Origin of the sequence: Centipeda periodontii DSM 2778, assembly GCF_000213975.1 — a bacterium.
GTDB classification, from domain to species: domain Bacteria; phylum Bacillota; class Negativicutes; order Selenomonadales; family Selenomonadaceae; genus Centipeda; species Centipeda periodontii.
Genome location: NZ_GL892076.1, coordinates 462,173 through 508,101, shown reverse-complemented (window position 1 = coordinate 508,101; position 45,929 = coordinate 462,173). Strand labels below are relative to the sequence as shown.

At 55.7% G+C, this 45,929-nt stretch carries 48 protein-coding genes, 1 tRNA gene and 2 pseudogenes; 37 read left to right on the top strand and 14 right to left on the bottom strand.

What is annotated here, in order from left to right; genetic code table 11:
• The 5 genes and pseudogenes from HMPREF9081_RS13580 to HMPREF9081_RS02220 form a co-directional block, all read left to right on the top strand.
• Positions 1-451 (top strand): annotated as a pseudogene (locus HMPREF9081_RS13580) (transposase); the annotation flags it as partial.
• 307 nt (positions 452-758) lie between these two features.
• A complete protein-coding gene (locus tag HMPREF9081_RS02235; RefSeq protein WP_040394297.1) occupies positions 759-2,207 on the top strand; it encodes a hypothetical protein in 1,449 nt (482 codons plus the stop codon).
• A 383-nt stretch (positions 2,208-2,590) separates the two neighbouring features.
• Complete coding sequence (locus HMPREF9081_RS02230) at positions 2,591-2,896, top strand: nucleotidyltransferase family protein (RefSeq protein ID WP_006305307.1); 306 nt, start codon at positions 2,591-2,593, stop codon at positions 2,894-2,896.
• A gap of 106 nt (positions 2,897-3,002) precedes the next feature.
• Complete coding sequence (locus HMPREF9081_RS02225; protein ID WP_040394294.1) at positions 3,003-4,880, top strand: Dam family site-specific DNA-(adenine-N6)-methyltransferase; 1,878 nt, start codon at positions 3,003-3,005, stop codon at positions 4,878-4,880.
• A complete protein-coding gene (locus HMPREF9081_RS02220) occupies positions 4,867-6,660 on the top strand; it encodes an AlwI family type II restriction endonuclease (RefSeq protein ID WP_245529841.1) in 1,794 nt (597 codons plus the stop codon). Before HMPREF9081_RS02225 ends, HMPREF9081_RS02220 begins: the two co-directional genes overlap by 14 nt.
• 78 nt (positions 6,661-6,738) lie before the next feature.
• Here the strand turns inward: HMPREF9081_RS02220 and HMPREF9081_RS02215 are convergent, their stop codons facing one another.
• Together HMPREF9081_RS02215 and HMPREF9081_RS02210 are read right to left on the bottom strand one after the other, a co-directional pair.
• Entirely contained in the window at positions 6,739-7,905 is a 1,167-nt protein-coding gene (locus HMPREF9081_RS02215) for an MFS transporter (RefSeq protein ID WP_006305304.1), read from the bottom strand.
• A 95-nt stretch (positions 7,906-8,000) separates the two neighbouring features.
• Complete coding sequence (locus HMPREF9081_RS02210) at positions 8,001-8,615, bottom strand: TNT domain-containing protein (protein WP_040394291.1); 615 nt, start codon at positions 8,613-8,615, stop codon at positions 8,001-8,003.
• A gap of 540 nt (positions 8,616-9,155) precedes the next feature.
• Between HMPREF9081_RS02210 and HMPREF9081_RS02205 the strand changes: the two genes are divergently transcribed.
• From HMPREF9081_RS02205 to hxlB, 11 genes are all read left to right on the top strand, one after another.
• On the top strand, positions 9,156-9,419 hold the full coding sequence (locus HMPREF9081_RS02205; RefSeq protein ID WP_040394288.1) for a type II toxin-antitoxin system RelB/DinJ family antitoxin: 264 nt from the start codon (positions 9,156-9,158) through the stop codon (positions 9,417-9,419).
• A 1-nt stretch (position 9,420) separates the two neighbouring features.
• Positions 9,421-9,699: a type II toxin-antitoxin system YafQ family toxin gene (locus HMPREF9081_RS02200; protein ID WP_006305301.1), complete on the top strand. Its 279-nt coding sequence runs from the start codon at positions 9,421-9,423 to the stop codon at positions 9,697-9,699.
• A gap of 16 nt (positions 9,700-9,715) precedes the next feature.
• Positions 9,716-10,531 carry a hypothetical protein gene (locus HMPREF9081_RS12720; protein ID WP_006305300.1) on the top strand — a complete coding sequence of 272 codons (816 nt, stop codon included), beginning with the start codon at positions 9,716-9,718 and terminating at the stop codon, positions 10,529-10,531.
• A 53-nt stretch (positions 10,532-10,584) separates the two neighbouring features.
• Positions 10,585-11,589, top strand: a complete 1,005-nt coding sequence (locus HMPREF9081_RS02190) for a LacI family DNA-binding transcriptional regulator (protein ID WP_006305299.1) — start codon at positions 10,585-10,587, stop codon at positions 11,587-11,589.
• Positions 11,590-12,115: 526 nt separating this feature from the next.
• Positions 12,116-13,471, top strand: a complete 1,356-nt coding sequence (locus HMPREF9081_RS02185; RefSeq protein ID WP_006305297.1) for a hypothetical protein — start codon at positions 12,116-12,118, stop codon at positions 13,469-13,471.
• Positions 13,472-13,490: 19 nt separating this feature from the next.
• On the top strand, positions 13,491-15,632 hold the full coding sequence (locus tag HMPREF9081_RS02180) for a hydantoinase/oxoprolinase family protein (RefSeq protein ID WP_040394285.1): 2,142 nt from the start codon (positions 13,491-13,493) through the stop codon (positions 15,630-15,632).
• 30 nt (positions 15,633-15,662) lie between these two features.
• The gene (locus HMPREF9081_RS02175; RefSeq protein WP_154647276.1) at positions 15,663-16,433 is read left to right on the top strand and encodes a hypothetical protein; all 771 of its coding nucleotides are present in this window, start codon (positions 15,663-15,665) and stop codon (positions 16,431-16,433) included.
• The gene (locus tag HMPREF9081_RS02170; RefSeq protein ID WP_006305294.1) at positions 16,427-16,888 is read left to right on the top strand and encodes a NanQ anomerase/TabA/YiaL family protein; all 462 of its coding nucleotides are present in this window, start codon (positions 16,427-16,429) and stop codon (positions 16,886-16,888) included. The genes HMPREF9081_RS02175 and HMPREF9081_RS02170 overlap by 7 nt, the downstream gene beginning before the upstream one ends.
• Before the next feature lie 12 nt (positions 16,889-16,900).
• The gene (locus tag HMPREF9081_RS02165; RefSeq protein WP_006305293.1) at positions 16,901-17,851 is read left to right on the top strand and encodes a sugar kinase; all 951 of its coding nucleotides are present in this window, start codon (positions 16,901-16,903) and stop codon (positions 17,849-17,851) included.
• On the top strand, positions 17,848-18,483 hold the full coding sequence (locus HMPREF9081_RS02160) for an orotidine 5'-phosphate decarboxylase / HUMPS family protein (protein ID WP_006305292.1): 636 nt from the start codon (positions 17,848-17,850) through the stop codon (positions 18,481-18,483). Before HMPREF9081_RS02165 ends, HMPREF9081_RS02160 begins: the two co-directional genes overlap by 4 nt.
• Positions 18,484-18,494: 11 nt before the next feature.
• Positions 18,495-19,037 carry a 6-phospho-3-hexuloisomerase gene (gene hxlB / locus HMPREF9081_RS02155; RefSeq protein ID WP_006305291.1) on the top strand — a complete coding sequence of 181 codons (543 nt, stop codon included), beginning with the start codon at positions 18,495-18,497 and terminating at the stop codon, positions 19,035-19,037.
• Positions 19,038-19,198: 161 nt separating this feature from the next.
• On the opposite strand, the gene HMPREF9081_RS02150 is transcribed toward hxlB, so the two are convergent.
• Both HMPREF9081_RS02150 and HMPREF9081_RS02145 read right to left on the bottom strand, forming a co-directional pair.
• Positions 19,199-20,074, bottom strand: coding sequence for a hypothetical protein (locus HMPREF9081_RS02150; protein WP_006305289.1), 876 nt, complete (start codon positions 20,072-20,074; stop codon positions 19,199-19,201).
• Positions 20,074-20,460 (bottom strand): hypothetical protein, encoded by a 387-nt coding sequence (locus HMPREF9081_RS02145; protein ID WP_006305287.1) that lies wholly within the window; start codon positions 20,458-20,460, stop codon positions 20,074-20,076. Before HMPREF9081_RS02145 ends, HMPREF9081_RS02150 begins: the two co-directional genes overlap by 1 nt.
• Before the next feature lie 158 nt (positions 20,461-20,618).
• Between HMPREF9081_RS02145 and HMPREF9081_RS02140 the strand changes: the two genes are divergently transcribed.
• Positions 20,619-20,981, top strand: a complete 363-nt coding sequence (locus tag HMPREF9081_RS02140; RefSeq protein ID WP_006305285.1) for a type II toxin-antitoxin system HicB family antitoxin — start codon at positions 20,619-20,621, stop codon at positions 20,979-20,981.
• Positions 20,978-22,114: a HipA domain-containing protein gene (locus HMPREF9081_RS02135; RefSeq protein ID WP_006305283.1), complete on the top strand. Its 1,137-nt coding sequence runs from the start codon at positions 20,978-20,980 to the stop codon at positions 22,112-22,114. The genes HMPREF9081_RS02140 and HMPREF9081_RS02135 overlap by 4 nt, the downstream gene beginning before the upstream one ends.
• A 565-nt stretch (positions 22,115-22,679) precedes the next feature.
• Here the strand turns inward: HMPREF9081_RS02135 and HMPREF9081_RS02130 are convergent.
• The 3 genes and pseudogenes from HMPREF9081_RS02130 to HMPREF9081_RS14315 form a co-directional block, all read right to left on the bottom strand.
• Positions 22,680-22,946 (bottom strand): annotated as a pseudogene (locus tag HMPREF9081_RS02130) (sugar transporter); the annotation flags it as partial.
• Between the two features lie 109 nt (positions 22,947-23,055).
• Positions 23,056-23,517, bottom strand: a complete 462-nt coding sequence (locus HMPREF9081_RS02125; protein ID WP_006305278.1) for a TNT domain-containing protein — start codon at positions 23,515-23,517, stop codon at positions 23,056-23,058.
• The gene (locus tag HMPREF9081_RS14315) at positions 23,486-23,671 is read right to left on the bottom strand and encodes a hypothetical protein (RefSeq protein WP_006305277.1); all 186 of its coding nucleotides are present in this window, start codon (positions 23,669-23,671) and stop codon (positions 23,486-23,488) included. The genes HMPREF9081_RS02125 and HMPREF9081_RS14315 overlap by 32 nt, the downstream gene beginning before the upstream one ends.
• A 259-nt stretch (positions 23,672-23,930) precedes the next feature.
• Between HMPREF9081_RS14315 and HMPREF9081_RS02115 the strand changes: the two genes are divergently transcribed.
• From HMPREF9081_RS02115 to HMPREF9081_RS02070, 13 genes are all read left to right on the top strand, one after another.
• Positions 23,931-25,106 carry a glycoside hydrolase family 3 N-terminal domain-containing protein gene (locus HMPREF9081_RS02115; protein WP_040394276.1) on the top strand — a complete coding sequence of 392 codons (1,176 nt, stop codon included), beginning with the start codon at positions 23,931-23,933 and terminating at the stop codon, positions 25,104-25,106.
• 126 nt (positions 25,107-25,232) lie between these two features.
• A complete protein-coding gene (locus HMPREF9081_RS02110) occupies positions 25,233-25,874 on the top strand; it encodes a hypothetical protein (RefSeq protein WP_006305271.1) in 642 nt (213 codons plus the stop codon).
• Between the two features lie 142 nt (positions 25,875-26,016).
• Positions 26,017-26,661: a DUF805 domain-containing protein gene (locus HMPREF9081_RS13575; RefSeq protein WP_006305270.1), complete on the top strand. Its 645-nt coding sequence runs from the start codon at positions 26,017-26,019 to the stop codon at positions 26,659-26,661.
• 108 nt (positions 26,662-26,769) lie between these two features.
• Positions 26,770-27,411 carry a DUF805 domain-containing protein gene (locus HMPREF9081_RS12710; RefSeq protein WP_006305269.1) on the top strand — a complete coding sequence of 214 codons (642 nt, stop codon included), beginning with the start codon at positions 26,770-26,772 and terminating at the stop codon, positions 27,409-27,411.
• Positions 27,412-27,684: 273 nt separating this feature from the next.
• Positions 27,685-28,059: a hypothetical protein gene (locus tag HMPREF9081_RS02095; protein WP_154647275.1), complete on the top strand. Its 375-nt coding sequence runs from the start codon at positions 27,685-27,687 to the stop codon at positions 28,057-28,059.
• Positions 28,060-28,111: 52 nt separating this feature from the next.
• On the top strand, positions 28,112-28,381 hold the full coding sequence (locus HMPREF9081_RS12955) for a serine hydrolase (RefSeq protein ID WP_083812198.1): 270 nt from the start codon (positions 28,112-28,114) through the stop codon (positions 28,379-28,381).
• The gene (locus HMPREF9081_RS13765) at positions 28,378-28,839 is read left to right on the top strand and encodes a zinc ribbon domain-containing protein (protein ID WP_167535610.1); all 462 of its coding nucleotides are present in this window, start codon (positions 28,378-28,380) and stop codon (positions 28,837-28,839) included. Before HMPREF9081_RS12955 ends, HMPREF9081_RS13765 begins: the two co-directional genes overlap by 4 nt.
• An 18-nt stretch (positions 28,840-28,857) precedes the next feature.
• Entirely contained in the window at positions 28,858-29,274 is a 417-nt protein-coding gene (locus HMPREF9081_RS02090; protein WP_218916819.1) for a hypothetical protein, read from the top strand.
• 761 nt (positions 29,275-30,035) lie between these two features.
• Positions 30,036-30,491, top strand: coding sequence for a hypothetical protein (locus HMPREF9081_RS14310; protein ID WP_006305266.1), 456 nt, complete (start codon positions 30,036-30,038; stop codon positions 30,489-30,491).
• Entirely contained in the window at positions 30,466-31,128 is a 663-nt protein-coding gene (locus tag HMPREF9081_RS14305; protein ID WP_006305265.1) for a DUF932 domain-containing protein, read from the top strand. The genes HMPREF9081_RS14310 and HMPREF9081_RS14305 overlap by 26 nt, the downstream gene beginning before the upstream one ends.
• A 59-nt stretch (positions 31,129-31,187) precedes the next feature.
• The gene (locus HMPREF9081_RS02080; RefSeq protein ID WP_040394270.1) at positions 31,188-31,508 is read left to right on the top strand and encodes a hypothetical protein; all 321 of its coding nucleotides are present in this window, start codon (positions 31,188-31,190) and stop codon (positions 31,506-31,508) included.
• A gap of 14 nt (positions 31,509-31,522) precedes the next feature.
• Positions 31,523-31,987, top strand: coding sequence for a siphovirus Gp157 family protein (locus tag HMPREF9081_RS02075; protein WP_006305263.1), 465 nt, complete (start codon positions 31,523-31,525; stop codon positions 31,985-31,987).
• A gap of 56 nt (positions 31,988-32,043) precedes the next feature.
• Positions 32,044-32,688: an ERF family protein gene (locus tag HMPREF9081_RS02070; protein WP_040394268.1), complete on the top strand. Its 645-nt coding sequence runs from the start codon at positions 32,044-32,046 to the stop codon at positions 32,686-32,688.
• 44 nt (positions 32,689-32,732) lie between these two features.
• Here HMPREF9081_RS02070 and HMPREF9081_RS02065 read toward each other — a convergent pair whose 3' ends face one another.
• The 7 genes from HMPREF9081_RS02065 to HMPREF9081_RS02035 all read right to left on the bottom strand — a co-directional run bounded on the left by HMPREF9081_RS02065 (position 32,733) and on the right by HMPREF9081_RS02035 (position 39,613).
• On the bottom strand, positions 32,733-33,308 hold the full coding sequence (locus HMPREF9081_RS02065) for a hypothetical protein (RefSeq protein ID WP_006305261.1): 576 nt from the start codon (positions 33,306-33,308) through the stop codon (positions 32,733-32,735).
• Positions 33,290-34,465 carry an AAA family ATPase gene (locus HMPREF9081_RS02060; protein ID WP_006305260.1) on the bottom strand — a complete coding sequence of 392 codons (1,176 nt, stop codon included), beginning with the start codon at positions 34,463-34,465 and terminating at the stop codon, positions 33,290-33,292. Before HMPREF9081_RS02060 ends, HMPREF9081_RS02065 begins: the two co-directional genes overlap by 19 nt.
• Positions 34,466-34,600: 135 nt before the next feature.
• Positions 34,601-34,674, bottom strand: a tRNA-Gly gene (locus HMPREF9081_RS02055).
• Between the two features lie 48 nt (positions 34,675-34,722).
• Positions 34,723-35,154: a hypothetical protein gene (locus HMPREF9081_RS02050; RefSeq protein ID WP_006305259.1), complete on the bottom strand. Its 432-nt coding sequence runs from the start codon at positions 35,152-35,154 to the stop codon at positions 34,723-34,725.
• A 36-nt stretch (positions 35,155-35,190) separates the two neighbouring features.
• Complete coding sequence (locus HMPREF9081_RS02045; RefSeq protein WP_006305258.1) at positions 35,191-35,820, bottom strand: hypothetical protein; 630 nt, start codon at positions 35,818-35,820, stop codon at positions 35,191-35,193.
• A gap of 272 nt (positions 35,821-36,092) precedes the next feature.
• Positions 36,093-38,210 (bottom strand): TonB-dependent copper receptor, encoded by a 2,118-nt coding sequence (locus HMPREF9081_RS02040; protein ID WP_006305257.1) that lies wholly within the window; start codon positions 38,208-38,210, stop codon positions 36,093-36,095.
• 230 nt (positions 38,211-38,440) lie between these two features.
• Positions 38,441-39,613: a phosphoribosylaminoimidazolecarboxamide formyltransferase gene (locus tag HMPREF9081_RS02035; protein ID WP_006305256.1), complete on the bottom strand. Its 1,173-nt coding sequence runs from the start codon at positions 39,611-39,613 to the stop codon at positions 38,441-38,443.
• Positions 39,614-39,785: 172 nt separating this feature from the next.
• Between HMPREF9081_RS02035 and HMPREF9081_RS02030 the strand changes: the two genes are divergently transcribed.
• The 6 genes from HMPREF9081_RS02030 (at position 39,786) to HMPREF9081_RS02005 (ending at position 45,924) form a co-directional block, all read left to right on the top strand.
• The gene (locus tag HMPREF9081_RS02030) at positions 39,786-40,619 is read left to right on the top strand and encodes a menaquinone biosynthesis protein (RefSeq protein ID WP_040394266.1); all 834 of its coding nucleotides are present in this window, start codon (positions 39,786-39,788) and stop codon (positions 40,617-40,619) included.
• 94 nt (positions 40,620-40,713) lie between these two features.
• A complete protein-coding gene (locus HMPREF9081_RS02025; protein ID WP_006305254.1) occupies positions 40,714-41,418 on the top strand; it encodes a 3D domain-containing protein in 705 nt (234 codons plus the stop codon).
• An 11-nt stretch (positions 41,419-41,429) separates the two neighbouring features.
• On the top strand, positions 41,430-43,289 hold the full coding sequence (locus HMPREF9081_RS02020; protein ID WP_006305253.1) for a phosphoethanolamine transferase: 1,860 nt from the start codon (positions 41,430-41,432) through the stop codon (positions 43,287-43,289).
• 311 nt (positions 43,290-43,600) lie between these two features.
• Positions 43,601-44,602, top strand: coding sequence for a pyridoxal-phosphate dependent enzyme (locus HMPREF9081_RS02015; protein ID WP_006305252.1), 1,002 nt, complete (start codon positions 43,601-43,603; stop codon positions 44,600-44,602).
• Positions 44,603-44,605: 3 nt separating this feature from the next.
• Positions 44,606-45,529 carry a Ppx/GppA phosphatase family protein gene (locus tag HMPREF9081_RS02010; protein ID WP_006305251.1) on the top strand — a complete coding sequence of 308 codons (924 nt, stop codon included), beginning with the start codon at positions 44,606-44,608 and terminating at the stop codon, positions 45,527-45,529.
• Positions 45,530-45,534: 5 nt separating this feature from the next.
• Positions 45,535-45,924: a PBECR2 nuclease fold domain-containing protein gene (locus HMPREF9081_RS02005; RefSeq protein ID WP_040394263.1), complete on the top strand. Its 390-nt coding sequence runs from the start codon at positions 45,535-45,537 to the stop codon at positions 45,922-45,924.
• The last annotated feature ends 5 nt before the right edge of the window (positions 45,925-45,929 follow it).

Genomic DNA, 45,929 nt, shown 5'->3' with positions numbered 1-45,929 from the left:
CATCAACGAGGCATCGGAGCATGAAATCCTCACACGATGCGCTTCTCTGAAGGCGTACAGCGCCTTTGTCGCGCAGGTGCGTGCTGCGGTTCGGGAAGGGGCTGCGCTTGCCGCCGCCGTACCCGCAGCGATCCGCTATTGTATTGCACACAATTACTTGCCGGAATACTTCACAGAAAAGCAGGAAAAGGAGGTCTTTGACATGGTGAATTTCGAGTGGGACGAAGAACTGGCACGTCAGGTGCGTGCCGAGGAAGCGTGGGAGGATGGCATGGAGCGTGGAATGCAGCAGGGAATGCAGCAGGGAATGCAGCAGGGAATGCAGCAAGCCCTTGCCTCCTCCATTCGTAATCTGATGAAGAGCATGAATCTCTCCGTGGAAAAGGCGATGGAGGCGTTGCAGATTCCAGCGGCAGAGCGTGCAAAGTATGCGGCGCTTGTCCGAGGGTGAAACAAAGGTCTTTTCTACGTCAGCAACCGTTGGAGTGAGGTCAACTACGAGCCGACCATCGAGAACCTCAAGGCGCTCGACTTCCCTCTATGCAAAGACACTGACGGAATAACAGAACACAATGAAAAGAGCCCGCCCCTGCTCTCTTTTTGCACAAGAGAGCAAGGGCGGGCTTTTGAAATGAATGCGGAATTTTTGCAATAAAACCATTGTACCTTAAAATACATTTATGATATAATTCTAATTGAGTCTGAATCATTTATAATCATTAGAGTCGTGTATGTTGGATCTGTTAGGAGGAAATGTTATGTTTTCGTGTACGTTACGCAGGGGAACATTGGCGCTTTTGGGCGTCATCCTCGTGAGCCTGCTTGGCGGGTGCTTTCAGATGAAGATGGGGGCAGAGTTCCGCGCGGATGGGACGATTGCAGTCTCCCAGGAGTGGACGGCGACGAATGAGTTCGCCATGGATAAGATCCGCGAGCAGCGTGCCGAGGCGCAGAAGGAGGGCGCGCAAATTCAGGATCGCAGCAACGGCTTCGTCGCGACGCAGACGTATGAGAACGTGGAGCAGCTCGTCGGCGGTGGAGCCAAGGCGTGGCAGCCGACGCAGGGGCATCATGGTGTATGGCATCGCGCAGGATTCCTCTATGATACGTACGATCTCGATCTCTTCTTTGCCGGTGATGCGAAGAGCAACCCCGTGAATCAGGAGACGGACGAGTTCTCGCGCAGCATGATGCAGTCCGTGCTGGACTCGGTGAAAATGGACTTTGCGATCATTGTTCCGGAGGCATTCGAGCGCACGAACGGCATTGTTTCCGGGACGACGGCGACGTGGGATCTGAAGCCCTCGCTCTCCGGGCAGGATGTCGTGATCCAAGCGGTGTTCCGTGTGCCGCACCCGCAGCATGTCCAGATCGCAACCGCTGCGGCGGTGGGGATTGTGATCCTCGGCATTGTCGTTGCGGTGATCGGATTCGTCCGAAAGAATGCACACAGTGTTGCCCTGAGCGCTGTCGGCATCGCTCTCCTGCTGGTCGGCGTTGGCATCGGCGGGTGGACGTGGTATCGCATGGGCAATACGCCCGTGCTGACGGCAGTGGATTCCGTCATGGGAGCAGCACCTGCCGCGCAAACGCAGGCTCCGGCAGACAACGCCAAGAGCACGCAGCCGCAGCCTGCGGAAAAGAGCGCAGCACCGCAGGCGCAAACGAAGGATTTCAGCACCTACGAAAAGACACTCCAAGAGAAGGGAATCACCACGAATGTGATCGGCGCATCCGGCCGCGATGAGGACGGCTTCCTCGTCATGGCAAAGGAGCAGGGGCGCTACACGATGTACGTCTACGCAGCGGCAGAGGGCGCAGCGGTGCAGGTGCATTTCCCGATGGCGGCCGATGTCGCGAAAAAGGGATCGTATTGGAATCCCGTGAATTTCCCGAGTCGGAGCGGGGACCCGTATCTCTTTACCATCACCATTCCGCATGACAATCGATCCAGCAGCGATGCGGACCTCGGCACGTGGAACGGCGATGCACACACGTTTACCATCTATGCGCAGTACAAGTATGAGGGCGGCAAGGTGGTGCCGGGGATGCTGACCTCGGCGAGCGGCGAGAACCCGTCGCACTATCAGGCATATCTGAAGGAGCAGCGGAACGTCAACATCGCAAACGCCGTGCTCACACATTTGGAGTCGCTGAACCGCGACCTCAGGGAGCGCAATGTCGATGTGCCTGCCAAGGGGCAGTAATCGGAACGCATGACAAAGAGCCCGTCTCTGCAAACGCAGGGGCGGGCTCTTTTGATTGGAGATATGGTATAATAGATGGGTATCCATGAGAATATCATTTTTTGCAAAGTATTCCGCATGGCGGCACATCCTGTTGAGGAATAGGTCGTCAAATGGTCTATGAAGAGTGCGTGAGTATGATATAATGAGGCGCGGATGTAGAGCATTGATGAAATCACAAGACGTAACGTGATCGAATGTATTTTCATTCGATCGCTTTGCTGAATTTATCAGGGCTTCCTTAACCAGCTCTTTGCGGCGTACAGTCCCGCGATGGTGCGGCGGGTGCTGTAGTGTGCACAAGCCTCGGGAAGCGTTATGAATCATTATGAACAGGAGGAGTCATGATGCAAGCGTCTGTATTTACCATGGAACAGATTGCCGCGGCGGTGAAACCGCTTGCTGATAAATACCGTGTGAAGGAAATTTATTTGTTTGGTTCATATGCGCGAGGGGAAGCGGACGAGAACAGCGATTTGGATTTTCTTGTTTTTGGTGGAGAAATGTTTCGGCGAACGATGATTTTTGCCTTGGTGGAGGATCTGCGCGAGGTGCTCAAGAAAAACGTGGATGTTTTTGAAATCACTGAGGTCAACCCGGATAGTAATTTCTATCAAACGATTATGAAAGAAAAGGTTTTGGTGGCATGAGGTATTCGGATCGGCAAAGGGGTCAAAAGATCTATGACTTAGTTGAAATATGCTATAATAGCTCCAAGGAGGGCGAAGCGACGCGTATATGACAGTATCAGCAAATATGGACAGGACAGAAGCATACAAGGCGAAGCCCATCCTAAAGTGGGCGGGCGGGAAGACGCAGCTGCTCGGGGAGTTGTGCGCGAAGGTGCCGCCGCGCTACGGCAAATACATTGAGCCATTTTTTGGCGGCGGGGCGCTCTTTTTTGCGTTGGCGCCGGAGCGGGCCGTTCTTGCGGACAGCAATCCCGAGCTCATCAATATGTACCGTGCAGTTGCGGCAGATGCAGAGCAGGTCATCGCGCATCTGGAGCAGTACGAGAATACGAGTGAACACTTCTATGAGGTGCGTGCGCTCGATTGGGAGCAACTATCGCCTGTGGAGGCGGCGGCACGGACGATCTTCCTCAACAAGACGTGCTTTAACGGGCTCTATCGCGTCAATCAAAAGGGGCAGTTCAATGTCCCCTTTGGACGATATAAAAATCCAAAAATCTGTGATCGTGCGGCGATTCTTGCGGCGACGCGCGTTCTTTCGCGTGCGGAGATCATCTGCGGCGATTATCTGGATGTGTTGGAGACGCATGCGGCGGCGGGGGATCTGATCTTTCTGGATCCGCCGTATCTGCCGATCTCGGCGTATGCAGATTTCAAGCGCTATACGAAGGAGCGGTTCTACGAGGAGGATCATGTACGCCTCGCAGAGATGGTCGCGCGTCTCCATGAACGCGGATGCTATGTGATCCTCACGAACTCGAATCATCCGCTCGTGCACGAACTCTATGCGCGGTATCCGATCGAGATCATTCAGACGAAGCGGCACATTTCCTCCAATGGGAAGAGCCGCAGGGGCGAGGATGTGATTGTGACGGCGGCACCTGTGGCACGGCCGCGCATTGCCCGCGTGGAGGTTCCTCTCTCAGCGCGGGTCGCACAGTACCCGCCGACACGCTTCATGGGGTCGAAGCAGAAACTTCTCCATGAGGTTTGGGCGGTCGCATCACAGTTTGGTGCAGAGACGATCACGGATCTCTTTTCCGGCTCGGGCATTGTCAGCTATATGTTCAAGGCACAGGGCAAGACGGTCCTGAGCAATGATTATATGGCGATGTCAGCGACGTTCTCAAAGGCGATGGTGGAAAATAATACGGTTACACTTTCGTCATGCACGGCGGAGGAGCTGCTTCTCGCACAGAAGGAATCGGATCACTTTGTTGCACGGACATTTCAGGGCCTTTATTACACCGATGAGGAAAACGATCTGATTGACACCCTGCGCACGAATATCGCACATCTGCGAAATCCATACGAACGCGCGATAGCAATGACCGCACTCATTCGTGCGTGCATCAAAAAACGCCCGCGCGGCATATTTACATATACGGGACATCGTTATGACGATGGCAGGAAGGACTTGCAAAAGACGCTCGAAGAACAGTTCCTTGAGGCGGTGGAGCTCGTGAATGCGGCGGTATTTGACAATGGTCGGGCAAGCCGTGCACGTTGGGGCGATGCGATGACGGTGCGGATACCGTCGGATCTCGTCTATATGGATCCGCCCTACTATTCGCCGCTCTCGGACAATGAATATGTGCGCCGCTATCATTTCGTGGAGGGGCTTGCGCGCAACTGGGAGGGCGTGGAGATTCAGGAGCATACGCTGACCAAGAAGTTCAAATCCTATCCGACACCTTTCTCGACGCGCCTCGGAGCGGCAGAGGCATTTGACCGCCTCTTTCGAAAGTTTGCGAAGAGTGTTCTCGTGGTGTCCTACTCCTCGAACAGTCTCCCGACACAGGAGGAAATGCTTGCCCTGATGGCAAAGTACAAGGAGCACGTCGAGGTGATCCCCGTGGACTACAAGTATTCGTTCGGGAATCAGGCGACGGCAAAGACGCATCGGAATGCGGTGCAGGAGTATCTTTTTGTCGGGTATTGAGGGGGCGGCGATGGAGCGGAGCATCGATATTTGGCTGGTTGGCAACACGGGGCTGCGCAGCCCGAATCGCATTCAGGAGGGCTTTCGCATCTATGCAGAGTCTCCGTTCGTGGGGAATTTTCGCGGGCGTAACAATGAGATTGGCTTCATGAACCTCCTGAACGAGCGCGGGATCATCCGTAACGAGGCGGGCAAGGATGCGTCCGGCAGTCATGCACGCAAGTGGCGGCTGATGTTTGCGAAAAATGGGCTGATCTATCCGCAGTTAAAAAAGGCGGATGGGGCGCAGGAATCACTTGGTACTCTTGATGCGATTACGCCGTTTGGGCGCACGTTCCTCATGGCGGACACTTATCCGGCGATGCAGGAGTGCTTTCTTCGAGCGATGCGTGTGGCGCAGTTTCCGCTGCCCGAAGGTGGCTATTTCGCGCCGCTGTGCTGGGTACTTGCGATTATGCTGGAACTCGAGCGGCGCACGGGCTCGTCCGAGATCAGCCGCATTGAGTTTGCGCTGTGGGTACAGACGACGAACCCGGCGTATGATTTTTCCGAGGTCGTGGCTCGTATTCTGGATCTCAGAGAACGTCGCACACATGCCGTTTCGAAGAAGAAGTTTGACCGCATGGAGATTGCACGTCGCGCGGAGCACTACAGCAAGAAGGTGGATAATTTTCTCGACTATGCGGATATGAATATGCGCTATCTCAGGATTACAGGAATTCTGCAGCGTAGGGGTCGAGGACTCATGCTTCTGCCAACGAAGCGCCTCGTGGCAGAGCGGCTTGCATCGACGACAGCATCTGCGGAATCTCTGATGCGTGCCTATGAGGTGCTGTGTACCGGCGCACCGCTGCCGACAGACGATGTTCCCGTTGCGAAAAAACTCTTGGACGAACTGCAAAAAACGCTGAAGGAGCGGCACATTGCGTTTGAGGTGCCTGCACCGCCTCTTGAAACGGCGATGCAGATCAATATGGCTCGGCAGAGACTTGAGCAGCTCTTGGCGCAGACGGATGAGATGCAGTATGCGCGTCGCCAATGCTACGAGTGGCGCGAAATCTCGGACTATATGACACTCATCCTGCGCGGCGGCGGTAAGAAGACCTATGATGAGGACTACGAGATCGAGGTGCCGCGTGATGAGCTGCCGGTGTATCTTGAGTGGATTCTGTGGCGTGCGATTCTTGCCGTCAATCATCTGACTACGATGCCGTATGAGGTGCGCGGGTTCAAGATGGACGCGGACTTCATGCCGGTCAGTACCGCAGGCGGCGGGAAGGGCGATCTCTACAGCGAGTTCGACGATTTTGCGATCCTCACGGAGGTCACGATGTCCTCATCCTCGCGGCAGGAGGCAATGGAGGGGGAGCCGGTGCGCCGCCATGTTTCCGATGCGGTTCTTCGATGGGTCCCAAAACCGGTCTATGGGCTGTTCATCGCAGTGAAGATCGATACGAATACTGCTGAGACGTTTCGCCATGGGATATGGTATACGAAAGAGGATGAGCAGCAGGAGCTGCAGATTGTCCCGCTGACACTTGCGCAGTATCAGATGTATTTTGAGGCAATGTTTACATCCGGTGAGGCAACGCCGACGCGTGTACGTGAGCTTCTTTTGTGCTGCGCGGAAAATCGTGCGACGATGGATGCGCCCGCGTGGAAGAGGCATATTGAGCACGTCGTGCAGAGACATGCGCAGAAACTTCGGGGGGCCTATGTTTATGAAGCGGAGCCGATGCCGACGGCGGCAGATCCATTTTCTTCGTATGGAAAAGAATGAGGGATCTGTCTTATAAATAATAACGGGGGCGACGGAACGAAATCCTTTTTCGTTCCGTCGCCCCGTTATCTTCCTCGTCTATCTCCCTCGTACTGCCGGCAAATAGACTGCGCGGCAGAGGAGGGCAGCGACGGCGGCAATCAGTGCGCCGATGTAGCCGATGTGGGCGAGGTGACCGTCCCCCGTCGCGAGCCCGCCGAGGTACGTTCCGCTGCCGATGCCGAGGTTGAAGATGCCCGAGTAGATCGCCGTCGCGACGGTCGATGCGTCGCGCGGGACGATGGCGAGCACCTCCGCCTGGAACATCGTGTTGTAGAGCGTTGCGAGTATCCCGAGCAGCATCGTGAGCACGATCATCGTGCCGACGGAGATGGATGCCGCCTGCCAGAGGAAGAGCATGGCCGCGACTCCCACGAGACACCAGCGCAGCAGGAAAAAGCGGCGCTTTCCATACATTTTGGAGAAAACGAGGCTCGCGAGGATGCCGCTGACCCCGAGCAGCATGAGCGCCACCGTAATCAGACTGGGCGAGAACTCCGCGACACTGTGCAGGAACGGCTCGATGTAGCTGTACATCGTGAAGTACGCTGTCGCAAAGAGTGCCGTCATGATGTAAATGCACGCAAGTGCAGGCTGTCGGACGAGCGACGGCAGTTCGCCGATGGTGAACCCCTCTCCCGGTGCCCGTTTCGGCAGGAGAACCCCGAGATAGACGAACGCAATCACGGCGACCACGGCGAGCAGCAGGAACGTCATACGCCACCCCGCCGCGAGGCCGATCACACGTCCGAGCGGAAGTCCGACAATCGTCGCGACGGAGCTGCCCGTCACGATCATGCCGAGTGCCATCGGGCGATGCTCGCGCGTCACGAGACGCGTCGCAAGCGGTGCGGCAATCGACCAGAAAATCGAGTGTGCGCAGGCGACGATGATGCGTGCGCCGAGCAGCACATCATAGCTCGTCGCGAGTCCCGAAACGAGCTGTCCGAGCCCAAAGAGCGCGACCATCATGAGCAGGAGCCGTTTCAGCTCCATGCGGCAGGTCAGCAGCATGAGCGGCAGCGAGAGCAGAGCAACCACCCACGCATAGATCGTGATCATCTGCCCCGTCGCCGCCTCCGTCATGGAGAACGACTTCGAGATATCGATGAGCAGCGCAATCGGTATGAACTCGGATGTGTTAAAGATAAATGCGGCAATCGTGATGCCGAGCAGCGCCATATATTGACGCATTGGAATTCTCATAGAAAAACCTCCCCGTCTGTGCAGATATTTATCTGCATTATAGAAACAGGGAGGGGAGAATGCAAGAAAAAAGTTTGCTCTACGACGTGCGCGGATTATGCGGCTTCCTTCTCCTCGGCCAAGTCCACCTCACGCAGCATGGACGCCTCCATCAGATTCACGATGCGGTCGGGCAGCTTGTACTGGATGCCGCCGCCTGTGCGTCCGAACCACGGAGCGATCTTCCCTTTCTGCACACCGTCGATGGGACGCTCAACGCAGTAGACGTGGAAGTCGCCCTCACTCGTCGTGCTCGGCAGTGCCCGCTGCTCGAACGTCATGCCGTCGGGCGAGACGTAGCGACCCGTTGGTTTGCCATAGCGCGTCAGCAGATCGCCCGCAGGGAGCGTGACCGTCACAATCACACCGACTGCGCCGTCGTTGCTCGGGTAGATCGGGCGGCCGTCGTCGGCATAAAAACGTGCCTCACCCTTCTTGCCCGGGGTATAGGCGACACCTTGTTCGGCGGCGAGACCCGCGATAAACTCATCCGTCGGCGGGGCATAGTTGTAGTACATCTGCCAGTAGTGCGGCTCTGTCTGTACCTCCTGCGCCGCAGCGGCGGTCGTGCCAATGGAGAGCGGTGCATCCTGTGCGTTCGGCGCACCGAGCAGTGCACTCAGCGCGAAGAGTGCGGCGGCAATGATGCGGATGGGGGAGAGGATCTTCATAGAACTTGCTCCTTTCTGGATATTCGAATAATTCAGCACCTCTATCATATATTGAAATGCGAAAAAAGACAATGGTAAATGTGTTCATAGCAAATTTCTTATGCTGGGGAAGCACTGATAAATTCAGCCGCGCCATCTTAGCGTATCTTTTTTGCCCGAACTGTGCCCTGGAATCCTCCATATAGCCTTTGCTATGCGTCCGGTTTGTCTCCTTGTTCGGACGAGAAAATCTACGCCAATCGGACGGACTTCATTTTATCAGCGATTCCCTAGAAAACGGACGCGGCTCTTCGTCACACTGTTATTCAAACAGTTCCTCTCGTGGGGGAATATGGTATAATAAAGGAAGCACTGATAAATTCAGCCGCGTCATCTTAGCGCATCTTTTTTGTCCGCTTTTCGTTAGCAAATCCTCCACATAGCTTTGGCTATGCGTCCGGTTTGCTGCCTCAATCGGACGAAAAAATCTGCGCCAATCTGACGGACTTCATTTTATCAGTGATTCCTAGAATAAATTGGACAAATATGGAGGTGCAGATCATGACACGATTTGAAGTAATGATTGATGATCATGTGAAACAGGAGGCGGATGATCTTTTTGCCAGCCTTGGACTTGATACTGCAACGGCGATTCAGATTTTCCTGCGGGCATCCATTGCGCGTGCGGGGATTCCTTTTCCGGTGCAGCATTACGAAATCTCCGAAGACTTGATGGAGGCTGTGCGTGACAGCCGCACGGGGCAGAATCTGCACGGACCTTTCGCCTCTGCAGAGGATGCGGTTGCATCTATGTTGGAGGAGTGACGTGTATCAGATTGTCTATACGAATCGCATGAAGCGTGATGTGCGGCGTGCGAAAAAACGGGGCAAAGATATGAGGAAGCTCATTGCGGTATTGGCACTCCTGCAAAGTGGACAGTCGTTGCCGGACAAACACCACGATCATGCTCTGGGAGGGAATCTGCGAGATTTTCGTGAGTGTCACATTGAGCCGGATTGGCTCCTCATGTATCAGATTTTTGAGGATCGGCTGATTCTATCTGCTACGGCGACAGGGACACATGCCGATCTCTTTGGGGAGTAGGGGGGATAGAGGAAATATGAACAAACAAGAAGTTTGGAAACTACGATTTGGCATCAGGCTGCTTGAGCGGTTATTGGCGGTTCCTAAAGGAAAGCTGATAACATGTATTTTAGAAAATAGAGTATCGATTCAACAGGTATTTTTTGACAATAGCAATAAGATCAATGTCCCTTTTGAGATGATTCTATCTACTAAAATAGATAATTTTGAGACGGCATTGAATGTCATGCGTTTAATTGCATTTGAGCATGGATTTGAGTATAGAGAAGAAGACGGGCTACGTACTTGGTTGACGTATATTTTAGAAGAATTAAAAAATGATTTGAGTGAGAGAGAATATAATATTTTCTATTCTTGGCAAAGCGACTTATCCAATTCAACAAATCGTAATTTTATTGAGAATGCACTCAAAAAAGCGATTGATGACTCTGTAGAAGAATTGAATTTACCAATTAGCTTTGATAAAGATACACAGGAACGCTCTGGTTCCCCTGAGATTGCGCGTGTGATTTTTGAAAAAATAGATCGGTCTTTGATATTTGTGGCAGACGTTTCCTTTATCAATACAGAGGGGGCAAAGAAGTTGCCGAATCCCAATGTTTTAGTAGAAACGGGATATGCTCTGAGTTCTCTGGGGGACGAACATGTTATTCTTATTTTTAATGATGTGACGGGACAGAAGGAAGATCTTCCTTTTGATTTGAAAAGTAAGAGAATCACAACATATTCGTGTTCTAACGATTGTCCGGCAAAATCGAAACAGGAAGAGAAGAAAAAACTCGTTACGGCAATTAAAGAAAGCATCCGGATTATCTGTGATCATAGATTTTGATATGATCGTGAACCTTTTGGATTTTTTGTGAAATAGGCGCATGGGAGCTTGCTATGACAATTTACGATATTGCGCGGGAAACGGGCGTGTCGATCGCGACGGTCTCGCGCGCGATCAACAACAAGGGCTACGTCAGTCAGGCGACGCGTGACAAGATCGAGGCGGTCCTCGCGCGCAGCAACTATCAGCCGAGTGCGATCGCGCGCGGGCTCGCGACGGGTTCGATGAAGACGGTTGCGATCCTTGTGGTGGATGTGCGTGTGCCACACTATGCCATGACGACGTATATCATGGAGGGGCTGCTCTCGCGCGCGGGCTACTCCGTGCTCGTGTGCAATACGGATACGGACATCGGAAAGACGACGGGCTATCTGCGCATGCTTGGTGAGCGCGGCGTGGACGGCATCATCCTCGTCGGCTCGATCTATCGTGATCTGTGCACGGAGGATGCGCTGCAGGCGGTGCGAAAAACCCCGATTGTCTTGGCGAACGGTGTGCTCGATCGGGAGAATGCGCATACGGTATTCGTCGATGAGGGCTATGGCATCGAGCTGGCGGTCCGGCATATGATTGCAACGGGGCACCGTTATCTGGCGTATGTCGCGGATCGTGAGACAGGCGCATCCGAGCGCAAGCAAAAGGGGTTCTGCAAGGCGTTGCGCGCGGTGGGGGAGAAAAACCCACGGCGGCATATCTTTCACACCGCGTACGGCATGGACGGCGGCAGCGCTGTTGCAGCACGCATCTGTGACGCGCTCTATGATGAGGCGAACGGTATCCCCTATGACGGGGTCGTATGTGGTGAGGATCTGACGGCGGTCGGCGTGCTCTATGCGCTGCTTGCACGCGGCCTGCGCGTGCCGGAGGAGATCGCGGTGTCGGGCTGCAACAACTCGGAGTACGCCTACGTCTGCAATCCACGGCTCACGACGATCAACAACAAGGGCGAGGAGCTGAGCCGCCTCACGGTCGAGGTGCTGATCGAGCTGCTGACGGAGGGAAAGGTGCGTAAGGAGCGAAAGATCAAACCCGAGCTCATTGTGCAGGATACGGCGTGAGCGGGGAAGGGGGCGCCTCTTCCGCCATGCGGGCTACGCATCTAAAACCTGTCTTACGCAGCGTGACGGAAGGCGCGTTCTCGCGCAAGAGAATCGATGGACTGCGATACGAAGCGAAGAGTTTCGTATCGCAGTCCATTTTTTAGGGACTACGTCAAGTGTTACGGACTGCGTGCTCCACGCAAACGCCTCGTTCGCAAGCGTTCGTGCGCTTGTACGCTTAAATACCGTCGAACTTCTTAAACGCGCTGCGCTTGAACGAAAGAAGTCCGACGGGGCGTACCGCGCACTTTACCCGCTTGCTCCACTAGGGTTTGCTTTGGAGCACCGTAGTCTGCATTCTTCCGTAACATTTATCATAGAACCGTTTTTTATGTTCCAACATCGCAAAAAGAATTGACATTTTGCGAAGAGTTGCTATAATGACGATGTGAAAGCGCTTACATATCATAAACAGAAAGGAGATATGAAGATAGTTCATCATAAATAGAGTAAATGTTGTAGGCTTTTTTTGAGGAGGATTGACATGGAGTATGTAGTCGGTATCTTGCTGTTGGTGTCCTTCTTCGGGCTGGTTGTGTACGCCGTACGCGGCGGCAATCTGATGCTCGGCATTTTCACGATGGCAATCATTTGGACGGTTCTGCCGATGGTTGGCAACATGGTGGTGACGGATCCCTCCTTCATCGAGATGGGCGGGAAGATCGTTCAGACCTCGTGGGGGGACGCGCTGAAAAAGGTGTTCCAGTCGGGGCCTGAGGGCTGGGGCTCGGTGCTGGTCAACGTCTGCTTCGGCGCGTGGTTCGGTCGCGTGCTGATGCGCACGGGCATCGCCTCGAGCCTCATTCGCACGACGACGGAGCTCGGCGGCGACAAGCCATGGCTGACGTGCATCCTGATCTGCATTGTGACGACGGCGATCTTCTCGTCGGTGTTCGGCGCGGGTGCAGTCATCGCGATCGGCGTTATCGTGCTGCCGATTTTCCTCTCCCTCGGCATCAATAAGATTGTCGCGACGGTTGCCTTTATGATGAGTGTCGGCGCGGGTATGTTCCTGAATCCCGTGCTCTACGGGCAGTTCGCGGCGTTCTTCCTCGATGGCAGCGGCAAGACGATGTATCCCTATGAGATGCAGGTGAGCTGGGGCATCTACGGCATGCTGATCCAGATGGCGGTCATCATCGTGCTCGTGATTCTCTCAACGCGTCAGAAAAAGGTGCACAGCTGGGCGGCGACGCTGCCGCAGAGCCAGCGCGCAAAGGATCGCGTCTCCGGCTATGCGCTGCTCACGCCGATTCTCCCCGTCGTGCTCCTGATCGTGTTCAAGGTTCCGATCATCCTCGGCTTTGTCTGCGGCAGCTTCTATGCGATGCTGACGTGCGGCAAGCTGAAGTCGTGGGCGCAGACGGCGCGCACGATCAACAAGGACTTTTTCGACGGTGTCTGCGACACGGCGCCGCTCGTCGGATTCCTGCTCTTCCTGCCGATGTTCAACAAGGCGGCGGAGCTCTGCGTGCCGTACTTCCGCGCGCTGCTCGGCGGCGTCATCCCGAACGATACGCTCGTCCTCTCGCTCGCCTTTGCCGTGCTCGCACCGATGGGGCTCTTCCGCGGGCCGTTCACGCTGTTCGGCTGCGGCGCGGCGACGCTCGGCATTCTGAACTCGCTGAATCTGCCGGTCAGCTATCTGGCGCCGCTCATCATCATCCCGAGCATTGTCATGAATGTTTCCTGCTGCATCACGCAGTCATGGATCGTGTGGGGCGTCAGCTATACAAAAGTTTCGACGCGCGAGTATCTCATGATCAGCGCGACGGCGGGCTGGATCATCACCGCGATTCTTGAGATCATGATCTACGTCATGTTCGGGCATGCTGCCTGAGTGGAATAGGAGGGGCATTATGTCGATAGAAATCAAACGTCAGGTACGCATGGGCATCGACGTGGGCGGCACGCATACGAAGGCGGTCGCGATCGACAACGCGACGCAGAAGATCATCGGCAAGGCGTCGGTCAAGACGACGCACGATGACGAGTACGGCGTCGCGGCGGGCGTTGTGCAGGCGTTTCAAAAATGTATGGAGCAGCACGGGATCGCGCCGGAGGAGGTCATCTTCGTCGCGCACTCGACGACGCAGGCGACGAATGCGCTCGTGGAGGGCGACGTGGCAAAGGTCGGGATCATCGGCACCTCGGAGGGCGGCATTCAGGGGCTCCTCGCGAAGATCCAGATGAAGCTCGGCAACATTGACCTCGGCAACGGGCGCAAGATCGAGATTGTCAACCGTTACATCCCCGAGGGGAAATTTTCGCATGACAGCGTGGAGCAGGCAGCGAAGGAACTGCGGGCAGAGGGCGCGGAGGTCTTCGTCGCAACGCAGGCGTTCGGCGTGGACGATATGGCGGAGGAGCAGAACATCGCCTCGGTGACGAAGGACGAGATGGGCGTCGAGACGACGATGGCATCGGAGATCACGAAGCTCTACGGTCTGACGCGACGCACGCGCACGGCGGCGATCAACGCCTCGATCCTGCCGAAGATGCTGAACACGGCGAACCAGACGGAGTACTCGGTACGCACGGCGGGCGTCACGGTGCCGCTGATGATCATGCGCGGCGACGGCGGTGTCATGGAGATCACGGAGATGAAAAAGCGCCCCGTGCTCACGATGCTCTCGGGACCTGCCGCCTCGGTCATGGGCTCGCTCGTCTACCTGCGCGCGTCGAACGGCGTGTACTTCGAGGTCGGCGGCACGACGGTCAACATCGGCGTCATCAAGGACGGCCGTCCCGCAATCGACTACTCTATCGTGGGCGGGCACCGCACGTACATCACATCGCTCGATGTGCGTGTCATGGGCGTTGCAGGCGGTAGCATGATCCGCGTGAGCGAGAAGGGCGTCAAGGATGTCGGCCCGCGCAGCGCACATATCGCGGGGCTCGAGTACGCCGTCTTTACGCCCGAGGAGGAGATCGTCGATCCGAAGCTTGAGCTGTTCTCCCCGCGTCCCGGTGATCCGAGCGACTATGTGTGCATCCGCCTCGCCAGCGGCAAGCGCATCACGATCACGAATACCTGCGCGGCGAACGTGCTCGGGCTGATTGACCCGCAGTACTTCTCGTACGGCAATGCGGCGGCGGCGCGCAAGGCGATGCAGCCCGTTGCGGACTACATGGGCACGACGGTCGAGGATGTGGCGCGTCAGATCCTCACGCGCGCGTATGAGAAGATCAGCCCCGTGATCTTTGAGCTCGCGGACAAATACAAGCTCGAACGCGACATGATCCACCTCGTCGGTGTCGGCGGCGGTGCGGCGGCGCTGATCGGGTTCTGCGCGGAGAAGATGGGCGTGCACTACAGCATCCCGGAGAACGCGGAGGTCATCTCCTCGATCGGCGTTGCGCTTGCGATGGTGCGTGATGTGGTCGAGCGCACAGTGCCGAACCCGACGGCAGATGACATCCGCGCGATCAAGCAGGAGGCGATCGACAAGGCGGTCGAGAGCGGTGCCGCGCCCGATACGGTCGAGGTGCACATCGAGATCGACGCGCAGACATCGAAGCTGACTGCGATCGCGAGCGGCTCGACGGAAGTCAAGGCACAGGATCTGATGGCGGAGTGCTCCGAGGAGGAGGCACACGCGATTGCCGCCGAGGACATGAAGACGACCGTTGACGCGATTGAGGTCACGGCGCACAGCCCGAACTTCCGCATCTTCCAACCGAAGGACACGGGCGGCGCACGCGCCGTGCGCATCGTGGACAAGAAGGGCTTTATCAAGGTGCAGCGCGCGGATGCAAAGGCTGCCGCCACGCGCGTGACGGGCTATCGCGGCGTCGTCACGCAGATGTGGGAGGAGCTCGCCGTGTATAAGGCGGACGCCATTCTGCGCCCGGACTACTACATCTGTGCGGGCGCGCGCGTGATGGACTTCTCGGGCAGCACGGAGCTCGACCGCGTCCTGATGCTCATGGATGTGGAGATGCAGGCGATGGATGCGTCGATGGAGATTCTGGTGGTCGGCGCACGCACGATGATGTAAGACGGAGCGTACAGATGGGAGGAGATGGGCGTGGACTGGGCAAAACTCTTTCGGCGGTCAAAACCTGCGTCGTATGAGCCGTATGCGGAGCAGCAGGTCTATCCCATCGGGGCGATGATGCGGCACATGGCGCAGATCGTGCCCGTGGACTATGGGTGGTACGCGTTCTCGCGGGAACTGCTGCGGGATAAGTTCACGGACGATGAAAAACGCGTCCTGATGGAGTGGGCGTACCGCTGCGGTGCGGAGGAGGCAGACCTTCTCCGTGCGGCGTGCGAGGCAGAGGATACCGCGCTGACGCCCGTACGCGCAGCGCAGCATCTCGGTGTGGAAATCCGCTCTGAGGACGCATCGCCCGGCGGCGGACAGATACTCTTTGCGACCCTTACGGAGCCGGATCTCATCACCGTCTATCGGGATGCGGTGCGGCGCGGCGAGGCTCTTCTTACGGACACGGATGTGGCAGCGTCGCTCCCGCGCCTTGACATCACGCGCATCCTCCTGTGGCACGAGCTGTTTCACGTGGTGGAGATGCAGAAGAAGGCGACGATCTTTACACAGACCGAGAAGATCGCGCTTTGGCGCGGTCCGATCCCGAACCGCTCCACGATCCGCTGTCTGGGCGAGATCGCGGCGATGCAGTTCGCTGCGGCGATGGAGGGGCTGACGTATTCGCCCTACTGTCTGGACGTGCTGCTCGTGTACGGTTACGACATGCGCGCGGCGAGTGCGCTGTTTGATGAGATCAGAGAGGTTCTCTCCCATGCGGAGGGGATGACGGAGGAGGATGCCATATGTTGACGGAGAATATCAAGATCGAGGGCAAGTGGGACTATCGCGCTGTGAGATTTCGCCGCGCAATTGCGTTTCTGAAGGAAACGGATTTTTTGAACGAACAGCCGGGCAGCGTGCTGCAGATCGGGGACGGCATGCGCGCGGAGGTGCAGGAGTATGAGACCATGCCCGCAGATACCTGCCGGTTTGAGTCGCATCGGAAATACTTTGACATTCAGTACGTGGCAAGCGGCGAGGAGTGCATGGGCTATATCCGGCAGTCCGAGCTGACCCCGGCGGAGCCGTACGATGCGGAGCGCGACCTCGCGTTCTATGAGGAGCCGCAGACCGCAGGACGCGTGCATCTGCGCGCGGGGGACTTTGCCGTCGTATCGCCCGACGATGGGCACAAACCGCGCTGCATCGGCGATGCGCCGTGCCTCGTGCGCAAGATCGTGGTGAAGGTTCCCGTCGAGGACTGAGAGGAGACAGCGATGTCAGACGTTATCTTATTCGGAGAACCGATGGTCATGTTCGTGGCGGAGACCGAGGGACCGCTCGATGAGGTGGAGAACTTTACGAAGCTGCTCGCGGGTGCGGATGTCAACGTTGCCATCGGGCTCAAGCGTCTCGGGCACAGTGTGACCTATGCCACGCGCCTCGGGCGGGACCCGTTCGGAACCTATATCGAGAAGAAGCTGCGGAAGGAGCAGATTCACACACAGATCACATACGACGCGGAGCACTTTACGGGCTATCAGCTGAAAAACAAGGTGTCAGAGGGCGATCCCGAGGTCTTTTATTTCCGACGGAACAGCGCTGCCTCGCATCTGAGCGAGGCGGACGTGGAGGCGATTCCGCTGGACGGTGTGCGCGTGCTGCACATGACGGGCATCCCCGCCGCGCTCTCGGGGAGCTGCCGCAATGCCTCCTACCGACTGATCGAGCGCGCACGGGAGCGGGGCATCTGCGTGACCTTTGACCCGAACCTGCGCCCGACGCTCTGGGAGAGCAGACATGCGATGATCCGCACGGTGAATCACCTCGCATCGATGGCAGACATCGTCCTGCCGGGCACGGCGGAGGGCGAGATCCTGATGGGGAGCAGTGACCCCGCTGAGATCGCCGCGTTCTATCGCGGGCGCGGTGCACGCATGGTCTTTGTCAAGGAGGGACCGAAGGGCGCCTATGCCGATACGCCCGAGGGATGCACGCACATCGCGGGGATTCCGGCGGAGCAGGTCGTCGATACCGTCGGCGCGGGCGACGGTTTTGCCGTCGGCATCATCAGCGGGTGGCTTGAGCATCTGCCCGTCGCGCAGATGGTCGAGCGCGCGAATGCAATCGGCTCGATTCAGGTCACGGTCAAGAGCGACAACGAGGGGCTGCCGACGCGTGAGGAGCTCGCGGCATACATCGCAAAGCGGGGAGGTGGCGCACAATGAAGCTGCAAGTAGCCATTGACCGCGTCGATGTCCCCGCCGCGATGGAGATGATTCGTCAGGTGGAGGCGTACGCGGACATCGTGGAGATCGGCACCTCCCTCATCAAGGACTTTGGACTTGAGAATAGCGTTGGGGCGCTTACGCGCACCTTTCCCGCACAGGACTTCCTCGCGGATATCAAGACCTGCGATGAGGGCGCGTACGAATTCCGAAAAACGTACGAAGCGGGCGCGGCAGTCGCGACCGTGATGGGCTTCTCCTCGTCTGCGACGATCCGCGCGTGTGCAGAGGTCGCCGACGCGTTCGGCAGGGACTACCTGATCGACCTCCTCGCATGCGATGCGGCGCGCGTGCGGCAGATCGCCGCAGAATTCCCGCGTGCGATTTTCTGCATCCACCTGCCCTCGGACTGCGTGGGCGAGGGGCTCGGCGCACTCATCGAGGAGATGGCGGGACAGCTGCGCGCCGCTGCCAAAACGCCGCGCATCGCGGCAGCGGGCGGCGTGCAGCTTGCGAGCGTGCCGCTCCTCAGGCGTTGTGGCATCGAGATCGGCATCGTCGGGAGTGCCGTTACGAAGGCGGCGGATCCTGCGGCGGAAGCGCGCGCATTTCATAAGGCGATGAGAGAATAGGGAGGAGAACTATGCTGGAGATACTAAAGCAGATCGAGGAGGAAATTCATGGCGTCCTCGCAAAGGTGAAGGAGGATGACATCGAGCGTTTCATGGCGGAGATTGCGCCGAATCGGCGCATCTTTGTCGACGGAGAGGGGCGCTCCGGCTTCAGTGCAAAGGGGTTTGCCATGCGACTGATGCACCTCAAATATACCGTGTATTTCGTGGGTGAGACGATTACCCCTGCCGTGGAGGCGGGTGACGTGTTTATCGCTGTCTCCGGCTCGGGCACAAGCAAGAACGTCGTGAGCGACGCCGAGAAGGCAAAGGCAAAGGGCGCGCGCGTGCTCGCTGTCACGAGCAAGCCGGCGTCGCCGCTCGGGCAGTGTGCCGACGTTGTGCTTGAGATTCCGGGCACTGTCAAGGGGGACGCGGGCGGCGAACGCAAATCCATCCAGCTCCTCAGCTCGCTGTTCGACCAGAGCCTCCACATCGTTCTCGATGCCGTCTGCCTCGCGCTCTCGCGCCGCGATCACATCGCGAACGAGCAGGCGACCGCGACGCATTGGTGAAGGGGCACCACAGCCCCAAGCCTGCCCCGCCGCAGCGGGGAAGGGGGACCGCGCAAGCGGTGGAAGGGGCGCTTGTAGCGATACCACTGACATAATCAAGGGCTGTTGCACGAAGTTTTCTAGCTTCATGCAACAGCCCTACTTGTCGAGCGCTTTACTCCTCAGCGCGTAGCCCCCGTGCCCTTGTTTTTTGCCTCCTCCCGCGCACTGCGCAGACAGCTGTCAAAGTAGCGCGCGAGATTCTTCTCCATGACGGCGACATCCGTTTCATTCGATGAGGAGCCGGGGTTATCGGCGAGCGTCGCCGCCCAGTCGTTCGGCCCCTTCAGTGTGAAGAAGGCGACAAAGGTGGCGCGCGTCAGCTCCGTTTCGTTCGGCGGCAGATCGTAGAACGTAATCTTGCGCCCATACAGTGCAGAAAGCACGACACCGTCCCCGTTTGGACGGTACAGCGTGTGGAGCTTCTTGCAGATCGCCGCCAGATCTGCGCCGCGCGCGCCGTCCGTGACGAAGATAAAGTCGCCCTCATCAAAGAGCGAGACCTCCCGATCAAGGTGTTTGCGTTTGACGCCCGAATGAATCAGTGCCTCCGCCTCCTCCGCCGTTGCCGTGCGGAACCCGTACTCTGCCGTCACCCGTGCAATATCCGCATTCAGATGCGCGGCATACCCCGTCGCATACTGAAAGAACGCATTCGTGTCCCGCTCCGCACCGGGGCGCGGGAGCGTCGGGCGGCGGACGACCGCATTGCACGAGAAGGTAAAATCATTTGCCGTGTCGCGCAGGACATAGATGCGCCGCTCGAACGGCTTTTCTTTTTCAACCTGCGTTTCCGTGCAGATGAGATGCGGATTGCAGACGGCAAATTTCTCCTCCACCATCGCGATCACATCGTCCGCCGTATACGGATCGCTGCTTTCTGTGGCGAGTGTGGATGAGCAGCCCGTGAGGAGGACGACAGAGAGGAGGAGCGCACAGAACGCCCCCAATAGGTGTATGTCGTTACATCCTGTGCATTCCGATAGTTTCGAGGACATTACCACCGTAACCTCACTCTCTTTCCGACTTCACGCTCGATGATCTTTTTGAACTCCTCGATCTCCCGCACATCCGTATCCTTGATCGTAATTTCGGAGCGAATATCTTTTTTTCCCGCCTTATAGCGATAGGACATCATGTTCTGACTCCCATATAGAACATATTTTTCACAGACGGCGATTTTCATGTGGGAGTCGATGCGGACGAACTTTGCGTTGGGGAGTGCGCCGCGCATCTTGTTGATCTTTTCCAGATGCTCGAACTCGTTCTTCAGCGTCAGACAGGTTGCGCCATACGCCTCGATAGACTTGTCCATGCGCTCTTTTGCATCCGTTCTATCCCGCTTGATCCGCTCGTATGTCTCCTTGTCTTCGATGTGAAACAAATAAAATCTCCTCCTATGAGGATATTATAGCATATGCTTCTATCCTACCGCGAAACGACTGCATAAAATTCCTATCATTTTTCATTCAAAACAAGCAACTACATATAGTTGCTTGTTTCATAGAGATTTTGTAAAATAAAAAAGGATGGAGGTGGACGATGAAGAATATTCTACGGTATAAGGAATATGTCGGCTCCGTAGAAATTTCGGAGACAGATGGTCTTCTCTTTGGCAGGGTTCTCGGCATACAGGAAAAAGTCACCTATCAGGCAGTCAGAGCCGATGAATTGGTCAAAAATTTTCATCAGGCGGTTGATGTGTACCTTGAACAATGCAAAAAAAATGGAATTTCTCCGGAAATTCCGTACAAGGGCAGCTTCAACGTTCGTATTTCTCCTGCATTGCATCGAGCGCTTGCGATTCATGCGGTACAAACCGGCTTGAATCTCAACCGATTGGTTGAGCATATCCTCACGACCTATGAGCCGCTCTATACACAGGAAAAGGACGTGTTATCATGAAGATTACGCTCATGAACAAGAATACGCCCCTCATGTCGCTGGATATTGACATCAAGACCAGCTACGTCAAAGAGATTCTCGAAATTCACAATGCAGAGCCGATGCCGATTGCAATCTATAGCGATGATTGGACAATGCTCGGTGAGAATTTCACACAGTGGTGGAATGGCCGCAGCATTCCCGTCTCACGTCGGCAGCTGCGCGAGCGGCTGCAGGATCTGCAGGTCTCGGCGATGGCAGAGATCATCAATAAATCGTTCGGCCTCAGCCTCTCTGACCAATATTGGATCAAGCCGCTTGGTGCAGACATAGCATGGAAGGACATCAATTTCTTTACGAATGCCTTCTCCATGGACATGGGAGAATTTCTAATTGACAATCGCATCAATGGGGATTTGGATATGAACTCGCCGGACAACACATCCGATGGTCTCATCCAGAAAAAATGGATCATTGAGGATGGTGTTCGGTATCTGATGAAGACCGGAACACCGCCGTTCGTCCAAGAGCCGTTCAACGAGGTCATTGGCTCGCGCATCCTTTCCTGTATGTCCATCCCCTATGTAGAGTACACGCTTGCAGAGGACGATCATCGATATTACAGCAAGTGCAAAAACTTCATCGACGAGGATCATGAGTATGTATCTGCCTACTATATCTGCAAATCTATGTGCTTTGAGGAAGGGACGGCAAAGGAGGAACAGCTGAAACGTGCGATGGAGCATTATCAGATTCATGACGGTGAGAAGTTCGTTCAGCAAATGCTCTGCCTTGATTTTCTCATCATGAATGTAGATCGGCATTGGGGCAACTTCGGGTTCATCCGTAATGTCAACACCTTGGAGATTGAGCACCCTGCGCCGATCTTCGATAATGGCAACAGCCTTTGGTATGACATGGCGCATATCCCAGAGCATTTCGATAAGGCAAAGACCTTCCGGAATAAACACAGGACGCAGATCAAACTTGTCCGCGACTTCTCCGGCATCGACTTTGCAATGCTGCGCTATGTTCCCGCACAGGCAAAAGAAATTCTAACGGAAAACAAGAATCTTCCGAGTGACCGATCGGAGAAAATCGCGATCGGCATACTCGAGCGTATTCGTATGCTTGAGAAGATCAGAGGTCGGTAGAGCGTATCCTTGATACGATAAGGAGAGTGATTCACATGGGTATCTTTTCCAGTTTGAAACAATGGAATGATGAGTGCAATGAGCGTGGGAAGGTCATTGAACAGCAAGAGGCCGAAAAACGCCGACAGAAAAAGAAATCCGTGATTATATTGAAAAAGGAGACTCTGGTACAGTCGATTTTTCCAATCTAAGGAACCACTGATAAAATGAAGTCCGTCAGATTGGCGTAGATTTTTTCGTCCGATTGAGGAGGCAAACCGGACACAGAGAGGTGCTCTGTGGAGGATCGAGGGCGAAAAGCGGGCAAAAAAGATGCGCCAAAATGATGGTGCTGGATTTATCATTGCTCCCCTCGAAAAAACCCCGTCGCGTTCGGTATGTTTCGAATGCGGCGGGGTTTTTCGTGTATGAGTTATCTCCCCTGCACGTCTTTCACGTAGACGTAGCGGCAGAGCAGGGCAGCGACGGCGGCAATCGCCGCGCCGATGTAGCCGATGTGGGCGAGGTTGAAGATGCCCGAGTAGATCGCCGTCGCGACGGTCGATGCGTCGCGCGGGACGATGGCGAGCTGTCCGAGCCCAAAGAGCGCGACCATCATGAGCAGGAGCCGTTTCAGCTCCATGCGGCAGGTCAGCAGCATGAGCGGCAGCGAGAGCAGAGCAACCACCCACGCATAGATCGTGATCATCTGCCCCGTCGCCGCCTCCGTCATGGAGAACGACTCCGAGATATCGATGAGCAGTGCGATCGGTATGAACTCGGATGTGTTAAAGATAAATGCGGCAATCGTGATGCCGAGCAGCGCCATATATTGACGCATTGGAATTCTCATAGAAAAACCTCCCCGTCTGTGCAGATATTTATCTGCATTATAGAAACAGGGAGGGGGGAAATGCAAGAAAAAAGTGTAATCGAAAGGTTCGCTCTACGACCTGCGTGGATTATGCAGCCTCGTTCTCCTCGGCCAAGTCCACCTCACGCAGCATGGACGCCTCCATCAGATTCACGATGCGGTCGGGGAGCTTGTACTGGATGCCGCCGCCTGTGCGTCCGAACCACGGAGCGATCTTCCCTTTCTGCACACCATCGATGGGACGCTCAACGCAGTAGACGTGGAAGTCGCCCTCACTCGTCGTGCTCGGCAGTGCCCGCTGCTCGAACGTCATGCCGTCGGGCGAGACATAGCGACCCGTCGGCTTCCCGTAGCGTGTCAGCAGATCGCCCGCAGGGAGCGTGACCGTCACAATCACACCGACTGCGCCGTCGTTGCTCGGGTAGATCGGGCGGCCGTCGTCGGCATAAAAACGTGCCTCACCCTTCTTGCCCGGGGTATAGGCGACACCTTGTTCGGCGGCGAGACCCGCGATAAACTCATCCGTCGGCGGGGCATAGTTGTAGTACATCTTCGAGTAGGGGGGGCTGTTCCTGCGTGCGCATGTCTGCGGCGGCAGCAGTTTGCCCGAGGGCGGGCGCGGCATCTATGCCGATCTGCGGCGAGATAAGTACGGTGAGGATGAAGAGTGCGGCGCTGACAGCGTGCAGGATATTGCGGCGCATCTACCCTCCTGCGTCACGCGCTGTCATGGGGAGGAGGCGGTCGATGAGTTTCATGAAAATGCTCCTTTCTGGAAATTCGTACAATTTAATACCTTCATCATATAGTAGAATACGAAAAAAGGCAAGATAAGACTGCATGATGAAATAATAAGCCGCTGCATTCTTGGGCGAATCGGGGTATCTCCTTTTGCCCTCCTGTGTTATAATGAAAGTGTAGCTTTTTTTCATGTTTTTGACAGATACATCTCGGAGGGGGTTTATGAGAAAGAAATACAAAGCCGCTGTTGGCATATTGGGCGCAGTGCTCTTCCTGCTCGCCATCCTCGGCGGTTCTCTCTATGCCATCAGGGCGCACAAGACCGATCATGAAAAGGTGGCCGCAGCAAAGCACGACCTGCGCGGGCTGACCATAGACGAGCAGGTGGAGGAGATCCTGTCCTCCATGTCCGTCACGGAGCGGATCGGGCAGATGGTGATGGTCGGCATCCCGGGGAGAACGCTGGACGATGATGCCCGCTATGTCCTGCATCAGTTCCACTATGGCGGGATCATCCTATTTGACAGGAATCTGGACTCAGAGGAGCAGACGAGGCGGCTCATCTCGGACATCCAGTCCCATGCGGACGAGGAGCTGCCCCTCTTTATCGCCATTGACGAGGAGGGCGGCGCGGTGGTGCGTGGCGAGAGTTTCATCCCTGCGCCCCCTGCGGCACAGGAGGTAGGGCAGGAGGGGGCTGCCGCTGCCGAACGCTTCGCCGCCTCCGTGGCGGGGGATCTCATGTCCCTCGGGATCAATGTGAATTTTGCCCCCGTTGCCGATGTGGGCGCGCCGGATGGACGCTCCTACAGTACGGATCCGCATGAGGTGCTTGCATGCGTCCGAGCGGCAGGGAACGGGTATCGCTCCGCAGGGATGATCTATGCGCTCAAGCATTTTCCCGGTATAGGCAGGGGCACGGTGGACTCCCACGAGGAGATTTCCTCCATCGAGGCGGGCGAAGAGGAGCTGCAGAAAACCGATCTCGTGCCGTTCCGAGGCATGATCGAGGAGACGGGCAGGGGGAAGGATCTCGACTATATGGTCATGGTGGGACATCTCCAATATCCCGCGCTTGACGGAGAGAATCCTGCGAGCCTCTCCCGTGCGATCACTACGGATCTGCTCCGCTCCGAGCTGGGCTATGAGGGGCTTGTCATCACAGACGACCTCGAGATGGGCGCGGTGGCAAATCATCTCACATTCCGCGCAACGGGACAGAGGGCGGTCGAGGCAGGCGCGGATATCGTGCTGGTCTGTCATGAACTCGCGCATGCCGAGGATGCCTATATGGGGATATACGACGCTGTGCAGAGCGGACAGATCAGCGAGGAGCGGATTAATGAATCTGTACGCCGGATCATCAGGGCAAAACTGACGCATGGTCTGATACCTTAATCCTAGGAAATGGGAAGCAATGATGAAAATATTAGTGCTTTCCAAGAAGGGAACAAGAATATTTCGGCGAATATTAATAACATTAATTACCCCTGTGGATCATCTGCAAGATAGGAGGCAAACAAGATGAATTTGTTACGCCCGACTGCCTGTCTGCTGGCGGTCATGCTCGTCTTTTCCCTCTCGGGCTGCAAGCTCCCTTCCGGACTCGTCAAAGCCGTCAAGAAAGAGGTGGCGGGGGAGGTTGTGGAGCAGGGAATCAGAGCCGCCGCCGGTGCTGCAACGGGCAGTAAACAGGGCGCATCCTCCGGTAGCGTTGTACCGTCTGCGGGCAGAGGCTCGGGTCTCGCCAGAGCCGGCGGAGCGATGGTCGCAGGTGGCGCAGTAGCTGCGGGCACAGCTGCCATCAGCGAGGCATCCGGGCAGAACCGGAGCACGCAGGAGGCAGTCAATACGCTGGTGGGCTACTATCAGAATCTGGCTGCCGGCAGGACGTCGGCGGCGTACAACACCCTGACATGGGAGATGCAGAACCAGCTGGGCACGTATGAATCGTTCTCACAGGGCTACACCACGACCGTCTCCAATGAAGTGAGCAACATACGGATCGTCTCCGAGACCCCCGCCCAAGTCGTCGTCAGCTATCAGCTCGACTCCAAGGACAAGATCAACGGGCGTATCTCGCAGCAGTCGTTCTCAGGCAGGGCGACCCTCCTCCAGAGCGACGGTCGCTGGCTGATTGGGGAATTCGATGTGACATTGAGATAGTGCTTCCTAAAGGGCTGTTGTACGAGCCAATGACCTCGTACAACAGCCTCTTTTGTCATTTTAGCGGCGATTCCTATACAAAATAGGATTTCTATGTTATGATTTTGGCCGGAATAGGATTATTTCATAAGGAGGAATCATCATGTCATTCTGTGGAAACTGCGGCAAACAGCTTGCCGATGGCGCGCGCTTCTGTCCGGGATGCGGGACGAAGATCGTCTCCCTGGAAAAGCCCGCTGCCTCTCCTGCCGCGCAGCAGGGCGGCGCCTATGGCGCAGGGCAGAACGCCCCGCAGCAGAGTCCTGCCTCGTTCCCGCCGCCGCCCGGCATTGGTGGACAGCAGCAGCCCGGCTATGGCGGAGGGCAGCAGCCGCCGTATCCGTATCAGCCGCCCTATGGGGGCGGGGGCGCGCCGCAGCCCGAGGATCTCCGCGCGATGCTCCTTACCTATCAGGGACGCCTCAACCGCAAGCCGTACATCCTGTACAGCATCGGCATCTGGTTTCTCATGGTCGTTCTGAATGTCGTGGGGGACGTGTTGGGAGATAGTCGCTCGTCGGTGGCGCTTCTCGTCGCCTTCGCGCTCTACCTCGCCGTCCTCGCCCTGTGCGTTCCCTCCGTTATGCTGACCATCCGCCGCTGGCATGATCTGGGCAAATCCGGCTGGTTCACACTGCTCTCGCTGATCCCCGTCGTGAACTTCTTCGTCGAGATCTATCTGTGGGCGGCACCGGGAACCGCAGGGCCGAATGCGTACGGAGAGGATCCGCTCACGTACAGGGGATAGGCGGAGTTTGCTCCCGGACGATGCTTCGCGTTGACAGTCTATACAAAATGAGTTTTATATGTTATGATTTCGTCGGAATATCGGATTATTTCATAAGGAGGAATCATCATGTCATTCTGTGGAAATTGCGGCAGCCAGCTCGATGCAGGACAGAAGTTCTGCCCGAACTGCGGGTCGAAGACCGTCTCCCTGGAAAAGCCCGCTTCCCCGCCTGCGCCCCAGCAGGGCGGTGCCTATGGCGCGGGACAGAACGCCCCGCAGCAGTTCCCGCCGCCGCCCGTCTACGGCGGAGGGCAGCAGTCGCCCGGCTATGGTGGAGCACCGCAGTCTCCTCCGCCGTATCAGCCGCCCTATGGGGGCGGGGGCGCGCCGCAGCCCCGATCGGAGGGGATCCGTGAGATGTTCCTCACCTACCATGGGCGTCTCAACCGCAAGCCGTATATCCTGCGCGGACTCCTAGTGGGGATCACCTCGTCGATTTTGTCCAATGTGATGGGCGTGATGGCAGAGAGTAGCTCGCTGGCGTTGAATCTCGTGTCCCTCGTGCTGCTCGTTGTTGTCCTCGCCCTGTGTGTTGTGTCCGTCATGCTGATGATCCGCCGTTGGCACGATCTGGGCAAATCCGGCTGGTTCTCGCTGCTCCTCCTCGTGCCGCTCGTGAACCTCGTCGTCGGCCTTTATCTCTGGGTGAAGAAGGGGGATGACGGTCCCAACCGGTATGGCGAGGATCCGCTGGCGTACAGGGGATAGGCATTAGGGCTCACATTTTTGCTGACTCATAGATGAAAATATCCTTCAAGAAGAGCATTCTTTTTGAAGGATATTTTTTTGCAAGGCGTGTCAAATTTTTCTATGATAGATATTGTGAAAATTAACATAATTATGATATAATTCTAATGAATAATAACCTTTCACAATTATCGGAGATGGTTTGCTGATGTTGTCGGAGGAATTGTTTAGGAAGTGTTGTCTTTGCGTATGGTGAAGATTCTCTTGTATATGAGAAATAGGGAGATGATGAACATGCAGATGAGAAGATTTCTGGCACTCTTGTTGATTCTGATGTCGCTGCTGGTGACCTCGGGCTGCGGAGACGATAAATACGTCACGCTTGTGAAGGGCGGAACCTTGCAGATGGCGCCGGACGTGAAGATCGGCAAAGCCTTCGATAACTTCTTTGGCAATACTAAATGGAAGTCATTTGAGTCCACGGACGGGAAGCGTGTTGTTGAGTTTGTGGGTGACTGCACTTGGAACAACAAAGAGGCTGAGTGCTGCGTTCAATTCATCATCCTCTCAGACACGACATTTGAACTTGGCGCGGTCACGATCAACGATGTGGAAATGAATCGTTTGGAAAGCATGGGGATCGTGAACAAGGCATTGACCGACAAATAGCTGCAAAGGGCGTCGCGGATAACATGAAGCCCGTCAGATCGGTGTAGAGTTTATGAGCGGTCAATTGCAAAATGCATCAGCATACAAAAAGAGCCGTCCTTTTGGACGGCTCTTGTATATGATTGGTGTAGCGGATGTTAATCGCTATCTTGTAGTGAACGGCTATAAAGACACACAACTGAAGCGCAAAATGATGGATATGGCCGCAATACGAGAAGGGCGTGAGAATTATACTTCAGCGAGCGACCTGGGAACGTTTTTTCTTCGTCTATATCACTCACAATGTGTAGGGGAGAGATATGATGCAAAAATGAGAGAATGAAAATGAAAGAAGGGAAAACTGTAGTTTCTTTTGATGGGGTAAATGGTTATTTGAGCGCCTATTTAAGTATATTTGTTTGGGCTGGGTTTATTGCTATTATTATTCTCCTTATACCATTTTTACTGCTTAGATCGGTTTTTAGATTTTTAATAAACCATTGGGAGATAACACTGGCCGTAATTGTTGGTATAGGATATCTCTTGAATAGAGGGAGCAGTAATGAAAATGCACAATCAGAGGACAGTAATGTACAAAGGGGTTCCTCAGATAACCCTATATCGGAAGAGCCTATAAATACCCTTTCTACGAGTGAGATGAATAAGGGTGAATCCTTGTTGTCGGATTCTATAGGTGCTAAAAATGACACCAAACCCGCTGTAAAATATTGCGGACATTGCGGAGCACCTATGGCTACGGAGGATCTTTTCTGCGGAAACTGTGGAAAAACTTCGAACTAGTCAACTTATACTATGTATATGGAGAGTCTGAATGTTCTTAGGGAAAGGAGCTGTTTTGTTATGAGGATATTCAAGGTGTTTATGGCGACTGCATTTATGGCAGTCGCACTGTTTGTCATGAACAATACAACTCATGCGGAACATTGGGTCGATGTGCAGAATAAGTATCTTGTTGACGTAGACTCACTCGGAAAAGACTACGAGTATATGGATCCTCAAAATGGATGGTATATTGCAGGTCATGCCCAAGTCTACAACAAAACCACAGGAGTATCTAAAACGTGGTATGCTCAAAACTATAATTCTGAAGGGGTTAAGGGAACACATAACACGCTGTATTTGAGAATGGGATATGACAATATCCTTCGTGGTGTAACCATGAAAGATGGGGCTGAATGGAATGTTGCCAATTTCATCCTTGTCTACTTTGAATAAGTGAATTAGGAATGGAGGTGAAAGAAATATTGGTTGGGGAAAGGGGGCTCTCTTTCATATTTGCATTGTTGCTGGGGGCTCTGATTGCAGGTGCAACCGGAAATGCAGAGGCGGCTTCAATCTAGGGATCTGATTTTGAAGGGAGTGTTTGTGACTCTTTTAACAGCAGTGTCCATACTCGTTGGATTTGGTCTTGGGCATTCTGCAGAAGCAATGACGAGAGTATATGACGAAAAAGGGATGCGTATTACGGTAGATGAATCTTCTATTATCTGGAAGCAAGATAATTCGTCGGGACGCAACTTTGCTGTTATCATATACGAATGGGAAAAGTATTGTCTCTACGAATTTACAACGGATGCTTATGGAAGATGGCTTTGTACCATTAACTCGACAACAAGCTGTTCGCCGGTAACCCATGCATATGTACAGGCAGTTCTCAAGTTTTGCCTAAACTATACTGGACGCCCATACATGAGGTAGTGAGAAAGGAGATCTCTCTATATATGAGGGGACGTTTGTTGCTGTTCTGATGGGGTTGATGATTGGGGGAGTTTGTACTACACAAAGTGCCAATGCTAAAGCTGCTTGTGGGGCAGATGGCAGAACCTTTTGGTATGACGAGCATCCTCAAATATATTATGACCGAAGAGGTGACGGACGAATATAAAAACGTCACTTGGTAAAAGAAACATATAGCTACTTTCCCCCATAGCCGCGCGGCTATGGGGGATTTTCTGTCTTTATAGGAGGTAATCAACATGAAGCAAGGTCGTACGTTACAGGAACTCGGGCAGGAGCTCTCGCGTCAGCGCGAGGCGCGGAAGGATTTTATCTCAGATACGCGGTCGCTCGCGATGGATTCGTCCGCTCTGGGCGGTCGTTTCCTCATCGCTCTTGGCGATGACACGCAGGAGTACACGATTGGCGAAACTGCCCATCAGCAGATCGCTGCGCGTCTGCAAATCCCCTACCGCTACTATCAGAAGATGCAGAGGGAATATCCGGCACTCCTCGATGAGAATGTCAACGGATGGTTTCGACAGTCACCTGAGCGTCGGATGATTCGTGTACTGGACGGCAATGTGCGCGCATTTCTCTCCGATCGCTATCGCCGTCTGGACAATCTGGAACTCTGCACGGCGGTGCTGCCCGTGATTCAGGAGATGAAGGACGCGACGATTATGAGCTGTGAGGTCACGGAATCGCACCTCTAAGGTCGTCAACAAGAAGCTGAAAGCCGAGGTCGGTGTCGGTGATGTTGTACAGGCGGGCTTTGTCGTGTCCAACAGTGAGGTCGGGCTTAGCAGTCTGAAGGTCGAGCCGCTGATCTATCGCCTTGTCTGTAAGAATGGGCTGATCGTCAAGGACTTCGCACAGAAGAAGTATCATGTCGGGCGGCAGGTCGCACCAGAGGACGATGCCGCCTATGAACTGTACTCCGATGAAACACTGGCGCAGGATGATAAGGCATTCTTTATGAAGGTACAAGACACCGTGCGTTGTGCCGTGGATGCTGCGAAATTCCATCTGACCGTAGACAAGATGCGTGACGCAATGGAGATTCCGCTTGCGGATAATCCTGTGCAGGCGGTCGAGGAGCTGGCAGATCGTTTCCTCCTCACGCAGAATGAGCGCGGTGATGTCCTGCGTCAGCTCTTTATGGGCGGGGATAACAGTCGTTATGGGCTTATCAATGCGGTGACGGCAGCGAGCAAACTTGCAGACAGCTACGAGCGTGCGACAGAGTTGGAGCGCATTGGTGGGGAACTGTTAGCCCTGCCTGTGCCGCAGCGCATTGCCGTACAGGAACATAACGTCACACCTCTGCGAAAGCGATTGGCGCGGGCGTAGTAGGATATGAGCACCTTCCTCTTTGTGGGGCGGTGCCATTTTTATGAATGGAGGATTTTATGTCACATTATCATCATTTCTGTTTGGCATTCTCTGATCTGAGCGGGGAGGTCTATACATCATCAGGTTCGATTGTGCTGAGCCTGACGAATGGAACGGGTTCTGACCGTACGGTATTGACCCTTAGCCCTGTGCAGACGCTTGTCTTGTCGAAGGGGCTGCGTAATATCGTGAAGGAACTCCGCATGGAGGATGTTGCCTACGGCAATATCGCCGGTGGTTTGACGCTTGATTTTCCGCAGGAAATTCAGACCAGTGCGCGTGAAGGAGCAGCGTATGAGCAGGTCGCTTATCTTGATGAGATGCGTCCTGTCGCATAGGAGGGAGTGGAAATATGAGTGCATTGTATGAAATCCAAGAGGATATTCTTTCCTGCATTGATCTGAAAACGGGTGAAATCATTGATGTGGAGCGGCTTCATGGGCTTCAGATGGAGCGGCGGCAGAAAATCCGCAACATTGCCTGTTGGATTAAGAACCTGCTCGCCGACGCGCGTGCCTACGAAGAGGAGGAAAAGACCTTCGCTGCGCGTAAGACGGCGGCGAAGAATAAGGCGGACAGCCTCAAGCAGTACTTGTCCGATTGTCTCCACGGGGAGAAGATTCAGGACAAGGAGTTCTCTATTGGTTGGCGCAAGAGCCAGAGAATCCATATTGATGAAGGGGCTGTCATTCCTGCGGCGTATTTGATTCCTGTGCCGGATAAGGTGGACAAGCAAGGATTGAAAGATGCGCTGCGGCAGGGTGTGCTCCTGCCGGGGATTACGCTGATGGAGTACAATAACATTCAGATTCAGTAATGGATGAATCCCCTGTGCCGTGTATGGTACAGGGGGATTTTTGGGAGGAATATGTAATGAAGAAAATTGCGGCAAAAATGATTGCGGTCATGCGCGAGTGCAGTCATATCGCAAAAAATGGAACGAACAGCTTTCACGGATACACCTACGCGACGAGTGCCGATGTTCTGAGCAAAGTGAACGCTGCACTGGTGGAGCAGGGGCTTGCATCGCTCGTTATTCCTGAGCTTATCAGATTGGAAGAGGTTAAGACGGCAAAGGGCAATATCGAGCACCTTGCGACGGTGAAGGTGAATATCACGCTGATCGACCGTGATTCGGACGAGAGTGTGCTCATTACGGGGCTTGGGAGCGGGCAGGACAGCGGCGATAAGGCGGTGATGAAGGCGCAGACCGCAGCCGTTAAATACGCCTATATGCTCAGTCTATCCATCAGCACAGGCGACGATCCCGAGGCAGACACTCGCACGGATGAGAGTACGTCCGTTGACCCCTCAAGAAAAACCACTCCGATCAAAACGACGGCAAAGAGTCGCGCTGTTGCGATTCCACGGAAGCAGGAACGCTCCGCTGCGGGTGCTGCATCTTACTGTGAGGAGTGCGGCATAAAGCTGACCGATAAGGTACGGGCATTCTCCGAGAGCAGATACCATCGGATGCTCTGCATGGACTGCCAAAAGCGGGCACTTGCCAGAGCATAACAAAAAGAGCCGTCTATTTGGCGGCTCTGAATCCCAATAACGGATTACGGTGTCCATATAAATGACTTGGATAGTAGGTGAAATAAATTCGCTTCACCTCGCTTTCCTGCTTGTTCATGATAGAGACGAATGGCGTTGTGCAGTTTGTTAATATCCGCGAAGTAGTCTTGTATAAATTCGCGGCTTTTGATGTGCTCGCCCGGAAAGAGGATCTCTGCGCAATAGGAGCTGGGCTTATAGCGCGTCTTGTCTTTTTGTAGATACTTTTCGACTTGCCCTTCGGCGATAATCAGCAGTATCTCAATTTCTGGGCGTGTGTAGATGTTATGCACAGGATAGCGTTCTGCATAGAGGAATGGGAGTTTGAAGGAATCCTTTTTGGAATCCAGAATCCGCAGGATATTCACACGCCGTTGGTATGCTCGATTCAGAAAGGAGGACTGAATCTCAGAGGACTTTCGCTTGCGGGTGACTTCTCTTCCAACCAGATTATCATGAGCAAATACGAGGCTGTTATGGTCGAGCAGCAATTCGATGATTGCCTGCTCTGCTGCGCCCTCGCAGATACAGATGACATATTCTTCTTTCAGGTGATCGAAGTTTAACCCATCTTGCTGCATAGATAGTCCTCCAACGCCTGAATACTCTCGTAGGACGGAGCTGTTCCCTCAATATAGTTCGAGAGGATTACATCACTCTTCTTGACATCGTTACGTTTGACCTCGGATGCGTAGTTCAGCAGCTCGATCGAGGCATCTGTCTGATTGCGGCGCGTGATGTAGATGTTATCCTTGCGATCCATAAAATCAAGGATTTCTGCATAGTGTGTGGAGAAAATCAGGCATGCGCCGTGCTTGTTGATGCGCTCATTTTTGAAGATGTTCATAATCATACGCACAAGTTCTTTATTCATGTGGTTCTCAAGCTCATCAACAATGAGATATCCACCCGTTTGGAGGACATCCTCAATGTATGCCATGAGATTGTGCCCCTTGATGGTGCCGGAGGAGATGAAATTGGTCAGTCCCCATGCAGTCTCGATTTTTAATCGCCGCGGCGCGTTTTTGAATTTTATGGTATATGTGACATTATTATCTGTCATCGAAACCGTGAGTTCATCCAGATTTGCATCAAAAGCGTGAAGAATTTCAGTGGCAGGAGACTCGTTTGGTCGCCAGAAGTTGATGTTTACAGCGCCAATTAACGATCTTAGGGGGGATGATTGACTACGGATGATCCCGGTTACTACACTATCATCATCCTTAAGAAAATCGAGAGTCGCCGATGGTAATCTTGAGCGACGAATCATAGGCTCTATGTCATCAAAATGAAATAGATCTTTCTTCGATTTCATAGATGCAAGAGTTTTTTTGAATAGAAATTCTTCTTTGAAGTAAAATTCTATATCTACGTCGTGAGAGAGCGTTGCTCTCCCGATAGTAGAGCGTAGTTCGTAACGCATGTTCTGATAACAGAAATCCAATATGAGGGTTGTTCCGTCTTGCAGAAGCTCAGAGCCATAGGGAATTTCGTTAAGACTTTTGCGATTTAGGAGAATGGACATGGCAAAATAAATAAGCTTGAGTGCAGATGTTTTACCAGAGGCGTTAATCCCAGCAAGTCCGATAAGTTTCTGCGTATAGAGATTTTTGCGGAGCTGAAACACCTGTGTAGGGTCAGAAACACGATCTTCTGCCATAAGGCTAAACTCAAAGCAGCCATCGTGAAACAGCGGGATATTCTCATACCGTATACGGAGTATTTTGATAGAATCCATTATAAAATCTCCTCCTATGAGGATAGTATAACATAAAATTTTGTTTATAACCACAAAAACTGTTTATAAACAGAAAAACAAAAGTGTTAAAAAACAAAAAAGCACTATCTTTCCTGACAGTGCTGAGTGCTCATATGGAGCGGGCAATGGGAATCGAACCCACCTCTAAAGCTTGGGAAGCTTTCATTCTACCGATGAACTATGCCCGCGATGGTTGCTATGATAGCAGATTTGAGGCGCTTTGTCAAACGCGTGCCTCACTCCTCGGGGAGGAGTATGGCAAGATCCGGCATGAGCTTTGTGATGTCGCGGATAAAGACGCGGAGGACGCTGACCATGACCTCAGGATCAAACTCCTCGGGACTATGTGGGACAACGACGTCGGCGAGGATAGCGGTGTCGGAGGTGAGGTAGAACTTGATGAGGCGGCTGTCTTGGTTCTGCCGCATGAGCCAGCCCATGAGGAGCATGGCGTTCGTGTCGTCGACGGCGTTCTGTGCGAGGCGGATGCGGATGGTGGCGTACGCCGTAGAGTCGATGATGACGGCAATGGGCAGCCGCCGTTCCTCAACCTCGATCTCGCTCTCAAAGATTACGGTATTGCGGTCATCGCCCGCCTCACGGATCTGAAAGCCCGTGATGTTTTCCTTTTTGATGTATTCCTCGAATGTCTTGGCCGCTTCGATCACGACCAATCACCTCCCCGTGTTGTTCATTAAAATCATTTATCGTTCTTCGTAGACGAAGCTGTCGGCAGCTGGGTTGTACGTGAGCTGGTACCGTGCCGTTACGCCGCCGAAGTCGGAAAATAGCTCAGGACCGAAATAGAGCGCGATGAATCGCTCGTTTTCACGCATCTGGACGAGACCGATGGCAAGCTGAAAATCGTCGGTGTTCGGGTGGTAGTAGTCGGCACTGTCCACATAGATGCGATAGGTGCCGTCGACAGGAGACTTGCCGACGACGATGCCGTGCCCGGAGGCAGGCGGTGCGCCCGGTGCGCGCCATCCGATGCGCGTGTTGGCATAGTAGTAAAAGAATGTCTGCCCGCCGCTCGTAAAGGCGCCCATGTCGCCGTAGAACAGTTTGCTCGTCGGAGCGCTGAAGTGAAAGACGTTCGTTTTGCCCTCCCAGAGGGTGAAATGCTGCTGCCCGCCCATCTGCGAGATGGTTGCCTTGATCTCGGTATTGCCGACGCGGTAGTAGGCACGGCGCACGTCCTTGTTGTTGCCTTCAGTTTTTATGGGGGGCACGAGGGGCGGTGTGCTCGGCAGCGGCGGTGTCGCCGCTGACACAGGAAAGGCAAGGAAGAGCACGAGTGTCAGCACGGCGAAGAGTGTGCGATATGTGTTCATTTGCAATCCCCCCACATTTTAAGGAAGCACTGATAAATTCAGCACCGCCGTCTCAGTGTATCTTTTTCGCCCTCTCAACGCCTGCAAATCCTATGCATAGCCCTGGCTGTGTGTCCGGCTTGTCTCCTTGTCCGAACGAAAAATCTGCGCCAATCGTACAGGCTTCATTTTATCGGCGATTTCTTAATAATGATTTATTATAGCATAGAGGAGCGAAAAGGGGAAGAAAAAAAGCCGCCGCACGATGCGGCAGCTTCGTCGGGAAATATGTGTCAGAATCTGTAGTTGCTCTTGAACCAGAAGGTGCGGCCCGGTTCGGTGATGTGACCGCCGCCTGCGACGCCGAGGGCGCTGATCTCCGCCTCGCTGTAGTTGACGAACTCGGCGTAGGTCTTGTCAAAGAGGTTGTCCACACCGAGGGAGAACGTCAGGTTCTCGTCGGGACGGTAGGCGAGGCTAAGGGAGAGGATGCCAAAGCCGCCCGTTGGGCCGTAGTCCGTGCCCGTGACGCTGCCGTAGCCCTTGTGGAAGCGGTTCTGGCGGCTGACGAGCCGCCAGACGGCGTTCGTCTCCAGCTTCTTGTGACTGTACTTCGCCGTAAGCGTTGCCTCGAGCGGGGCGATCTGCGGGAGCGCTGTATTGTTCGTGCGGTCGTCGCCGCGCGTGTAGGCGAGCGATGCGCCGAGCGTCCAGCGCGGGGAGACGATGCGCGTGTACTCCGCCTCAAATCCGTAGAGACGCGCGTCCACATTGGCATAGGGGGTGCGCGCCGTGGGACCCATGCCGATCTGCGGCTTGCGCAGGATGAAGTCGTCAATGTGCGCGTAGTAAAGGGAGAGGTTTGCATTCGTCTTTTCGCTCGTATAGACCCAGCCGAGGTCGAGCTGCGTGTTCTTCTCCGTGGCGGGACGCGTCGCGGAGGGCGAGGCGGTCTGTCCGTTCACGCGGTTGCTGTATGCTGCCCATGTGTGGTACGCCTCCCAGTAGTCGGCGGGGCGCTCTGCGTGTCCGAGGCCGACGTAGAACGTGAGCGGCTGCTTCTTTGCGGTGTTCTCCCAGCGAATGAAGCCGCTGACCGCATGATCGCTCGCACTGCCGGGGACGAGGCTGCGCGTGAGCATCCCCATCGGATTGCGGAACAGGGCGTTGTGATAGTCTGTCTCCGTCCGGTCGTAGCGCAGCCCCGTGAACAGGCTGCTGCGTTCCGTGAGATCGCGGCTGTACTCAAGGAAGATGCCGAAACTGTTGATGTCCATATCGTTGTTGAACGAGCCCTTCCGCCGCTTGTGCGCCTCGGCAAAGCTGTGTGCGTCGCGGCGCAGGTCAATGCCGACGGCGGCGCTCGTCCGCGGTGAGAATCGCAGGTCAAAGGCGGCACGGACACCGTACTGTTCGCGCTTGACCTCCGTTCCCATCATCCCGCCGGGGCGGAACGTGTAGTTGTCCATGATGTGGTCGATTGTATCGTTGTTGAAATTCAGTGTGAACTTCTCCACGACAGGCGAGAGATGAGCGCGCTCGAATTTGACGGCGCAGCTGTCGCGGTCGAACTGGCTGCCGTCCATCATGCCGTGCGCGTACTTTGCCCAGCCGCGGCTGCGGTCGTAGGAGACCTCGAAGAGGGTATCGGGGTCGGGCGTGCGTCCGACGATGCCCGTGAGGCTGTGCCGGCCGTAGCCCGAGTGGATGCGGTGACCGTTGCCGTCCGCGTAGTCGCGCGCATAGCTGCGCGTCTGGATGATGCGCGCGTAGCCCTTTGTATCGCCCGCCGCGACATCGGTCAGCTCGTCAAGGCGGTGGTTCGACGCGCCGAGGACAGAGACGCTGCCGCGCACGCCGGGCTTTTCAAAGCGCTCCGTCTCGCGCTCGAAGATGACGCTGCCCGCGACGCTCGCACCGTAGCGGACACTCTGCGGGCCCTTGTTCACGATGATGCGGCTGAACGTCTCGGGGAACGCATAGGTCGATGTGGGATCCATGCGGTTCGGACAGCCGCCCGACATCATGCCGCCGTTCATGTCCATCACCATGCGTGAGCCGCCCATGCCGCGCATCATCGGGTCGCCGCCGAGCCCGCCCTTGCGGACGACGGAGAAGCCAGGGATGGTCTTGAGGTAGCCCACGCCGTCGGCGGCGGGGATGGGCTGACGCGGCCGTTGCGGATCGGTGGAGAGGGTGAGCGGCGTTGCCACGCGGTAGCCCGTGACGATGACCTCGTCAAGGGTGAATACGTACATCCCGTCGGCAGCGGGGCTGCTCGTCATGCCCTGCATATCTGTCGTACTGCTGTGCGTATCGGTCATGGTCTGAGCCGCGTAGGCGTGCGCTCCAAAACATGCTGCGCTGAGTGTAATGCCGAGCAGGGCAAGGCGGCGGAGGGATCGGGTCATTTTGGATACCTCCTGCAGAGAAGAAAATGAAACTTATTATACAATAGATAACGGAATGATAACACGAGTCTGATAGATAAATCAAATAAAAATGTTTAACAGCAGTATAATATATGAGAATGGACTATGAAAAAGATTCGGCGAAATGAAAAAGGCTGCTCTGCGAAGAACGTTTTGTCCTTGCAGAGCAGCCCGCTGCTTGTGTATGATTGAAGGGAAGGATGCCGCACTCAGTGATGGAAGAGGCGGATATGGGTCATCGCCATTGCAATACCGTACTTGTCGCACGTCTCAATGACGTTGTCGTCGCGGATGGAGCCGCCGCTCTGCGCGATGTAGGAGACGCCGCTCTGGTGTGCGCGTTCGACGTTGTCGCCGAACGGGAAGAACGCGTCCGAGCCGAGCGCAACCCCCTTGATCGTCGCGAGATACGCACGCTTCTCCGCACGCGTAAAGGGCGCTGGTTTTGCCGTAAAGAGACGCTGCCAGTCGCTGACGAGCAGGGCGTAGTCGTCCTCATCGCCCGCCGCAAAAACGTCGATGGCGTTGTCGCGGTCGGGGCGGCGCACATCATCGCGGAAGGGGAGCGCGAGCGCCTGCGGGCTCTGACGCAGCTGCCAGATGTCCGCCTTGTTCCCTGCGAGGCGTGTGCAGTGGACGCGCGACTGCTGTCCCGCGCCAACACCGATCGCTTGTCCATCCATTGTATAGCAGACCGAGTTGGACTGCGTATACTTCAGCGTGATGAGCGCGAGCAGGAGATCGCGCTTTGCCGCGTTGGGGATATCCTTGTTCGCCGTCGGGCGATCCGTGAGGCAGTCCTCTGTGATCCGAACCTCGTTGCGCTGCTGCTCGAAGGTGATGCCGTACACATCCTTGCGTTCCAGCGCGGGCGGCGCGTAGCTCTCATCCATCTGGAGGATGAGATAGCTGCCCTTGCGCTTGCTCTTTAGGATCTCAAGTGCCTTTTCGGTATACCCCGGTGCGATGATGCCGTCGGACACCTCGCCGCGCAGGAACTCCGCGAGGCTCTCGTCACAGATGTCCGAGACGGCGGCAAAGTCGCCGTAGGAGCTCATGCGGTCGGCACCGCGCGCACGCACGTAGGCACACGCGACGGGCGAGAGGTCGCGCCCCTCGGCGGCACAGGCGCGCGCAAGCGCGTCACTGAGCGGGAGACCCAGCGCCGCGCCCGCAGGACTGACGTGCTTGAACGAGGCGGCGGCGGGCAGCCCCGACATCGCGCGCAGTTCGCGCACGAGCTGCCAGCTGTTCAGCGCGTCGAGCAGGTTGATGTAGCCGGGGCGTCCGTTCAGGACGGTGAAGGGCAGCCCGCCCTCGGCGTAGACGCGTGCGGGCGTCTGGTTCGGGTTGCAGCCGTATTTCAGTGCGATTTCGTTCATTGTAAGCGCTCCTTTTCTCTCGGGGAGTTTGTGATGATGTTATTATAGCGGCGCACGCGGCGATTTTCAACTGCGCGGAAACGATTTGATTCTCCGTAAGTGGTTTCGAAAATACTGTATTTTTCAGCGAAGAAGGATTATAATAGGAGGAGAGAAAGAGAGGGGGATGCGCATGGTACCGCGTCTGGGTCATATTGCGTTCTTGAATGTGCTGCCGCTCACGTATGCGCTCGCGCATGGGGCGGCACAGGGGCTGGACATCCTGCGTGCGACGCCTGCGCAGCTGAACGGGCGGCTCGAGGCGAAGAATCTGGATGTGTCGGGGGTCTCCTCGATCACGTATGCGCGCCATGCGGACGATCTGCTGATCCTGCCGGATGTGTGCATCGCCTCGGACGGTGATGTGCGCAGCGTTTTGCTCGTTTCGCGCGTACCCGCAGAGAACATTGGTGCGCGGCGCGTGCTGCTCTCGGATAAGTCGGCGTCCTCGCACGCCCTCCTCAAGATCATCCTGCGCCGTGCATACGATGCCGCGCCGCAGTACGAAACGCGGGCACTCACACCGGAGGATCCCGTGCCGGAGGGGGCGGCAGGCGCCCTTTTCATCGGGGATGACGCGCTCGAACTCTACCATCACCCGCCCGACGGGATCTACATCTATGATCTCGCGCGGGAGTGGAAGCAGATGACGGGCGCGCGCATGGTGTTCGGTATCTGGGCGGCGGCGCGCACATTTGCGGCGGCACATCCGGCGGCACTGGAGATGGTGCATGGGCGGATCGCGGCGGCGTTCGAGGGCTGGGATGCGGTGAAGGATGCGGCGATCACGGAGGTGCTATCGCATGATGGGCGTTTCACGCGTGCGCAGCTGACGGAGTACCTCGGCAGCGCGGTCGTTTGGCAGCTGGACGAGGCGACGCTTGCGGGGCTCAGACTCTTTTACCGATATGCGGCGGAGGACGGGCTGATTGCGCGTGCGCCTACGATCGAGCTTGCGCGCGTTTGACGGGAATCTGGCTTTATAGTAAAATATTCCTATCGATGATGAGAGCATCAAAGTGCTATCGAAAAAGAGAAGAAATGAAGGGAGCACGATCGATATGCAGGTACGAAAACTCCTTTTGGCAGCACGAAAACTTGTTCGGAGGGCAAAGCGGCATAGGGAACTGCGGCGCTTTCGCGGGGCACTTACCGTGACGACGGCGCTTGCCGTGACGGCGCCGCTTGCCCTTCACGCACCCGCAGAGGCGGCGCACATCCTCGTGAAGGAGGGGATGCGCGGTGCGGTGGTGGCGCATGTGCAGGAACTTCTCATCCAGGGGGGCTATCTTGAGGGCGCGGCGGACGGCGTCGCGGGACCTCTGACGCGCGCGGCGATCGAGCGCTGTCAGGAGGCGCATGGTCTCACGGTGGATGGCGTCTGCGGCGCAGCGACGTACCATGTGCTCTCGGGCGGGGAGGAATACGACCCCGTCGCGCTCGGGATTCCCGAGGAGCATAATACGATACAGGTGAGCCGCGGCAGCGGGCGCGCGGTCTACGTGTCGGCAACGGGGTACAGCGCGTTCGATCCCGGCAACGGCAATCGCACGGCGACGGGAACGCCCCTGCGGCGCGGCGTGATCGCGGTCGATCCGTCGGTGATCCCGCTCGGCACGCACGTCTTTATCCCCGGCTATGGGGAGGCTATTGCGGAGGACGTTGGCAGTGCAATCCACGGCTATCGCATTGACGTCGCATTTGACACGCACGCGGAGGCGCTGATGTTTGGGCGGCAGGATCTCGAAATCTTTATCATGGAGTAGTAGGGCTGTATATGAAGGTATCAACGGAGCGGGCGAATGAGTGGATCCGCTATGCGGCGGCGGCAGGAGCATATTTCCTGACGCTTGTCGCGTGCTATATCAATATGGGGCAGGACATGGGCGCGGAGTATTTTCTTCCCGCGCTTCTTCCGCTCCTTGGCATTCTCATGCTGATGCAGTATGGGACGGGCGTTCCGCTCTTCTCGCGGGCGATGATCGGGGCGATGGTGCCGGGGCTGCTCTGGTGCCTGACGTTCCCGCTCCTCTATACGTGGACGTATGCGCGGGACTGGTACCGCTCGCTCATCTTCTTTGACTTCCTGATCGGGACAGCGAACATGCTCGTGCTCGCGGCGCTCGGCGGCGTCCTCTTTCACCTCGGTCATAAACGTTTGACGGCAGTGCTGCTCGCCGTGCTCGGCTTCCTCATGTCGCTCATCCCGCTCACACAGATCGCCTACTATATGACGGTCTGGCACGCACTGAGTCCCGCGTCCCTCATGGCGCTGTACCTCACAAACTGGCACGAGGCGGGGGACTACATCGAGTCGACGGTGGGCGTTTTGCCCGCGCTGTTCGTTGTCTTCCTGCTGCTGGTGCTCATTTATCTCTCGTACCGCAGCTATCTCTTGTTCGCACAGCACGTCTATCCGAGCGCGCAGGGCTCGCGTATGGGCAGCCTTGTCCTCGTCATGTGCGTTGCGGCGGGGGTACATATTGCCCTGATTCCGGAGTGCTCGATTGCAGGACTCTACAAGGACGTGACAACCTATGTTGAGGAAACGCAGTCGTATGGTCTGAATCAGGACGAGAGATATGCGTCACTCATCATCGATGCGGAGAATACACTTGCTGCGCGCGCCCCCGGGACGGTGATCTTCGTCATCGGAGAGTCGGCATCGCGCAACTATATGCACTACTATACGCCGTCGTTCCCGTATGAGAATACGCCGTGGATGGAGCGGATGGCGGCGGAGCGTGAAGGCTTCCTCGTCTACCGTAACACGTACTCCTCGTGGACGCAGACGGTGCCTGTTCTCGAGCGTGCGCTGACCGAGAAGAGCCAGTACAACGACAAGGAGTTTTTCGAGTCGGCCTCCCTGCTCGATGTGGCGAAAAAGATCGGCTATCATACGTACTGGTTCAGCAATCAGGGGCGCTACGGGCAGTTCGACAGTGCGATCACGATGGTCGCAAAGACGGCGGATGTGGCGGAGTGGACGGACGACTCGTACACCTTTACGACAAAGTTTGACGAGAGCCTGCTCCCGTACCTCACACGCATTGACCCGAACGTGAATAACTTCATCGTGCTGCATTTGATGGGCAGCCATATCTACTACAACAACCGCTATCCCGACGAGTGGGCGAAGTTCGTTGCCGCAGACGGAGAGTCGGCGATGACGAGCGCGGCATCGTATGCGAACAGCATCCTCTACACGGATCACATTCTCGCGGAGGTCTTTAACTATGCGGAGAAGAATCTGAACCTCCGCGCGATGGTCTATTTCTCCGATCATGGGGAAAACCTCAAGATCTCGCACAATCCCGACGTGTTCAGCTTCGATATGGTACGCATCCCATTCTTCATCTACCTCTCGCCGGAGTACCGCGCGACGCTGCCGCAGCGGGCGGCGACCCTTGCCGCACGGAAGGACGCGTATTTTACGAACGATATGATGTACGATACCGTCTGCGGACTCCTCGGCGCTCCGTCGAACCGCTACGACCCGCGGCAGGACTTCTCGAGCCCCGCCTACGGTTTCACGCGCGAGACGCTGACGACCATGTTCGGCAACCACGCCCTGACGGAGGACACAACGGATGAGGTTGCGGGGGACGTACATGGAGAGGCGGCGCAAACCCCCTAAGCGGACGGTATGCCCCGGCGGATTCCTTAAGAAGCCTGAGCATACAAGCACGTGATTGCCTGCGTAACGAGGCGTTCGCGTGGAGCTTGCGCCAAACAAATACCTTACAAAGATGCGATTTCATACGTTCAAGGAACCACTGATAAAATGAAGTCCGTCAGATTGGCGTAGTTTTTTTCGTCCGATTGAGGAGGCAAACCGGACGCATAGCCAAAGCTATGTGGAGGATCGAGGGCGAAAAGCGGACAAAAAAGATGCGCTAAGATGATGGTGCTGAATTTATCAGTGGTTCCTCAAGAGGAGGATCCATTATGCACTTCTACTGTGAGCGCTGCAAAAAGGAATATCCCGTCGCAACGCACGCCTACGCGTGTGAATGCGGTGGGCTTTTTCGTCTGTATCAGAGCGCAATGGACGCGGAGGATCGCCATGAGGCGGTGACCCTCGGTGAGATCGAGACGCCTCTTTTGCCGCTCGTTGTCGACGGCTGCAGATACTACTTCAAGATGGAGGATCGCCAGCCGACCGGATCGTTCAAGGATCGCGGGGCGAAGCGTCTCATCGGCGAACTCCTCCACCTCGGTATCGACCACGTCGCCGTGGACTCGGCGGGCAATGCGGGGGCGGCGGTCGCGGCGTATGCGGCGGCGGCGGGCATGGCGTGCAGAGTCTATGTGCCCGACGACATCTCCGGTGAGCGCGTGAGGCAGATCACGGCGTACGGCGCGGATGTCGTGCGCGTGCCCAACGGACGCATGAACGCGAGCAGCACCCTGCGTGCGGAGCTCGGCAGCGACTACTATGCCTCCCACGTCTACAACCCACTCTTCGCCGACGGCATCAAGAGCATGGCGCAGGAGATCTATCACCAGCTGAACGACAGCGTGCCCGACTACATTTTCGTTCCGATCGGCAACGGATCGCTTCTCCTCGGACTCTATCAGGGCTTTGCCGAGATCGGCCGCCTGCCGCATTTCATCGGTATCCAGAGCACGAAATGCGCGCCGGTTGTCGAGGCGTTCCATGGTCTGCCCGAGACCCCGCGTAAAAGCACCATTGCCGAGACCATCCGCGTGAGTGCACCGCCGCGCATGGAGGATATCCTGAAAGCCTTGCGCCGCAGCGGCGGCGATGCCGTTGCCGTCGAGGACAGCGACATCCTCAAGGCGGCAAAGACGCTCAACCGCCGCGGTATCTATGCCGAGCTCACGGCGGCGGCGGGGCTTGCGGGCGCGCGCACCTTTTTCGCGGACGGCATGCCCGACAACTATCGCGTCATCATCCCCGTGCCCGGCAGCGGGCTGAAGCGGTAGCCTATGCTGCACGCGATCATCGACATCGGCTCGAACACCATCCGCATGGCGGTCTATCAGATCGAGGGGCGGACGTTCGACCTCCTCCTCAAGCGCAAGCACACCGTCGGACTCGCGGGCTACCTTGATAAGGGACGGCTTGTGCGCGAGGGCATCGAAAAGACCGTCAAGATCCTGCGCGGGTTTACGGATTTTATCGAAACATTCGGCATCGCACACGTCCATGCCTTTACGACGGCGGCACTGCGCTCCGCGACGAACAGTCGCGCCGCCGTGGAGGAGATCACGCGCCGCACGGGGGTTCCTATCCGCGTCATCAGCGGCGATGAGGAGGCGGCATACGACTTCATCGGTGCGACGCAGAGCATCGCACACGCGGACGGCATCATGGCGGACATCGGCGGCGGCAGCACCGAGATCATTCACTATATCGGTCACGAAATGCGGGGGCGTTGGAGCCTGCCCCTCGGCTCGCTCGCGATGACCAAAGCGCACGTTGCGGGGCTGCTCCCGACGCCCGATGAGTGCGCGGCGATCCGCGCGGCAGTCGAGGCGGTTTTGGAGGATGCATTCGATGTACGTGCGCTTTGCGCCCGTCACATGGTCGGCATGGGCGGGGTACTCAGCAGTGCGAGCCGCATGCACCGCCTCCTTTATCCCGATGAAATGCCACGGCTCCTGCGCACGGTGCATCTGCCCGTGATGATTGACCTGTTCGGCAGCGGGAGGAAACTCAGCGAGCGTGATACTGCCGTCCTCCTGCGTTCCGCCCCCGACCGCCTCCACAATATCGTCCCCGGCATGATCATCGCCTCCGTCCTCGCTGAGACGTTCGATGCAGAGGATATCCTCTACAGCGACTCGGGCGTGCGCGAGGGATATATATGGAAGGAAATTATTGGGGAAATGGATGATAGGGGACAATAAATCGCGTGCATGTTATTTGTAAAATTGATCGTACGATCTATTCTGTCGTAAATCCTCATATTGTGACGGATGAAGTTATTATAACGGATACGCAAATTGCGCATGTGAAAGAGCGTCATCCGCAGGATTATGAGCGATATGCGGCGTATATTCCGCATATGCTCATGCAGCCGGATTATATTCTGGAGGCTAATCATCCGCATACGGCATTTGTACTCAAGACATTTGAGGTGGATGACGTTCGCTTTCAACTGATTTTACGGCTTGTGACATCTGTTGATCCACAAGGGTATTCCAATTCGGTTATTACATTTCTAAAAATCAGTGAGAAGAAATGGAATAAATATTTACCCCAATGCGCCGTAAAGCCCCGCCCTTTAGGGCTGGGGATATAAGGCGC

Bases quoted from the DNA above. Each gene is read 5' to 3' on its own strand.
- HMPREF9081_RS02015 (WP_006305252.1), top strand. From the start codon at position 43,601: ATGCACTTCTACTGTGAGCGCTGCAAAAAGGAATATCCCGTCGCAACG.
- HMPREF9081_RS12720 (WP_006305300.1), top strand. From the start codon at position 9,716: ATGAACAAACAAGAAGTTTGGAAACTACGATTTGGCATCAGGCTGCTT.
- HMPREF9081_RS02060 (WP_006305260.1), bottom strand. From the start codon at position 34,465: ATGGATTCTATCAAAATACTCCGTATACGGTATGAGAATATCCCGCTG.
- HMPREF9081_RS02160 (WP_006305292.1), top strand. From the start codon at position 17,848: ATGAAGCTGCAAGTAGCCATTGACCGCGTCGATGTCCCCGCCGCGATG.
- HMPREF9081_RS02180 (WP_040394285.1), top strand. From the start codon at position 13,491: ATGTCGATAGAAATCAAACGTCAGGTACGCATGGGCATCGACGTGGGC.
- HMPREF9081_RS02190 (WP_006305299.1), top strand. From the start codon at position 10,585: ATGACAATTTACGATATTGCGCGGGAAACGGGCGTGTCGATCGCGACG.
- HMPREF9081_RS02010 (WP_006305251.1), top strand. From the start codon at position 44,606: ATGCTGCACGCGATCATCGACATCGGCTCGAACACCATCCGCATGGCG.
- HMPREF9081_RS02115 (WP_040394276.1), top strand. From the start codon at position 23,931: ATGAGAAAGAAATACAAAGCCGCTGTTGGCATATTGGGCGCAGTGCTC.
- HMPREF9081_RS02080 (WP_040394270.1), top strand. From the start codon at position 31,188: ATGTCACATTATCATCATTTCTGTTTGGCATTCTCTGATCTGAGCGGG.
- HMPREF9081_RS02125 (WP_006305278.1), bottom strand. From the start codon at position 23,517: ATGTACTACAACTATGCCCCGCCGACGGATGAGTTTATCGCGGGTCTC.
- HMPREF9081_RS02075 (WP_006305263.1), top strand. From the start codon at position 31,523: ATGAGTGCATTGTATGAAATCCAAGAGGATATTCTTTCCTGCATTGAT.
- HMPREF9081_RS02090 (WP_218916819.1), top strand. From the start codon at position 28,858: ATGGAGAGTCTGAATGTTCTTAGGGAAAGGAGCTGTTTTGTTATGAGG.
- HMPREF9081_RS02235 (WP_040394297.1), top strand. From the start codon at position 759: ATGTTTTCGTGTACGTTACGCAGGGGAACATTGGCGCTTTTGGGCGTC.
- HMPREF9081_RS02185 (WP_006305297.1), top strand. From the start codon at position 12,116: ATGGAGTATGTAGTCGGTATCTTGCTGTTGGTGTCCTTCTTCGGGCTG.
- HMPREF9081_RS02135 (WP_006305283.1), top strand. From the start codon at position 20,978: ATGAAGATTACGCTCATGAACAAGAATACGCCCCTCATGTCGCTGGAT.
- HMPREF9081_RS02065 (WP_006305261.1), bottom strand. From the start codon at position 33,308: ATGCAGCAAGATGGGTTAAACTTCGATCACCTGAAAGAAGAATATGTC.
- HMPREF9081_RS02040 (WP_006305257.1), bottom strand. From the start codon at position 38,210: ATGACCCGATCCCTCCGCCGCCTTGCCCTGCTCGGCATTACACTCAGC.
- HMPREF9081_RS02110 (WP_006305271.1), top strand. From the start codon at position 25,233: ATGAATTTGTTACGCCCGACTGCCTGTCTGCTGGCGGTCATGCTCGTC.
- HMPREF9081_RS14310 (WP_006305266.1), top strand. From the start codon at position 30,036: ATGAAGCAAGGTCGTACGTTACAGGAACTCGGGCAGGAGCTCTCGCGT.
- HMPREF9081_RS02210 (WP_040394291.1), bottom strand. From the start codon at position 8,615: ATGAAGATCCTCTCCCCCATCCGCATCATTGCCGCCGCACTCTTCGCG.
- HMPREF9081_RS02170 (WP_006305294.1), top strand. From the start codon at position 16,427: ATGTTGACGGAGAATATCAAGATCGAGGGCAAGTGGGACTATCGCGCT.
- HMPREF9081_RS02035 (WP_006305256.1), bottom strand. From the start codon at position 39,613: ATGAACGAAATCGCACTGAAATACGGCTGCAACCCGAACCAGACGCCC.
- HMPREF9081_RS02215 (WP_006305304.1), bottom strand. From the start codon at position 7,905: ATGAGAATTCCAATGCGTCAATATATGGCGCTGCTCGGCATCACGATT.
- HMPREF9081_RS02140 (WP_006305285.1), top strand. From the start codon at position 20,619: ATGAAGAATATTCTACGGTATAAGGAATATGTCGGCTCCGTAGAAATT.
- HMPREF9081_RS13575 (WP_006305270.1), top strand. From the start codon at position 26,017: ATGTCATTCTGTGGAAACTGCGGCAAACAGCTTGCCGATGGCGCGCGC.
- HMPREF9081_RS02205 (WP_040394288.1), top strand. From the start codon at position 9,156: ATGACACGATTTGAAGTAATGATTGATGATCATGTGAAACAGGAGGCG.
- HMPREF9081_RS02225 (WP_040394294.1), top strand. From the start codon at position 3,003: ATGGACAGGACAGAAGCATACAAGGCGAAGCCCATCCTAAAGTGGGCG.
- hxlB (WP_006305291.1), top strand. From the start codon at position 18,495: ATGCTGGAGATACTAAAGCAGATCGAGGAGGAAATTCATGGCGTCCTC.
- HMPREF9081_RS02095 (WP_154647275.1), top strand. From the start codon at position 27,685: ATGCAGATGAGAAGATTTCTGGCACTCTTGTTGATTCTGATGTCGCTG.
- HMPREF9081_RS12710 (WP_006305269.1), top strand. From the start codon at position 26,770: ATGTCATTCTGTGGAAATTGCGGCAGCCAGCTCGATGCAGGACAGAAG.
- HMPREF9081_RS02025 (WP_006305254.1), top strand. From the start codon at position 40,714: ATGCAGGTACGAAAACTCCTTTTGGCAGCACGAAAACTTGTTCGGAGG.
- HMPREF9081_RS12955 (WP_083812198.1), top strand. From the start codon at position 28,112: ATGAGCGGTCAATTGCAAAATGCATCAGCATACAAAAAGAGCCGTCCT.
- HMPREF9081_RS02150 (WP_006305289.1), bottom strand. From the start codon at position 20,074: ATGTCCTCGAAACTATCGGAATGCACAGGATGTAACGACATACACCTA.
- HMPREF9081_RS02030 (WP_040394266.1), top strand. From the start codon at position 39,786: ATGGTACCGCGTCTGGGTCATATTGCGTTCTTGAATGTGCTGCCGCTC.
- HMPREF9081_RS13765 (WP_167535610.1), top strand. From the start codon at position 28,378: ATGAAAATGAAAGAAGGGAAAACTGTAGTTTCTTTTGATGGGGTAAAT.
- HMPREF9081_RS02045 (WP_006305258.1), bottom strand. From the start codon at position 35,820: ATGAACACATATCGCACACTCTTCGCCGTGCTGACACTCGTGCTCTTC.
- HMPREF9081_RS02070 (WP_040394268.1), top strand. From the start codon at position 32,044: ATGAAGAAAATTGCGGCAAAAATGATTGCGGTCATGCGCGAGTGCAGT.
- HMPREF9081_RS02165 (WP_006305293.1), top strand. From the start codon at position 16,901: ATGTCAGACGTTATCTTATTCGGAGAACCGATGGTCATGTTCGTGGCG.
- HMPREF9081_RS02020 (WP_006305253.1), top strand. From the start codon at position 41,430: ATGAAGGTATCAACGGAGCGGGCGAATGAGTGGATCCGCTATGCGGCG.
- HMPREF9081_RS02230 (WP_006305307.1), top strand. From the start codon at position 2,591: ATGATGCAAGCGTCTGTATTTACCATGGAACAGATTGCCGCGGCGGTG.
- HMPREF9081_RS14315 (WP_006305277.1), bottom strand. From the start codon at position 23,671: ATGCGCCGCAATATCCTGCACGCTGTCAGCGCCGCACTCTTCATCCTC.